At 68.1% G+C, this 54,876-nt stretch carries 54 protein-coding genes and 1 pseudogene; 26 read left to right on the forward strand and 29 right to left on the reverse strand.

The genetic code is table 11. The annotated features are described in order from the left end of the window. Positions 1 to 316 precede the first annotated feature (316 nt). Entirely contained in the window at positions 317 to 1,513 is a 1,197-nt protein-coding gene (locus FGX59_RS14020; protein WP_138467323.1) for an MFS transporter, read from the forward strand. 133 nt (positions 1,514 to 1,646) lie between these two features. On the opposite strand, the gene lpdA is transcribed toward FGX59_RS14020, so the two are convergent. From lpdA to sucC, 9 genes are all read right to left on the reverse strand, one after another. After that, a complete protein-coding gene (gene lpdA, locus FGX59_RS14025) occupies positions 1,647 to 3,035 on the reverse strand; it encodes a dihydrolipoyl dehydrogenase (RefSeq protein ID WP_138467325.1) in 1,389 nt (462 codons plus the stop codon). Between the two features lie 84 nt (positions 3,036 to 3,119). After that, positions 3,120 to 3,518 carry an MAPEG family protein gene (locus FGX59_RS14030; RefSeq protein ID WP_138467327.1) on the reverse strand — a complete coding sequence of 133 codons (399 nt, stop codon included), beginning with the start codon at positions 3,516 to 3,518 and terminating at the stop codon, positions 3,120 to 3,122. A 95-nt stretch (positions 3,519 to 3,613) separates the two neighbouring features. After that, positions 3,614 to 3,883 carry a hypothetical protein gene (locus tag FGX59_RS14035; RefSeq protein WP_138467328.1) on the reverse strand — a complete coding sequence of 90 codons (270 nt, stop codon included), beginning with the start codon at positions 3,881 to 3,883 and terminating at the stop codon, positions 3,614 to 3,616. 215 nt (positions 3,884 to 4,098) lie between these two features. Then, complete coding sequence (locus FGX59_RS14040) at positions 4,099 to 4,692, reverse strand: outer membrane protein (RefSeq protein WP_138467330.1); 594 nt, start codon at positions 4,690 to 4,692, stop codon at positions 4,099 to 4,101. A 386-nt stretch (positions 4,693 to 5,078) separates the two neighbouring features. Beyond that, positions 5,079 to 5,444 carry an STAS/SEC14 domain-containing protein gene (locus FGX59_RS14045; protein WP_138467332.1) on the reverse strand — a complete coding sequence of 122 codons (366 nt, stop codon included), beginning with the start codon at positions 5,442 to 5,444 and terminating at the stop codon, positions 5,079 to 5,081. Between the two features lie 153 nt (positions 5,445 to 5,597). Beyond that, complete coding sequence (odhB, locus tag FGX59_RS14050) at positions 5,598 to 7,091, reverse strand: 2-oxoglutarate dehydrogenase complex dihydrolipoyllysine-residue succinyltransferase (protein ID WP_138467334.1); 1,494 nt, start codon at positions 7,089 to 7,091, stop codon at positions 5,598 to 5,600. A gap of 4 nt (positions 7,092 to 7,095) precedes the next feature. After that, on the reverse strand, positions 7,096 to 10,059 hold the full coding sequence (locus tag FGX59_RS14055; protein ID WP_138467335.1) for a 2-oxoglutarate dehydrogenase E1 component: 2,964 nt from the start codon (positions 10,057 to 10,059) through the stop codon (positions 7,096 to 7,098). A 302-nt stretch (positions 10,060 to 10,361) separates the two neighbouring features. After that, complete coding sequence (sucD, locus tag FGX59_RS14060) at positions 10,362 to 11,246, reverse strand: succinate--CoA ligase subunit alpha (RefSeq protein ID WP_138467338.1); 885 nt, start codon at positions 11,244 to 11,246, stop codon at positions 10,362 to 10,364. 34 nt (positions 11,247 to 11,280) lie between these two features. Further along, positions 11,281 to 12,474: an ADP-forming succinate--CoA ligase subunit beta gene (sucC, locus tag FGX59_RS14065; RefSeq protein ID WP_138467340.1), complete on the reverse strand. Its 1,194-nt coding sequence runs from the start codon at positions 12,472 to 12,474 to the stop codon at positions 11,281 to 11,283. A 280-nt stretch (positions 12,475 to 12,754) separates the two neighbouring features. On the opposite strand from sucC, the gene FGX59_RS14070 reads away from it, so the two are divergent. After that, positions 12,755 to 13,843, forward strand: a complete 1,089-nt coding sequence (locus FGX59_RS14070) for a hypothetical protein (RefSeq protein WP_138467342.1) — start codon at positions 12,755 to 12,757, stop codon at positions 13,841 to 13,843. A gap of 126 nt (positions 13,844 to 13,969) precedes the next feature. Here the strand turns inward: FGX59_RS14070 and mdh are convergent, their stop codons facing one another. Further along, positions 13,970 to 14,932, reverse strand: a complete 963-nt coding sequence (gene mdh, locus FGX59_RS14075) for a malate dehydrogenase (RefSeq protein WP_138467344.1) — start codon at positions 14,930 to 14,932, stop codon at positions 13,970 to 13,972. Positions 14,933 to 15,054: 122 nt separating this feature from the next. Between mdh and FGX59_RS14080 the strand changes: the two genes are divergently transcribed. Continuing rightward, positions 15,055 to 15,819, forward strand: coding sequence for a sulfite exporter TauE/SafE family protein (locus FGX59_RS14080; RefSeq protein WP_138467346.1), 765 nt, complete (start codon positions 15,055 to 15,057; stop codon positions 15,817 to 15,819). 4 nt (positions 15,820 to 15,823) lie between these two features. On the opposite strand, the gene FGX59_RS14085 is transcribed toward FGX59_RS14080, so the two are convergent. Next, positions 15,824 to 16,135 (reverse strand): hypothetical protein, encoded by a 312-nt coding sequence (locus FGX59_RS14085; RefSeq protein ID WP_138467348.1) that lies wholly within the window; start codon positions 16,133 to 16,135, stop codon positions 15,824 to 15,826. A 318-nt stretch (positions 16,136 to 16,453) separates the two neighbouring features. Here FGX59_RS14085 and FGX59_RS14090 point away from each other — a divergent pair, with 318 nt between their 5' ends. The 11 genes from FGX59_RS14090 (at position 16,454) to FGX59_RS14140 (ending at position 25,552) form a co-directional block, all read left to right on the forward strand. Further along, positions 16,454 to 17,335, forward strand: coding sequence for a CoA ester lyase (locus FGX59_RS14090; RefSeq protein ID WP_138467349.1), 882 nt, complete (start codon positions 16,454 to 16,456; stop codon positions 17,333 to 17,335). Further along, a complete protein-coding gene (locus FGX59_RS14095) occupies positions 17,335 to 17,883 on the forward strand; it encodes an NnrU family protein (protein WP_138467351.1) in 549 nt (182 codons plus the stop codon). Before FGX59_RS14090 ends, FGX59_RS14095 begins: the two co-directional genes overlap by 1 nt. A 3-nt stretch (positions 17,884 to 17,886) precedes the next feature. Then, on the forward strand, positions 17,887 to 18,090 hold the full coding sequence (locus FGX59_RS14100) for a DUF1737 domain-containing protein (protein WP_138467353.1): 204 nt from the start codon (positions 17,887 to 17,889) through the stop codon (positions 18,088 to 18,090). A gap of 22 nt (positions 18,091 to 18,112) precedes the next feature. Further along, a complete protein-coding gene (locus FGX59_RS14105; RefSeq protein ID WP_138467355.1) occupies positions 18,113 to 19,150 on the forward strand; it encodes a MaoC family dehydratase in 1,038 nt (345 codons plus the stop codon). Between the two features lie 112 nt (positions 19,151 to 19,262). Beyond that, the gene (locus FGX59_RS14110; protein ID WP_138467357.1) at positions 19,263 to 19,781 is read left to right on the forward strand and encodes a hypothetical protein; all 519 of its coding nucleotides are present in this window, start codon (positions 19,263 to 19,265) and stop codon (positions 19,779 to 19,781) included. 242 nt (positions 19,782 to 20,023) lie between these two features. Further along, positions 20,024 to 20,413, forward strand: coding sequence for a succinate dehydrogenase, cytochrome b556 subunit (gene sdhC / locus FGX59_RS14115; protein ID WP_138467358.1), 390 nt, complete (start codon positions 20,024 to 20,026; stop codon positions 20,411 to 20,413). A 13-nt stretch (positions 20,414 to 20,426) separates the two neighbouring features. After that, positions 20,427 to 20,798, forward strand: a complete 372-nt coding sequence (gene sdhD, locus FGX59_RS14120) for a succinate dehydrogenase, hydrophobic membrane anchor protein (RefSeq protein ID WP_138467360.1) — start codon at positions 20,427 to 20,429, stop codon at positions 20,796 to 20,798. Between the two features lie 20 nt (positions 20,799 to 20,818). After that, on the forward strand, positions 20,819 to 22,621 hold the full coding sequence (gene sdhA / locus FGX59_RS14125) for a succinate dehydrogenase flavoprotein subunit (RefSeq protein WP_138467362.1): 1,803 nt from the start codon (positions 20,819 to 20,821) through the stop codon (positions 22,619 to 22,621). 265 nt (positions 22,622 to 22,886) lie between these two features. Further along, a complete protein-coding gene (locus tag FGX59_RS14130; RefSeq protein ID WP_138467364.1) occupies positions 22,887 to 24,353 on the forward strand; it encodes a glycosyltransferase 61 family protein in 1,467 nt (488 codons plus the stop codon). 137 nt (positions 24,354 to 24,490) lie between these two features. Beyond that, complete coding sequence (locus FGX59_RS14135; RefSeq protein ID WP_138467366.1) at positions 24,491 to 25,270, forward strand: succinate dehydrogenase iron-sulfur subunit; 780 nt, start codon at positions 24,491 to 24,493, stop codon at positions 25,268 to 25,270. Positions 25,271 to 25,336: 66 nt separating this feature from the next. Then, positions 25,337 to 25,552 carry a hypothetical protein gene (locus FGX59_RS14140; protein WP_138467367.1) on the forward strand — a complete coding sequence of 72 codons (216 nt, stop codon included), beginning with the start codon at positions 25,337 to 25,339 and terminating at the stop codon, positions 25,550 to 25,552. On the opposite strand, the gene FGX59_RS14145 is transcribed toward FGX59_RS14140, so the two are convergent. Further along, complete coding sequence (locus FGX59_RS14145; RefSeq protein ID WP_138467369.1) at positions 25,549 to 26,178, reverse strand: LysE family translocator; 630 nt, start codon at positions 26,176 to 26,178, stop codon at positions 25,549 to 25,551. The genes FGX59_RS14140 and FGX59_RS14145 overlap by 4 nt on opposite strands. 141 nt (positions 26,179 to 26,319) lie before the next feature. On the opposite strand from FGX59_RS14145, the gene FGX59_RS14150 reads away from it, so the two are divergent. The 3 genes from FGX59_RS14150 to FGX59_RS14155 all read left to right on the forward strand — a co-directional run bounded on the left by FGX59_RS14150 (position 26,320) and on the right by FGX59_RS14155 (position 28,419). Next, on the forward strand, positions 26,320 to 27,216 hold the full coding sequence (locus tag FGX59_RS14150; protein ID WP_138467371.1) for an exonuclease domain-containing protein: 897 nt from the start codon (positions 26,320 to 26,322) through the stop codon (positions 27,214 to 27,216). Between the two features lie 128 nt (positions 27,217 to 27,344). Then, positions 27,345 to 27,494, forward strand: a complete 150-nt coding sequence (locus tag FGX59_RS37570; RefSeq protein ID WP_171060645.1) for a hypothetical protein — start codon at positions 27,345 to 27,347, stop codon at positions 27,492 to 27,494. 67 nt (positions 27,495 to 27,561) lie between these two features. Continuing rightward, positions 27,562 to 28,419 carry a DUF1989 domain-containing protein gene (locus FGX59_RS14155; protein ID WP_138467372.1) on the forward strand — a complete coding sequence of 286 codons (858 nt, stop codon included), beginning with the start codon at positions 27,562 to 27,564 and terminating at the stop codon, positions 28,417 to 28,419. 58 nt (positions 28,420 to 28,477) lie between these two features. Here FGX59_RS14155 and FGX59_RS14160 read toward each other — a convergent pair whose 3' ends face one another. Continuing rightward, complete coding sequence (locus FGX59_RS14160; RefSeq protein WP_138467374.1) at positions 28,478 to 29,461, reverse strand: aldo/keto reductase; 984 nt, start codon at positions 29,459 to 29,461, stop codon at positions 28,478 to 28,480. Between the two features lie 13 nt (positions 29,462 to 29,474). After that, positions 29,475 to 30,179, reverse strand: coding sequence for a purine-nucleoside phosphorylase (gene deoD, locus FGX59_RS14165; protein WP_138467377.1), 705 nt, complete (start codon positions 30,177 to 30,179; stop codon positions 29,475 to 29,477). 284 nt (positions 30,180 to 30,463) lie between these two features. Here deoD and FGX59_RS14170 point away from each other — a divergent pair, with 284 nt between their 5' ends. Beyond that, positions 30,464 to 31,006, forward strand: coding sequence for a hypothetical protein (locus FGX59_RS14170; RefSeq protein ID WP_171060646.1), 543 nt, complete (start codon positions 30,464 to 30,466; stop codon positions 31,004 to 31,006). A 22-nt stretch (positions 31,007 to 31,028) separates the two neighbouring features. Here FGX59_RS14170 and FGX59_RS14175 read toward each other — a convergent pair whose 3' ends face one another. Then, positions 31,029 to 32,996 carry a protein meaA gene (locus FGX59_RS14175; RefSeq protein ID WP_138467381.1) on the reverse strand — a complete coding sequence of 656 codons (1,968 nt, stop codon included), beginning with the start codon at positions 32,994 to 32,996 and terminating at the stop codon, positions 31,029 to 31,031. Between the two features lie 468 nt (positions 32,997 to 33,464). Here FGX59_RS14175 and ccrA point away from each other — a divergent pair, with 468 nt between their 5' ends. The 5 genes from ccrA (at position 33,465) to FGX59_RS14200 (ending at position 38,246) form a co-directional block, all read left to right on the forward strand. After that, the gene (gene ccrA / locus FGX59_RS14180) at positions 33,465 to 34,757 is read left to right on the forward strand and encodes a crotonyl-CoA carboxylase/reductase (RefSeq protein ID WP_138467383.1); all 1,293 of its coding nucleotides are present in this window, start codon (positions 33,465 to 33,467) and stop codon (positions 34,755 to 34,757) included. Between the two features lie 263 nt (positions 34,758 to 35,020). Further along, positions 35,021 to 35,233, forward strand: a complete 213-nt coding sequence (locus tag FGX59_RS14185; protein WP_138467386.1) for a hypothetical protein — start codon at positions 35,021 to 35,023, stop codon at positions 35,231 to 35,233. Further along, positions 35,175 to 35,888 carry a LuxR family transcriptional regulator gene (locus FGX59_RS14190; RefSeq protein ID WP_138467388.1) on the forward strand — a complete coding sequence of 238 codons (714 nt, stop codon included), beginning with the start codon at positions 35,175 to 35,177 and terminating at the stop codon, positions 35,886 to 35,888. Before FGX59_RS14185 ends, FGX59_RS14190 begins: the two co-directional genes overlap by 59 nt. Positions 35,889 to 35,994: 106 nt before the next feature. Then, complete coding sequence (locus FGX59_RS14195) at positions 35,995 to 36,636, forward strand: acyl-homoserine-lactone synthase (RefSeq protein WP_138467390.1); 642 nt, start codon at positions 35,995 to 35,997, stop codon at positions 36,634 to 36,636. A gap of 41 nt (positions 36,637 to 36,677) precedes the next feature. Beyond that, positions 36,678 to 38,246, forward strand: coding sequence for an ATP-dependent RecD-like DNA helicase (locus FGX59_RS14200; RefSeq protein WP_138467392.1), 1,569 nt, complete (start codon positions 36,678 to 36,680; stop codon positions 38,244 to 38,246). Here the strand turns inward: FGX59_RS14200 and FGX59_RS14205 are convergent. From FGX59_RS14205 to trpS, 13 genes are all read right to left on the reverse strand, one after another. Next, positions 38,243 to 39,004 (reverse strand): TIGR02186 family protein, encoded by a 762-nt coding sequence (locus FGX59_RS14205; protein WP_138467394.1) that lies wholly within the window; start codon positions 39,002 to 39,004, stop codon positions 38,243 to 38,245. The two genes, FGX59_RS14200 and FGX59_RS14205, sit on opposite strands and share 4 nt — an antisense overlap. Continuing rightward, positions 39,001 to 39,921 carry a sulfite exporter TauE/SafE family protein gene (locus tag FGX59_RS14210; protein ID WP_138467396.1) on the reverse strand — a complete coding sequence of 307 codons (921 nt, stop codon included), beginning with the start codon at positions 39,919 to 39,921 and terminating at the stop codon, positions 39,001 to 39,003. The genes FGX59_RS14205 and FGX59_RS14210 overlap by 4 nt, the downstream gene beginning before the upstream one ends. Positions 39,922 to 39,936: 15 nt before the next feature. Then, positions 39,937 to 40,902, reverse strand: a complete 966-nt coding sequence (locus FGX59_RS14215) for an ABC transporter permease (RefSeq protein WP_138467398.1) — start codon at positions 40,900 to 40,902, stop codon at positions 39,937 to 39,939. After that, on the reverse strand, positions 40,902 to 41,999 hold the full coding sequence (locus tag FGX59_RS14220) for an ABC transporter permease (RefSeq protein WP_138467400.1): 1,098 nt from the start codon (positions 41,997 to 41,999) through the stop codon (positions 40,902 to 40,904). The genes FGX59_RS14215 and FGX59_RS14220 overlap by 1 nt, the downstream gene beginning before the upstream one ends. Beyond that, a complete protein-coding gene (locus FGX59_RS14225; protein WP_138467402.1) occupies positions 41,999 to 43,531 on the reverse strand; it encodes an ABC transporter ATP-binding protein in 1,533 nt (510 codons plus the stop codon). The genes FGX59_RS14220 and FGX59_RS14225 overlap by 1 nt, the downstream gene beginning before the upstream one ends. Continuing rightward, a complete protein-coding gene (locus FGX59_RS14230) occupies positions 43,528 to 43,875 on the reverse strand; it encodes a hypothetical protein (protein WP_138467403.1) in 348 nt (115 codons plus the stop codon). The genes FGX59_RS14225 and FGX59_RS14230 overlap by 4 nt, the downstream gene beginning before the upstream one ends. A gap of 58 nt (positions 43,876 to 43,933) precedes the next feature. Beyond that, a complete protein-coding gene (locus FGX59_RS14235) occupies positions 43,934 to 44,929 on the reverse strand; it encodes a BMP family protein (protein WP_138467405.1) in 996 nt (331 codons plus the stop codon). A gap of 154 nt (positions 44,930 to 45,083) precedes the next feature. Continuing rightward, entirely contained in the window at positions 45,084 to 45,518 is a 435-nt protein-coding gene (locus tag FGX59_RS14240) for a GNAT family N-acetyltransferase (protein ID WP_138467406.1), read from the reverse strand. Then, entirely contained in the window at positions 45,515 to 46,123 is a 609-nt protein-coding gene (gene tsaB, locus FGX59_RS14245; RefSeq protein ID WP_138467408.1) for a tRNA (adenosine(37)-N6)-threonylcarbamoyltransferase complex dimerization subunit type 1 TsaB, read from the reverse strand. Before tsaB ends, FGX59_RS14240 begins: the two co-directional genes overlap by 4 nt. A gap of 2 nt (positions 46,124 to 46,125) precedes the next feature. Continuing rightward, positions 46,126 to 46,686, reverse strand: coding sequence for a NifU family protein (locus FGX59_RS14250; RefSeq protein WP_138467410.1), 561 nt, complete (start codon positions 46,684 to 46,686; stop codon positions 46,126 to 46,128). 578 nt (positions 46,687 to 47,264) lie between these two features. Next, entirely contained in the window at positions 47,265 to 47,720 is a 456-nt protein-coding gene (locus FGX59_RS14255; protein WP_138467412.1) for a universal stress protein, read from the reverse strand. A 66-nt stretch (positions 47,721 to 47,786) separates the two neighbouring features. Further along, positions 47,787 to 48,653, reverse strand: a complete 867-nt coding sequence (locus FGX59_RS14260) for a branched-chain amino acid aminotransferase (RefSeq protein WP_138467413.1) — start codon at positions 48,651 to 48,653, stop codon at positions 47,787 to 47,789. Between the two features lie 214 nt (positions 48,654 to 48,867). Then, the gene (trpS, locus tag FGX59_RS14265; RefSeq protein ID WP_138467415.1) at positions 48,868 to 49,917 is read right to left on the reverse strand and encodes a tryptophan--tRNA ligase; all 1,050 of its coding nucleotides are present in this window, start codon (positions 49,915 to 49,917) and stop codon (positions 48,868 to 48,870) included. An 88-nt stretch (positions 49,918 to 50,005) separates the two neighbouring features. Between trpS and FGX59_RS14270 the strand changes: the two genes are divergently transcribed. The 3 genes and pseudogenes from FGX59_RS14270 to FGX59_RS14280 all read left to right on the forward strand — a co-directional run bounded on the left by FGX59_RS14270 (position 50,006) and on the right by FGX59_RS14280 (position 53,040). Next, the gene (locus tag FGX59_RS14270) at positions 50,006 to 50,698 is read left to right on the forward strand and encodes a rhomboid family intramembrane serine protease (protein ID WP_138467417.1); all 693 of its coding nucleotides are present in this window, start codon (positions 50,006 to 50,008) and stop codon (positions 50,696 to 50,698) included. A gap of 122 nt (positions 50,699 to 50,820) precedes the next feature. Then, positions 50,821 to 51,642, forward strand: a pseudogene (locus FGX59_RS14275) (IS5 family transposase). Between the two features lie 183 nt (positions 51,643 to 51,825). Next, positions 51,826 to 53,040, forward strand: coding sequence for an IS110 family transposase (locus FGX59_RS14280; RefSeq protein ID WP_370296014.1), 1,215 nt, complete (start codon positions 51,826 to 51,828; stop codon positions 53,038 to 53,040). 50 nt (positions 53,041 to 53,090) lie between these two features. On the opposite strand, the gene FGX59_RS14285 is transcribed toward FGX59_RS14280, so the two are convergent. Continuing rightward, the gene (locus FGX59_RS14285; protein WP_138467418.1) at positions 53,091 to 54,719 is read right to left on the reverse strand and encodes a sulfotransferase; all 1,629 of its coding nucleotides are present in this window, start codon (positions 54,717 to 54,719) and stop codon (positions 53,091 to 53,093) included. Positions 54,720 to 54,876: the final 157 nt, after the last annotated feature.

The raw sequence follows: 54,876 nt of genomic DNA on the forward strand, positions 1-54,876 counted from the left end.
CCGGCCTCGGCGGCCTGCTCCATGTATTCCTCCGGATGGCTCGCGCCGCAGAGGAAGGTGAAATTCGAGGTGATGCAGAGTTCGACCGCCATGCGGGCCAGTATATTCCCCTTTTGTTCTCACGTGGAGTCCGCTTGCCCGGCGCTGGCGGCGTCTCATGCATTTGCGGAAAGGCACCTTTGCAAAAACGTCGATTGCGCTAACGGCGCATTCGTGATGGCTTGGTCATGCCGCATTGCAGCGGAGCCTCCGGCATGGCCGGGGTCTCTTCCGCGATGCGTTCCCGAAATAACCAGTGACTCAGTTGGGATTTCCCATGACCTATCCGGACGCCCAGGTCCGCCGGACCATCCTTGCGCTCGCCCTCGGTGCCTTTGCCATCGGCGTATCCGAATTCGCCACGATGGGGCTTCTGCCCTATTACGCAAGCGACCTCGGCATTTCCGAGCCGGTCGCCGGGCATGCCGTCTCGGGCTATGCCTTCGGCGTTGTGGTCGGTGCGCCGGTCCTGGCCGTGCTGGGGGCGCGGCTGCCGCGCAAGCTGTTCCTGGTGATGCTGATCGCCTTCTTCGCGCTGGCCAATGCCGTGGCGGCGCTGGCGCCCTCCGCCGATCTGCTGATCGGCTCGCGCTTCCTGTCGGGCCTGCCGCATGGCGCCTATCTGGGGATCGCGATGCTCTTCGCGGCGGACATCCTTCCCAAGGGCAAGCGCGCGCAGGGCGTGGCAAAGGTGCTGATGGGGCTGACCATCGCCAACGTGATTGGCGTGCCGGCCGCGGGCGCAATCGGGCAGAGCTTCGGCTGGCGCTGGTGCTTCGTCATCGTCACGGTTCTCGCGGCGGCCTCTGCGCTGATGATCAAGCGCGTCGCCCCGGTGGAGCCGGCCGATCCGGCGGCGAGCCCGCTGCGCGAGCTGGGCGTGCTGAAGAGCCGGGCGATGTGGCTGACCCTGCTGGTCGGCTCGGTCGGCTTCGGCGGGGTCTTCGCGGTCTATTCCTTTTTCTCGGCGGCAATGATCGACGCGGCGTCGGCGCCGTCCTGGGCGATTCCGCTGGCGCTGTCGGGCTTCGGCCTCGGCGCGACCTTCGGCAACGAGCTGGCCGGACGGCTGGCCAGCTGGTCGCGCTTCGGTGGGGCGCTGGTGCTGCTCCTGGGCATGGCCGCGGCGCCGGTGGCCTACGCGCTGGCGATGGGCGACTGGGTGATGATGACCGTCTCCCTGTTGGTGCTTGGCTGCACGGCCGGGCTGGTGATCCCGCTGCAGATGCGGCTGATGGACGTGGCGGCGGATGGGCAGAACCTGGCAGCGGCGCTGAACCATGCGGCCTTCAACTTCGCCAATGCGATCGGGCCGCTGCTGGCGGGCATGGTGCTGGCGGCGGGCTATGGCTGGGCGGCAACCGGCTGGGTCGGCGCGGCGCTGGCCCTGGGCGGGATCGCAGTGCTGGGCCTGGCCTGGGCCGATGCCCGCAGCGGCAAGCTGCCCGGCGGCGGGATCGCCGTTCCGGCCTGACCGCTGGCGCCCTCCCTCTCCCCGCGGGGGAGAGGGCCGGGGTGAGGGGGCGCCGGCCTCCGCGGAAACAGGACCGCAGACACGAAAACGCCCGCCTTCCGGCGGGCGTTCGCATGTCCGGGATGCGGCGCGATCAGGAGTGGATCGGGCCGTCGCCGCAGGCCAGCGCGGCTTCGCGCACGGCTTCCGAGAAGGTCGGGTGCGCGTGGCAGGTCAGGGCGATGTCCTGGGCCGCGGCGCCGAATTCCATGCCGACGCAGATCTCGTGGATCAGCTCGCCCGCCGACGGGCCGATGATGTGGCAGCCGAGGATCCGGTCGGTCTCCTTGTCGACCAGCATCTTGACGAAGCCGTCCGAGGCGAAGACGGCCTTGGAGCGGCCATTGCCCATGAAGGAGAACTTGCCGACCTTGTAGGCTTTGCCCTCGGCCTTCAGCGCCTCTTCGGTCTTGCCGACCGACGCGACCTCCGGCCAGGTGTAGATCACGCCCGGGATGACGTCGTAGTTCACGTGGCCATGCTTGCCCGCGACCACCTCGGCGACGGCCATGCCCTCGTCCTCGGCCTTGTGCGCCAGCATCGGGCCCTCGATCGCGTCGCCGATGGCATAGACGCCCGGCACCGAGGTCTGCCAGTGCGCGTCGGTGGCGATCTGCCCGCGCTTGGTCATCTCGACGCCCAGCTCCGCCAGGCCCAGCCCGTCGGTGAAGGGCTTGCGGCCGGTGGCGACCAGAACGACATCGGCCTCGATCGAATGCTCGCTGTCGTCCTTCTTCAGCTTGTAGGTGACCTTGGCACCGCCCTCGGTCAGCTCGGTGCCCTGCACCGCGGCGCCCAGCACGAAGTTGAAGCCCTGCTTCGACAGCAGCTTCTGGAACTGGCGCGCGACCTCGGCATCGGCGCCGGGGGTGATGGCGTCCAGGTACTCGACCACGGTGACCTCGGCGCCCAGGCGGCTATAGACCGAGCCCATCTCCAGCCCGATCACGCCCGCGCCGATGACGACCATCTTCTTCGGCAGGGTCTCGAGCTCCAGCGCGCCGGTCGAGGTCACGACGGTCTTCTCGTCGATCTCGACGCCGGGCAGCGAGGCGGGCACGGAGCCAGAGGCGATGATGATGGTCTTCGCCGAATAGGTCGTGTCGCCGACCTTGACCTGGCCGGCCGCGGGCACAGAGCCCCAGCCCTTCAGCCAGTCGATCTTGTTCTTCTTGAACAGGAACTCGATGCCGGACGTGTTCGACTTGATGACGTCGTCCTTGTAGGCCTTCATCTGCGGCCAGTCGATCTCGGGCTCGCCGGCCTTGATCCCCATCTTGGCGAAGTTCTCGTGCATCTCGTGCACTTCGTGCGATGCATGGAGCAGGGCCTTGGAGGGGATGCAGCCGATGTTCAGGCAGGTGCCGCCGAGGGTCTCGCGGCCTTCGACGCAAGCGGTCTTCAGGCCCAGCTGGGCGCAGCGGATCGCACATACATAGCCGCCGGGTCCGGCGCCGATCACGATCACATCATAGTCTGCCATTCTTTCCTCCTGGCGAAACATTGGGGCGTGGCGTTTCGGTATACTACAGTCCACAAACTGCAGGCGCCACCGGGTTTACAGATGTCATAAGAGCACGGCCAGCAGCATGACAACCGTGGCAAACCATCCTGCCGACCAGATGCAGGAACGCCACGGTACAAGGCCGAAATAGTAGGCCGGCACGTAGAGAATGCGCGCAGCGAGGTAGATCCAGGCGCAGGCGGCGGTCAGGGTCCCGGACTTTCCGGCCAGGGTGACGGCGGCGACGGCGATGGCGAAGAGGATCAGCCCCTCGAAATGGTTCTGCAGCGCGCGGGCGAGGCGGGCCGTGCCGCGGCTGACGCGGTCGCCCAGCGGACCGTCATCGCGCGGACCCAGCGTTTGGCGGGGGCCGAGCTCCAGATTGGCGGCGATGGCGAGAAGGGCGAGATGGACGCATTGCAGGAGCGCGGCGAGGACAAGGGCGGTCAGTTCAGGGCTCACGGAGCGGCTCCATCGGCAGCTTTCGGGCAGCACCTAATCCCCGGAGGCGATTCCGGCAAGGCATCGCGGCCCGATACCTCAGCCGGCGGCGACGCTCAGCCGGTCCTCGGGCGCTGGGGCAGCGGCGCGCGCGGCGGATTGGGCTGGCCGCCCAGCAGGCGCTGCAGCTGTCCCTCGCGGTAGCCGATGACAAAGCAGGTGGCGAAGACGGGGGCGACCTCGTCGGCGGGGCGGGCATCGACCCCCTGGCGGGCGAGCCGCTCTCCCAGCGCATAGGCGGCGCCTGCGCCGCCGTCGCTGCAGGCGGCAGAGGCGACACCGGCCGCGAGGATGAAAGGCAGCGAGAGGGGCACGCAGTGGCGCATGTGATGGCTCCTGATCCGGACCGGTCCTCCCTGTCACGGATGCTATCACTGCGCGGCGAACGGCGCGGCCTGATCGTTAAACTTGCGAAAGCTTTGCGGCACTGCAGCATGACCTTGCGGCAGATCCGGGCGACGCTGCCTGCGGTTTCAGCGCCATGAGAAAAGGGGCACCGCTTGCGCGATGCCCCTTCTGCGATCCGTCAGAAAGCTGCGGATCAGAAGTGGTACGAGACCTTGATGGCGGCCGTGGTGCCGTCGATCTCGGTGTCGTCGTTGAAATCGTCCATTTTCTGGTACTGGATTTCGCCACCGAGGGACAGGGCATCGGTCATCATGTAGTCGTAGCCGACGCCGCCGCTGTAGCCCCAGGAGGCGCCCAGGCCGTCGCTGGCTTCGCCATAGGCGCCACCGGCAGTTGCGTAGACCATCGACCGGCCGAGGTCGTAGCCCAGCTTGGCCTTGATGTGGCTCAGGCTGTCGAGGTCGTGGCCGTCGAATTCCAGGCCGGTCGCGTTGGCGTCGACTTCGGCGCCGTAGACCAGGCGGTTCTGGGTCACGCCCTGCCAACCGGCATGGAGACCGCCGACAGCGTCGTTGTCATCGGTGTCGAGGACGTCGCCGTCTGCATCGAACCAGCCGCCACCGAGCTGGGCACCGGCATAGAAGCCTTCCCAGAGGCTGGCGGGCACGATCGGTGCGACCGGAACGGGATCGGGCGCAACGACGGGCTCTTCAAGGGCGCCTGCCAGCATCGGCGAAGCGGAAAGGCCGAGGACGGAGGCCGTGGCGAGGGCATAGACTGCACGCATGTGAGTACTCCTTAAGTTTCTCTTCTCAAGAGGCGGACTGTTTTCCGTGAGCGGTCCGCGTGCGGCTCGAAAGCAAAAATAATCCCGAATGGGACGAAAGGAACTGGGGACGGAGCGAGTTGATCAGTGTGTTGCGCGATTGTCATCAATTAGTAACGTTTTCATGATTTCCCCGCGATGAGCTACTTGCCGCCAACTTGTCCTCTGCTGGGCAATATACTGGCAGATTTGAAAAAATTCGGACGGCCTCCGGCACGCCGTCCGGAACGCCGATCACGGGCTTTCCCGTCGGCGGAAGTCCCGTCTTGACGAAATTTGCCCAGAAACCGGCTAATTCTTGCCGATTGTGTTCCAGCACCGGTCCTGTCCCGGCCAGCTCCGCCGACTCATTCCGCCCTCAGCCAGTCCCTAGCTTCCGACTCGGTGCCGACCGGGAAGACCCGGATCGGGCAGGGCATGACCGGCGCGAAGAGGGCGATGGCGGTTTTCAACCACAGGTTGCCTGCGACGACGGCGACCTTGCCGAACCCGTGCCAGTGGCGCAGGCCCAGCCGCGCATCCTCGGCCATCGCGCCTGCGGTGTAGTGCCGGAAATCGCCGTCGAAGACGGCCAGCAGCCGGAGCCGCTCGCGCGCCTCCAGCGCGGCCTCGACCGCGGGGACCAGCACGGTCTCGTAGTCACCGGCGGTCACGGTGCCGGAGATCCGGACCTCCAGGATGTCGTCAGCGGGGGTCGAGCCGAGGGTGATCATGGTCTTCCGCCTCCTGCGGGCGGCCCCGGGAAGGCCGGAGCCTCGCCCCCGATATGGGACGCCGGGCCCGCGAATGCCATTGCCGCCCCCCGGAACGCGAAAAGGCGCCCCTGGGGGCGCCTTCCGATCTGGTGCAATCGCCGTGGCGGCGGATCAGAGATCCATCAGCAGGCGGCGCGGATCCTCGAGGGCTTCCTTGACGCGGACCAGGAAGGTCACGGCGCCCTTGCCGTCGACGATGCGGTGGTCGTAGCTCAGCGCCAGGTACATCATCGGGCGGATGACGATCTGGCCGTTCACGACGACCGGACGGTCCTGGATCTTGTGCATGCCGAGGATGCCCGACTGCGGGGGGTTCAGGATCGGCGACGACATCAGCGAGCCGTAGACGCCGCCGTTCGAGATGGTGAAGGTGCCGCCCTGCATTTCCGCCATGGACAGCTTGCCGTCGCGGGCGCGCTTGCCCTTGTCGGCGATGGCCTTCTCGATCTCGGCGAAGGACATCTGGTCGGCGTCGCGGATGACCGGAACGACGAGGCCCTGCGGGGTGCCCGCGGCGATGCCCATGTGGACGTAGTTCTTGTAGACCACGTCGGTGCCGTCGATCTCGGCGTTGACCTCCGGGACTTCCTTCAGCGCGTGCACGCAGGCCTTGGTGAAGAAGGACATGAAGCCCAGCCGGGCGCCGTGCTTCTTCTCGAAGAGCTCCTTGTACTCCTTGCGCAGGTCCATCGCCGCCGACATGTCCACCTCGTTATAGGTGGTCAGCATGGCCGCGGTGTTCTGGCTGTCCTTCAGGCGGCGCGCGATGGTCTGGCGCAGCTTGGTCATCTTCACCCGCTCTTCGCGGGCGGCATCCTCGGCCGGGCTCGGCGCGCGCGGGGCGGCCGGTGCCGACGGAGCGGCGGCAGGCGCGGTCATCGCCTTCAGCACGTCGCCCTTCATGATGCGGCCGTCCTTGCCGGAGCCGGAGACCGATGCCGGGGAGATGCCCTTCTCGGCCATCAGCTTGTTGGCCGAGGGCGCGTTCTCGACATCCTTGCCGCCTGCGGCCGGGGCCGGAGCTGCAGCTTCCGCCTTCGGCGCGGCGGCCGGAGCGGCGCCGCCCGAGGTCAGCACGGCCAGCTTCGCGGAGGCGTCGACGGTCGCGCCTTCCGGCGCGATGATCTCGGCCAGGACGCCTGCGGCAGGCGACGGAACCTCGACGGAGACCTTGTCGGTTTCCAGCTCGCACAGCATCTCGTCCTGCGCGACGGTATCGCCGACCTGCTTGAACCAGGTCGAGACGGTCGCCTCGGAGACGGACTCGCCCAGGGTCGGGACCATCACGTCGATGCTCTCGCCGCCGGAAGCTGCCGGGGCTTCTGCCGCCGGAGCGGCCGGGGCGGCTGCCGGAGCGGCCTCGCCGGCGCCTTCGGAGATCGACGCCAGGAGCGCGTCGACGCCGACGGTGTCGCCTTCATTCGCCACGATCTCGGCCAGGGTGCCTGCGGCGGGCGAGGGGACCTCCACGGTCACCTTGTCGGTTTCCAGCTCGCACAGCATCTCGTCCACCGCCACGGTGTCGCCGGGCTTCTTGAACCAGGTGGCGACGGTGGCCTCGGTGACGCTTTCCCCGAGCGTGGGGACACGGACTTCGGTCGACATACTCTTAGTTCCCTTCGGTCGTAAGCGCTTCGTTCACGAGCGCGTTCTGCTGTGCTTTGTGCTGGCTGGCCAGGCCGGTCGCCGGCGAGGCCGAGGCGGCGCGTCCGACATAGCGGGGCCGCTTGTGGGTGGCGCCGATCTTCTCGAGCACCCATTCGATATTAGGCTCGATGAAGGTCCAGGCGCCCTGGTTCTTGGGCTCTTCCTGGCACCAGATCATCTCGGCGCCCCTGAAGCGCTGCAGCTCGTCGACCAGGCTCATGGCCGGGAACGGATAGAACTGCTCGACGCGCAGCAGGTAGACATCGTTGATGCCGCGCGCGTCGCGCTCTTCGAGCAGGTCGTAGTAGACCTTGCCCGAGCACATCACCACGCGCTTGATCTGCTCGTCGGGCGCCAGGCTGGCGGGATGCTCGCCGATATCCGCATGGTCCTTCAGCACCCGGTGGAAGCTGGAGCCCTCGGTGAAGTCCTTCAGCTCGGAGACGCAGAGCTTGTGGCGCAGAAGCGATTTCGGCGTCATCAGGATCAGCGGCTTGCGGAAGTTGCGGTGCAGCTGGCGGCGCAGGATGTGGAAGTAGTTCGCCGGGGTCGAGCAGTTCGCCACGATCCAGTTGTCTTCCGCCGACATCTGCAGGAAGCGCTCCAGCCGGGCCGAGCTGTGCTCGGGGCCCTGGCCCTCGAAGCCGTGCGGCAGAAGGACGGTCAGGCCCGACATGCGCAGCCACTTGCGTTCGCCCGAGGAGATGAACTGGTCGAACATGATCTGCGCGCCGTTGGCGAAGTCGCCGAACTGGCCTTCCCACAGGACGAGCGCGTTCGGTTCCGCCAGCGAGTAGCCGTATTCGAAGCCCAGCACCGCGTATTCGCTGAGCGCCGAGTCGATCACCTCGTAATGCGCCTGGCCCTCGCGGATGTGGTTCAGCGGGTAGTAGCGCTCTTCGGTCTTCTGGTCGACGAGGCCGGAATGGCGCTGCGAGAAGGTGCCGCGCGTGCAGTCCTGGCCCGACAGGCGGACCGGATAGCCCTCGGTCTGCAGCGAGCCGAAGGCCAGGGCCTCAGCCGTCGCCCAGTCGAAGCCGGTGCCGGTTTCGAACATCTCGGCGCGGGCATTAACGAACCGGCCGATGGTCTTGTGGGTGTGCACCGCATCCGGGATCTGGGTCAGCGCGCGGCCGATCTCGTGGAAGGTCTCGGTCTTGATGCCGGTCTGGCCGCGCTGGTATTCTTGGCCTTCCTTGTCGAGGTTGGCCCAGCGGCCGTCCAGCCAGTCGGCCTTGTTCGGCTTGAATTCCTTGCCGGCCTCGAACTCTTCGTTCATCAGCGCCTGGAACTGCGCCTTCATGTCCTCGATCTCGCCCTCGGGGATCAGCCCGTCCTTGACCAGGCGGTCGGTATAGAGCTGCAGCGTGGTCTTGTGGCGCTTGATCTTGGTGTACATCTCGGGCTGCGTGAACATCGGTTCATCGCCCTCGTTGTGCCCGAAGCGGCGGTAGCAGAAGATGTCGAGCACGACATCCTTGCCGAAGCGCTGGCGGAATTCGGTCGCGACCTTGGCGGCATGCACCACGGCCTCGGGATCGTCGCCATTGACGTGGAAGATCGGCGCCTCGACGACCAGCGCGTTGTCGGTCGGGTAGGGCGAGGAGCGCGAGAAATGCGGCGCGGTGGTGAAGCCGATCTGGTTGTTCACCACGATATGGATCGTGCCGCCGGTGCGGTGGCCGCGCAGGCCCGAGAGCGCGAAGCATTCCGCCACGATGCCCTGGCCCGCGAAGGCGGCGTCGCCATGGAGCAGCACCGGGATGACCGCGCGGCGCTCGGGATCCTTGAACTGGTCCTGCTTGGCGCGGGCCTTGCCCAGGACGACCGGGTTCACCGCCTCGAGATGCGAGGGGTTGGCGGTCAGCGACAGGTGCACGCTGTTGCCGTCGAATTCGCGGTCGGAGGAGGCGCCGAGGTGGTATTTCACGTCGCCGGAGCCGTCGACATCCTCGGGCTTGAAGCTGCCGCCCTGGAATTCGTTGAAGATCGCCTTGTAGGGCTTCTGCATCACGTTCGCCAGGATGTTCAGGCGGCCGCGGTGCGGCATGCCGATGACGATCTCCTTGACGCCCAGGTTGCCGCCGCGCTTGATGATCTGCTCCATCGCCGGGATCAGCGCTTCGCCGCCGTCGAGGCCGAAGCGCTTGGTGCCCATGTACTTGACGTGCAGGAACTTCTCGAAGCCCTCGGCTTCCACCAGCTTGTTCAGGATCGCCCGGCGGCCTTCGCGGGTGAAGGTGATTTCCTTGTCGAAGCCCTCGATCCGCTCCTTCAGCCAGCCGGCCTGCTCGGGATCGGAGATGTGCATGTACTGCAGCGCGAAGGTGCCGCAATAGGTGCGCTTCACGATCGCCATGATCTGGCGCATCGTCGCCAGCTGCAGGCCCAGCACCTGGTCGATGAAGATCGGCCGGTCCATGTCGGCCTCGGTGAAGCCGTAGGATTTCGGGTCGAGCTCGGGATGCGGCGTGGTCTCGCGCATGTTCAGCGGGTCGAGATCGGCCACCAGATGGCCGCGGATCCGGTAGGCGCGGATGATCATCAGCGCGCGCACGGAGTCGAGCACGGCGCGCTTGACCGCCTCGTCGGAGACCGAGACGCCCTTCTCGGCGGCCTTCGACTTGATCTTGTCGCCGGCGGCCTTCACTTCTGCGGCCGGGGCGGCCCATTGGCCGTCCAGCGCCTGGGTCAGGTCGTCATTCGGCGTCGGCGGCCAGTCCATGCGCGCCCAGGAGGCACCCTTGGCCTCTGCCGTCACGTCGGTCTCGGCATCCCCCAGGGTGGCGAAGAAATCGGCCCATGCGGCGTCCACGCTCGCCGGGTCGCTGGCGTACATCGCGTAGAGCTGTTCGATATACTCCGCATTCTGGCCCTGCAGAAAGCTGGAGGCATGGAATATGTCGTTCTTGCTCATTTCGGTCATGGCTGTGCCTCTAGGGGTTGGATCCCGGTGAAGTGGTTCCGGCGGCGCCGGGCAGGGACTGACCGGAACGCCTTGGTGCTAGGTAGGTGCGGAGATGCAGATGTCAGCACCCGGCATCTGCGGAAATGCCAGCAGAACCCGCGCGGCCGGAGCGCCAAGGCGGCGTCCGGCTGCAAGTCACGGGCTCTGATCGCGTTTCCTGGTCCCATTGGGTGCGAAAGTGCCTCAGGGGCGTAAACAAAGACAGACTGGCGCCTGCCGGGGTTGGGTGGGGCGCGCGGTTTCCCGCGCGCCTGCCGAAATTACTTGCCCATCGCCTTCAGGACGGCCTCGCCAAGGGTGGCGGGGCTGTCTGCGACGACGATGCCGGCCGCTTCCATCGCGGCGATCTTGTCCTCGGCACCGCCCTTGCCGCCGGCGACGATGGCGCCTGCATGGCCCATGCGGCGGCCCGGAGGCGCCGTGCGGCCGGCGATGAAGCCCGCGGTCGGCTTCCAGCGGCCCTTCTTCTTCTCGTCGGCGAGGAACTGCGCTGCGTCCTCTTCCGCCGAGCCGCCGATTTCGCCGATCATGATGATCGCGTCGGTCTCGTCATCGGCGAGGAACATCTCGAGCACGTCGATATGCTCGGTGCCCTTGATCGGGTCGCCGCCGATGCCGACGGCCGAGGACTGGCCGAGGCCCAGATCGGTGGTCTGCTTCACGGCTTCGTAGGTCAGCGTGCCCGAACGGGACACGACGCCGACGCGGCCGCGCTTGTGGATGTGGCCGGGCATGATGCCGATCTTGCACGCGTCCGGGGTGATGACGCCCGGGCAGTTCGGGCCGATCAGGCGCGACTTGGAGTCGATCAGGGCGCGCTTCACCTTCATCATGTCGAGGACCGGGATCCCCTCGGTGATGCAGATGATCAGCTCCATCTCGGCGTCGATCGCCTCGAGAATCGAGTCCGCGGCGAAGGGCGGCGGCACGTAGATGACCGACGCGTTGGCTTCGGTCACGTGCTTGGCTTCGTGCACGGAGTTGAAGACCGGCAGGTCCAGGTGGGTGGTGCCACCCTTGCCCGGGGTCACGCCGCCGACCATCTTGGTGCCGTAGGCGATGGCCTGCTCGGAGTGGAAGGTGCCCTGCGAGCCGGTGATGCCCTGGCAGATGACCTTGGTGTTTTCGTCAACGAGGACAGCCATGTGGCGTTCTCCTTACTAGAATTCTGCTAGGGGGTCAGCCTTTGACGGCCTTCACGATCTTCTCGGCGCCGTCGGACAGGTTGTCGGCCGCGATCACGTTCATGCCGGAATTCGCGATGATTTCCTTGCCCTTCTCGACGTTCGTGCCTTCGAGACGGACGACCAGCGGAACCTGCAGGCCGACTTCCTTCACGGCTGCCAGCACGCCTTCCGCGATCACGTCGCAGCGCATGATGCCGCCGAAGATGTTCACCAGGATGCCCTTCACGTTCGGGTCCGAGGTGATGATCTTGAAGGCTTCGGTCACTTTCTCTTTCGTCGCGCCGCCGCCCACGTCGAGGAAGTTGGCAGGCTCTGCGCCGTAGAGCTTGATGATGTCCATCGTCGCCATGGCCAGGCCCGCGCCGTTGACCATGCAGCCGATTTCGCCGTCGAGCGCGATGTAGTTCAGGTCGTACTTGGAAGCGGCCAGTTCCTTGGCGTCTTCCTCGGTCTCGTCGCGCAGGGACATGATGTCCTGGTGGCGGTAGAGGGCGTTGCCGTCGAAGCCGAGCTTCGCGTCGAGCACCTTCAGGTCGCCGCCTTCGGCCACGATCAGCGGGTTGATCTCCAGCATCTCCATGTCCTTCTCGACGAAGGCCTGGTAGAGCTTGCCCATCAGCGCGACGCACTGCTTGACCTGGGCGCCCTTGAGGCCCAGCGAGAAGGCGATGCGGCGGCCGTGATACGGCTGGTAGCCGGTCGCGGGATCGACGGAGAAGGACAGGATCTTCTCGGGGGTGGAGGCTGCGACTTCCTCGATGTCCATGCCGCCCTCGGTGGAGCAGACGAAGGAGATGCGCGAGGTCACGCGGTCCACCAGCAGCGCCAGGTACAGCTCGGTCTCGATGCCGGAGCCGGCTTCGATGTAGACGCGGTTGACCTGCTTGCCGGCCGGGCCGGTCTGGTGGGTGACGAGGGTGCGGCCCAGCATCTTCTGGGCTTCCTCTGCGGCTTCCTCCACCGATTTGGCCAGGCGCACGCCGCCCTTCTCGCCTGCGGAGGCTTCCTTGAAGTGACCCTTGCCGCGGCCGCCGGCATGGATCTGGGCCTTGACGACCCAGAGCGGGCCTTCGAGTTCACCTGCGGCGGTCTTCGCCTCCTCCGCTTTCAGTACGATGCGACCGTCCGACACCGGAGCGCCGTAGTCGCGGAGAAGGGCTTTCGCCTGGTATTCATGAATGTTCATGAAAGCTGTCCCGTCTTGTGCAAGTTGTAGTTCCGTCTAAACACCGGGCAGGGCATCCTTTGAACCGAAAATCTGCCGCACCGGCGGCGTTCAGGGAAAAAAATCGGTTTTGTGATCACACGCCCGAAAGCTGTGATCACAAATTGGCGCTGGTTGCTGGACAGGCATGCGGGACCGGCAAAGCCCTGCCGATGACCTCCGGCGCTAACAGCCGGACAGGCCGAATCACCCGGCTGCCCCGGAACCGCGGTCGCTGCGCTGCGGCATCTTGGAAGGGGGCATGAGCGCGCCCGGCCTGCATCATCACCGGCTCTCCGGGCTGGTCCTTCCCGAGGGGGCCACCGGGCGCGATCCGGTCTGGCCGGAGGCGCGGCAGCCCGCGGGCTATGCCGGTGCCTATGACGCGGCGAGCCTCGTCTACGATGCCGGGCTGCTGCCGGGCGGGCAGGGGGTGGTGCTGAGCTGTCCGCGGCTCTTCAATCTCTGGCCGCTCCTGCGTGCCGCGCTTCCGGGGCGCCCGCGCCGCCGCATTTTCGCCAGTTCCGAGGCGGTGCGGATCCCGGGCTCCGGCGCGCCGCTCCGGCTGCGGATCGGCGGGGCGGAACGGGAGCTGCCGGTGCGCCCGGATACCAGCGGCGCCTTCGCCGGGCGCAACGTGCTGCTAACCATGAGCCGTGACAACGATCCCGGCTGGATCGACGACTGGGTGCGCTTCCACGCGAGCGTCCATGGCGCCGATGCGGTGATGCTCTTCGACAATGGCAGCACCCGCTACGATCCGGCGGCGCTGGGGGCGCATCTGGCAGAGCTGCCGGGGATCCGCGCGGTGGCGGTCTTCGAGGCGCCCTTTCCCTACGGGCCGCAGCTGCCGCGCTGGCAGGGGCAGGTGTCGCATTTCCTGCAGGGCGCCTGCCTGAACCTGGCGCGGCAGACAGTGCTGGCGCGGGCGCGGGCGGTGCTCAATCTCGACGTGGACGAAATGCTGCGCAGCCGGTCGGGCGCGTCGGTCTTCGATGCGGCGGCCGCGCGGCCTCTGGGGGCGGTGAAGCTGGGCGGCGAATGGGTGCATCCGCCCGCGGGCGCGCCCTGGCCCGCGCCGCAGAGGGCCCATGCCTGCCGGGCCCTGCCGCCCGCGCCCTGCCATCTGAAATGGTGCGCGACGCCCGGCGGTCTGCTGTCGCGCGGCGGGTGGGAGGTGCACAAGCTGGCGCCCCGGCTGACCCGGCGCCTGCCGCCCGACCGGGAGTTCGAGCTGCTCCACTGCCATGATGCCACGACCGGCTGGAACCGCGGCCCGGCGCCGGAGCGGCCGCGCCAGGCGGATCCGGAGCTCGCGGCGCTCTTCGCGCGCCATCTGCCCGGCGCCTGAGCGCGGGCGGGACCATCACGGGACTGTCGGGGGGAGGGGGCGGCGCGTCGGGCGCCGGAAGGATGCGCCCCCGGGGGACGCATCGGCAGCGACCGGTCCCGCGCCGGCGCGCAGGACCGGGACGGATCAGGCCAGCGAGCCGTCGATGCCCTTGCAGGCTTCCATCAGGCCCTTCACGGCGTTGACGGAATTGTCGAACATGACCTTCTCGTCCTTGTCGAGCTTGATGTCGACGATCCGCTCGATCCCGCCGGCGCCGATGATGGTCGGCACGCCGACATACATGCCGTCGAGGCCGAACTCGCCGGTGCAATGCGCGGCGCAGGGCAGAAGGCGCTTCTGGTCCTTCAGGTAGGCTTCGGCCATTTCGATCGCCGAGGTGGCCGGCGCGTAGTAGGCGGAGCCGGTCTTCAGCAGGCCGACGATCTCGGCGCCGCCGTCACGGGTGCGCTGGATGATCGCGTCGAGCTTCTCCTGCGTGGTCCAGCCCATCTCGACCAGATCCGGCAGCGGGATGCCCGCGACGGTGGAGTAGCGCGACAGCGGCACCATGGTGTCGCCATGGCCGCCCAGAACGAAGGCGGTGACGTCTTTCATGGAGACGTTGAATTCCAGCGACAGGAAGTGGCGGAAGCGCGCGGAGTCGAGCACGCCGGCCATGCCGCAGACCTTGTTCGCGGGCAGGCCCGAGAATTTCTGCAGCGCCCAGACCATCGCGTCGAGCGGGTTGGTGATGCAGATGACGAACGCGTCGGGCGCATGGGCGGCGATGCCCTCGCCGACGGATTTCATGACCTTCAGGTTGATGCCCAGCAGGTCGTCGCGGGACATGCCCGGCTTGCGCGGCACGCCGGCGGTGACGATGCAGACATCGGCGCCTGCGATATCGGCATAGTCGGTGGTGCCGGTCATGGCGGCGTCGAAGCCTTCGGACGGACCGGATTCGGCGATGTCGAGCGCCTTGCCCTGCGGGATGCCGTCGGTGATGTCGAACATGACGACATCGCCCAGCTCCTTCAGCGCGACGAGATGGGCGAGCGTGCCGCCGATTTGTCCGGCGCCGATCAGGGCGATCTTGGGTCTGGCCATGGTGATCCTCTCCAGTCCTTGACGAATATTGCCGATTGCCTAGTCGCTAAGTCATTTCCGTGCAAGACGGGTCTGCGCGGCAAGAGGAAGCGCAGCAGACGGCGCGAATGCAGAGGGGCGGAATGACGGAACTCCTTGATTACGGGGGACTTGTTCTGGCCGTGGCGGCGCTGGCAGCGCTCACGGCGGGGGCGTCGAAGGCCGGATTCGGCTCCGGCGTCGCAGCTGTGGCGACGCCGATGCTGGCGATGGTTCTCGATCCTTCGGTCGCAATCGGGGCAATGCTGCCTGTTTTGATGGCAGTCGACGTGGCGGCGGTGCGGGCCTACTGGCGCAAATGGAACAGCGCGGCGGCCTGGCGGCTGATCGCGGCCTCGACGGCCGGAATCGCGGCGGGCGCGGCGCTGCATTCGGCCACCGACCCGGACGTGTTCCGCATCGCGATCGGCGGCCTGGCGCTTGCCTTCGCCGCCTGGCAGGGGGCGCGGATGGCGGGCTGGCTGGTGCTGCCCGAGCGGCCGATGCCGCCGCGCGCGGCCTGGCTTGCCGGGGCGGTCGCGGGCTTCACCAGCTTCGTGTCGCATTCGGGCGGGCCTCCGGTGCTGGTCTACCTGCTGGGGCTGAAGCTGCCCAAGACCGAGTTTCTCGCCACCACCGTGCTGATCTTCTGGGCGATCAACCTGATGAAGCTGCCGGTCTATGCCGCGCTCGGCTTCTACAAGGGCGGGGCGGTGCCGCTGATCCTGTGGATGCTGCCCTTCGCGCTGATCGGCGTGCAGCTGGGGCTCTGGGGCGCGCGGCGCCTGCCCGAGCGCGCCTTCTTCGCCGCCACCTATGTCCTGCTGGCGCTGGCCGGGGGCAAGCTGGTCCTCGACGGGCTGGCCTGATCCCTCAGGCGTCGTCGCCGGGCTGCAGCAGCTTGTCGTGGATCAGCTTTTCATAGGCCTGGCCGGAGGCGATCAGGCAGGTCATGCCGTCGGGCATGGTCACGGTGATCGTCCAGGTGCCGGTCTCGTCGGAGGCGAAGACCTCCACCAGCGAGTTGTTGGCGCCGATCCCGATGCTCTGCCGGGTCTCGCCATAGCTCTTCGACAGCCGCTGGAGCACGTCGTCGCGGTCGGCACAGTTCCTCGGCTGTCCCTCCTCGGCGAGCGCGCCCGTGGCCAGGAGCGCCAGGCAGAGGCTTGTCAGGGTCGTCTTCATCGCTACGTCCTCTCAAGAGGAGCCGGGCCTGCCGGGCGGACCTGAGCGTGCTGCGGTCCTGGCGGCAGGGGCACGGCCCCCGGTTGCTAGTCGTATCCGGGCGTCATGCGGATCACCGCTTGCGCCTTTCCGGCCGGCGGTCGGCGGCATCTTGGGCGGCGGGACCGAAGATCCGGTTATCCCGATGCGCATCCGGGCCAGCTTCCTACATGAAAGTGTCACGGTGGACCCCGACTTTCCGCGATGCGGCAAGTGGCCGCGAGCGGGTTTCGCCCCGCGCAATATAAGTACAAAACGAGGCCCGTGGAGGAAAGAATCATGGATCAACGCGCACGCCCCTATCGCTCCGTTCTCTATATCCCCGGCTCCAAGGAGCGGGCGCTGGAGAAAGCCAGGACGCTAGCCATCGACGCCATCATCTTCGATCTCGAGGATGCCGTGGCGGTCGAAGAGAAGGTCAATGCCCGCAGCCTCCTTGCGGAGACGCTGAAGGCCGGGGGCTATGGCGCCCGGGTAAAGATATGCCGGATCAACGGCTTCGACACCGAATGGGGCGAGGATGACCTGGCGGCCATGGCCGCGGTCGCCCCCGATGCGATCCTGATCCCGAAGGTCGAAAGCGTCGCCACGATCGAGAAGGCGGCCGCCGTGCTCGACGCGACGCCGGGCTGCGAGGAAACCCGCATCTGGGCGATGATGGAAACGCCGCGCGGCATCCTGAAGGCCGCCGAGATCGCCGAGGCGCCGCGGATGGGCGGATTCGTGATGGGCACGAATGACCTCGCCAAGGAACTGATGACCAGATTCCGGGCAGACCGCGAACCGCTGCTGACCTCGCTGCAGCTCTGCCTGCTGGCGGCGCGGGCGGCCGGAATCACCATCGTCGACGGCGTCTACAACGCTTTCAAGGACGAGGAGGGCTTCAAGGCGGAATGCGCGCAGGGCCGCGACATGGGCTTCGACGGCAAGACGCTGATCCACCCGGCGCAGATCGACGCCGCCAACGAGGCCTATGCGCCCTCGGCCGCCGATATCGACCTCGCGCAGCGCCAGATCGCCGCCTATGAAGAGGCCGAGGCCAAGGGGCTGGGCATCGCCATCGTCGACGGCAAGATCGTCGAGAACCTGCATATCGTCACCGCCAAGCAGACGCTCGCCAAGGCCGCGGCCATCGCCAAGCTCGAAGAGGGCGTCGCCTGATGTCCTGGATCGTCCTTCTCGCCGGGATCGCGCTGTGGATCGCGGCGCATCTGTTCAAGCGGGTCTGTCCCGAAAAGCGCGCCGCCCTGGGCAAGCCGGGGCAGGGGATCGTCGCGGCGGCGCTGCTGGCGGCGCTGCTGCTGATGATCTTCGGCTACCGCGCGACGCCCTATGTCGCGGTCTGGACGCCCCCGGCGCTGATGACCCATATCAACAACACGCTGATGCTGCTGGCGGCGTTCCTCTTGATGGTCGGCCCGGCCAAGGGCGGGCTGGCGCGGCGCATCCGCCATCCGATGCTGACGGCGGTCAAGACCTGGGCGGTGGCGCATCTTCTGGTCAATGGCGACCTCGCCTCGATCCTGCTCTTCGGCGGCATGCTCGGCTGGGCCGTGGCGGAGGTGATCGTCATCAACCGCAGCGAACCCGTCTGGACAAAGCCCGAGGAAGACCGGAGAGGCGACCTGAAGGCGGTCGTTGCCGGGATCGTCTTCTATGCCGCCGCCGTGGCGGTGCATGTCTGGACCGGCCACTATCCGATGGGATGAGACATGAAAATCTACCGTTTCCTGACCGAGGATGACACCTCGGCCTTCTGCCACAAGGTGAGCGAGGCCCTGTCCAAGGGCTGGGAGCTCCATGGCGATCCGCAATACGCCTTCGACGCCTCGAACGGCGTGATGCGCTGCGGACAGGCGGTCACCAAGGAGATCGACGCGCCCTATTCGCCGGACATGAAACTGGGACAGCAATAGCAGCACCATCGGGGGAGCAGTGATGGCAGCAAAGACCAATCCGGGCCGGTTCTTCGAGGACTACGCCATCGGCCAGGTGATCGACCATGCGGTGCCGCGCACCGTCAAGATGGGCGAGCGGGCACTCTATCATGCGCTCTACCCGGCGCGGCACGCACTCTATTCCTCGGACGCCTTCGCGCAGTCCTGCGGGCTGCCCTTCAGCCCGCTCGACGACCTGATCGCCTTCCATGTGGTCTTCGGCAAGACCGTGCCCGACGTGTCGCTGAACGCGGTGGCCAATCTGGGCTATGCCGAGGGGCGCTGGCGGCTGCCGGTCTGGCCGGGGGACACGCTGCGCTCCAGCTCCGAGGTGATCGGGCTGAAGCAGAACTCGAACGGCAAGTCGGGCGTCGTCTATGTCCGCACCCGCGGGCTGAACCAGCACGGCGAGCTGGTGATGGACTATGTCCGCTGGGTGATGGTGCGCAAGAACGACCCCGCCGCGCCCGCGCCCGAGACGGTGATCCCCGAACTCGACGCGGTGATCGACCCGGCGACGCTGGTGATCCCCGAGGGGCTCGACTTCACCGGCTACGACTTCACGCTGGCGGGCGAGCCGCACCGGATGGCGGATTACGAGATCGGCGAGATCATCGACCATGTCGACGGCGTGACGCTGGAAGAGGCCGAGCACATGATGGCCACGCGGCTGTGGCAGAACACGGCCAAGGTGCATTTCGACGCCACTTTCCGCCCCGACGGCCAGCGGCTGATCTATGGCGGGCACATCATCAGCCTCGCCCGCGCGCTCAGCTTCAACGGGCTGGCGAATGCGCAGATGATCGTCGGGCTCAATGGCGGCGCCCATGCCAACCCGGCCTTCTCGGGCCTGACCGTGCGCGCCTGGTCCGAGGTGCTCGACAAGGCGGAGACCAGGGCGCCGGGCGTCGGCGCGATCCGTCTGCGGCTGGTGGCGGTCAAGTCGGGCGCAGAGGCGGGCAGCCTCAAGGGCGAGGACGGCAAGTACCTCCCCGACGTGCTCCTCGATCTCGACTACTGGGCGCTGATGCCGCTCTGATCCCGGGCGCCGCCCGCAAGGCGGCGCCTGCGGCGATTCCGCCCTAGGGGAAACCCGACTGGACGTGGGGTAAATGGCTGCTACGCTCGGCCCGGGAAATCTGGGGGGAGCCATGAGCAAGTCGGAAGTCGCGGGCGCGGCCATCGGAATAGCGGGCATAGCTGCCGCAATCGGAATCGGCGTCTGGCAGATGAGCACGCCGGTCACTGTCAATGGCATGGACGATCTTCTGGCGACGGCGATGTCGATCGAGTCGTTCATGCGCGATCATCCCGACGCCATTTCCAGCGCATCGAGCGAAGAGCTGCAGCTGCTCGCCGAGCGGCTAGCCCCCCTCGGCGCGCAGCTCGGCCTGGCTCTGGCCGTCATCCCGGAAGGACGGCTCTTCGACCTCGAGCTCCAGCACGCTCTGGATCTGCCTCTTCCTTCGGGCGCGACCATTCCGCTTTCGGTCAAGCAGGTCGCAAATGTCTATTCCATGTCGAAAGTGATGCTGAACGGGCAGGAGCATGACATGGTGGTCGGCGAGTTCCTCGAGGTCGAAGACGGCGGAGAGACCTGCCGGCTGCTGCTCGTCAGCCAGCCAGATGCCGGGACCTCCCGTTTCCGGTGGCGCTGTTCGGGCTTCTGAGGGGCGATCCGGCGGTCCGGAGCGACTCAATCCGCGCCGCCGCGGCGGCCTGCGATCCTTACCATTTTGCTCAAGGTTGATTTTGTGATCACACACGCGGATCGTGTGATCACAAAGGGGTTCCGTTAGCGCTGATTGCGCCAAAAGATCGCGGTTTTGGGATGGCGGGCCGGATGACAACACGGCAAAAGGTGCTAAGACCGAAGTCAACGACCAAAGGCGAACTTCCGAGAGGGTAACCCATGGCTGATGTGAACCGGGGCAACCGGCCGCTTTCTCCTTTCATGCTGGGACAGTACTACCGACCGCAGATCGGCTCCGTCACGTCGATCCTCAACCGTGCCGCGGGCGTCGGGCTGATCGTCGGCGCACTGCTCTGCGTCTGGTGGCTGCTCGCTGCCGCGTCCGGGCCGGAATATTTCGGCATGGTCGACTGGATCGTCACCAGCTACCTGGGCGACCTCGTCATGTTCCTGTCGGTCTGGGCGCTGTGGTACCACGCGCTGGCCGGCGTGCGCCACCTGATCTGGGACGCGGGCAAGTGCCTCGACCTGAAGGAAGCGCAGCTTCTGGGCAAGATCGTCATCGTCGGGTCGGTGGTGCTGACCCTCTTCACCGCCCTTGTCGTGTAAGGAGACCCGAGCAATGGCATTCTACACGGACCGCAAGCGCGCCGTCGGCATGGGCTCCGCCAAGACCGGGACCGAGAATTTCTGGCGCATGACCGTGAGCTCCTACGCGCTCCTGATCCTGACGCCGCTCTTCCTCTTCACCTTCGGGCCGCAGCTGGGCAAGCCCTACGAAGAGGTTGTCGCCTATTTCGCGAAGCCTTTCCCCGCGGTGATCGCCGGGCTGATGATCACCGTCGGCTTCCTGCATTTCATCCGCGGCATGCGCATGGTTCTCGAAGACTACACCCACGGCATGGTCCGCGAGTGGCTGGTCATCGCCGTCACCTGCGTGTCCTACTTCGCGATCGGCTGCGGGCTGTTCGCGCTCGCGCGCCTGGCCCTCTGAAGACGGAGCATACGAAGACAATGGCTTCCTACGAATACGAATCCCACGACTACGACGTCGTGGTGGTCGGCGCCGGCGGGGCAGGTCTCCGCGCGACCCTCGGCATGGCCGAGCAGGGGCTGAAGACCGCCTGCATCTCGAAGGTTTTCCCGACCCGCTCGCACACGGTCGCGGCCCAGGGCGGCATCGCCGCCTCGCTGTCGAACATGGGTCCGGACAACTGGCAGTGGCACATGTACGACACCGTCAAGGGGTCGGACTGGCTCGGCGACACCGACGCGATGGAATACCTGGCGCGCTCGGCGCCCGCGGCGGTCTACGAGCTGGAGCATTACGGCGTGCCCTTCTCGCGGACCGAGGAAGGCAAGATCTACCAGCGTCCCTTCGGCGGCCACACCACCGAATTCGGCGAAGGCCCGCCCGTGCAGCGCACCTGCGCCGCGGCCGACCGCACCGGCCACGCCATCCTGCACACGCTCTACGGCCAGTCGCTGAAGAACAACGCGGAATTCTACATCGAGTACTTCGCCATCGACCTCCTGATGGAGGACGGCGCCTGCAAGGGCGTGCTGTGCTGGAAGCTCGATGACGGCACGATGCATGTCTTCAACGCCAAGATGGTCGTGCTGGCCACCGGCGGCTACGGCCGCGCCTACTTCTCGGCGACCTCCGCCCATACCTGCACCGGCGACGGCGGCGGCATGGTGGCGCGCGCGGGCCTGGCGCTGCAGGACATGGAATTCGTGCAGTTCCACCCGACCGGCATCTACGGCTCGGGCTGCCTGATCACCGAGGGCGCCCGCGGCGAGGGCGGCTACCTGACCAACTCGGAAGGGGAGCGCTTCATGGAGCGCTATGCGCCGACCTACAAGGACCTGGCGCCGCGCGACTATGTCAGCCGCTCGATGACCATGGAAATCCGCGAGGGCCGCGGCGTGGGCGAGCATGGCGACCACATCTTCCTGCACCTCAACCACCTGCCGCCGGAGACCCTGGCCGAGCGCCTGCCGGGCATCTCGGAAAGCGCCAAGATCTTCGCGGGCGTGGACGTCAACAAGGAGCCGATCCCGGTCCTGCCGACGGTCCACTACAACATGGGCGGCATCCCCACCAACTACTGGGGCGAAGTGCTGAACCCGACTGCCGAGAACCCGACCGCCGTCGTTCCGGGCCTGATGGCCGTGGGCGAAGCGGGCTGCGCCTCGGTGCACGGGGCGAACCGCCTCGGCTCCAACTCGCTGATCGACCTCGTGGTCTTCGGCCGGGCCGCGGCCATCCGCGCCGGCGAAACCGTCGACCGCGGCGCCGCGATCCCGAAGGCGCCGGTGTCGGAAATCGACAAGGCCTTCGACCGGTTCGACGGGCTGCGCTACGCCCAGGGCGGCACGCCGACGGCCGAGCTGCGCCTCGAGATGCAGCGCACGATGCAGGCCGACGCGGCCGTGTTCCGCGCCTCGGACTCGCTGAAGGACGGCGTCGAGAAGATGACCGCCATCGCCGGCAAGCTCTCGGACCTGCATGTCACCGACACGTCGCTGGTCTGGAACTCCGACCTGATGGAGACGCTGGAGCTGACCAACCTGATGCCGAACGCGCTGGCCACGATCGTGGGCGCCGAGGCCCGCCACGAGAGCCGCGGCGCGCATGCGCACGAGGACTACCCGGATCGCGACGACGAGAAGTGGCGCGTCCACTCGATCATGCGCGTCGAGGGCACCGCGGTCGATCTCAGCTACCGTCCGGTCATCGTCGATCCGCTGACCAACGAGGACGAGGGCGGCATCAGCCTGAAGCGCATCGCGCCGAAAGCCCGGACCTTCTGATGCCGCGGCTTCCTCTCCTGCCCGTGGCACGCCGTGCCGCGCCGGCCGCCCTTGCGGGCGGGCCGGGGCAGGGAGGGGCAGCGCATCGCCAGGCGGCTCCTGCCGCCTTCCGCACCGGGCGGCGCCCGGCCGGTGCGCCCGTGTTCCGAAACGATTTCCGCCCCGAACGGAACCGCGCCGTGGCGTGGTCCGCTGCCGGGGCCGTTGCCCCCCGCGACCGCTGCAACGGCGCGGGGCTGCGCGTGCCGCGCTGAAAGGTCGATCGATGCGCTTCCGTCTGAGGACGATTCTTCCCGAAGGGCGCGCCGCCGAGAAGGCGGGCGGCGCTTCGGGTGCGGATCTGCCTCCTGCGGCGCCGCCGTCGCCGCGCGGGCCGAAACTGATCGAGAAGCTCGCCAGCGACGCCTTCCTGCGCAGCTACGAGAACATCCTGGTCGAACCGGCCACGGCCTGGGGCTGGCCCGCCGGGCCGGTCTGGCCGCCCGAACCCCAGCCCAAGCCCAAGCCTCCGTCCGAAGCCGCGCCGGATGCGGCCGCGCCCGCCGACGGAACGCCCGCCGAGACGGCGCCCGAGACGCCGCCGCCGGGCCTGCAGCGCCACTGGGTCAACGGCCATGCCGTTCTGACGCCGCCGGAGACCTCCGGCCGCGAGCCCGAGGTGATCGAGGGCCCCTGCGTCTGGGCCGGTGCGCTGATGGGCCATTTCGGCCATTTCGTCGCCGAGCACTGCCAGCGCCTGCTGTTCTCGCGGATGCTGATGCCCAAGGCGCGCTACATCTTCACCCTGCCCGAAGGGCGGGGGGTGAAGAGCGTGCCGTCGTATTTCTGGCATCTCTGCGACTGGTTCGAGGTCCCGCGCGAGCAGATCCTCTTCCTCACCGACCGGCCGCTCCTGGTGCGCGAGCTGCATGTGCTGCGCCAGGGCGAGCAGCTCGAGCGGATCAACCTGCCCTTCGACGTGATCCACCACGAATGGTGCGGTCCGCTGCCGGAATACCTGCAGGCGCTGGCCGAGCTGCACAAGGTCAAGGAGATCGACTTCGCCTCGGGCGGGACGGTCTATGTCTCGCGCTCGCAGCTGGCGCCGCTGACCGTGCGGATGCCGGGCGAGAGCTACCTGGAGAAGCGGCTGCAGGATCTGGGCGTCACCGTGATCTGGCCGGAGAAATCGCCGCTGGCCGAGCAGATCGAGGCCTATGCCACCGCCAAGCGGATCATCTTCGCCGAGGGCTCCTCGGTCCATGTGCGCCAGTTCCTGGGCTACCTGCCGCAGGATCTGTGCATCCTGGTGCGGCGCAAGGGCGCCCGCTTCGGCCGCGAGCACCTGGAACCCAGGGCGAAGAGCCTGAGCTATATCGACCCAATCGCCTGCAACGTGCTCTTCACGGTCACGCCGGACGGCTCGCCCTCGCGCCATACCTCGATCCCGATCTTCGACCAGGATCTGCTGCTGCAGCAATTCGCCGAATTCGGCATCGACCTCGCGCCGGTCTGGGACCGCGCCGCCTACGAGCGCGCGCATGACCGCGACCTGGCCGACTGGGTCCGCGCCAGCTGCGACGAGGCCGGGATCGAGGGCATCGCCCACGGGATCAACATCATGAATGCCAGCCTCCTGGGCTCGGGCCGGATCGAGTACATGCCGAAGCTGCGCCGCGTCGCGATGATGCGCCGCCGCGGCCTGATCGAGCAGCGCGATGCCGAGGCTTCCGGAAAGGCCGGGACGCCGTGACCCGCCTCCGTCCATATCGCCGCCTCCGCCGCCTTGGCGGGGGCCCTGTCACACCGGGCGCCGCCTGCAGCTGCTGCCCGTCCACCTTCCACGTCAAGGGGCCGGCCCGAACCGGTCTTGTCAGCTAGGAGAGAACCATGGTTCAGTTCACCCTGCCGAAGAACTCCAAGATCACCACGGGCAAGACGTGGCCGAAGCCGGAAGGCGCGACCAATGTCCGGAAGTTCCAGATCTACCGCTGGAGCCCCGAAGACGGCCAGAACCCGCGGGTCGACACCTATTTCCTCGACATGGACAAATGCGGTCCGATGGTCCTGGACGCGCTGATCAAGATCAAGAACGAGATCGACCCGACCCTGACCTTCCGCCGGTCCTGCCGCGAGGGCATCTGCGGCTCCTGCGCGATGAATATCGACGGGATCAACACGCTCGCCTGCATCTACGGGCTCGACGAGATCAAGGGCGATGTCCGCATCTACCCGCTGCCGCACATGCCGGTGGTCAAGGACCTGATCCCCGACCTGACCCATTTCTACGCCCAGCACGCCTCGATCATGCCCTGGCTGGAAACCAAGACGAACCGTCCGGCCAAGGAATGGCGCCAGTCGATCGAGGACCGCAAGAAGCTCGACGGGCTCTATGAATGCGTGATGTGCGCCAGCTGCTCGACCTCCTGCCCGAGCTACTGGTGGAACGGCGACCGCTATCTCGGCCCGGCCGCGCTGCTGCACGCCTACCGCTGGCTGATCGACAGCCGCGACGAGGCGACCGGCGAGCGCCTCGACTATCTCGAGGATCCGTTCAAGCTCTACCGCTGCCACACGATCATGAACTGCGCCGAGACCTGCCCCAAGGGCCTGAACCCGGCAAAGGCGATCGCCTCCATCAAGAAGATGATGGTGGAACGCCAATACTGATCTGCGCAGCCGCGCAATCGAAGGGCCCCGGCATCGTCCGGGGCCCTCTGCGTTCGGAGGGGCCCGATGTTCATTTTCCTGCTCGTGCTGGTCGCCGTCCTCGTCTGGATGGCCGTCACCTTCCGCGCGCGGAAGGCGGTGAAGGACTGCCGCTGGCGCGAGAATCGCGCGAAGGACAGCGCCGAGGGGCGCTATTTCATCTGCATGAATTGCGGCGCCGAGACCCGGACCGGCGATGCGAAGCCGCCGCGGAGCTGCCTGCGGCCGCGGGGCGGCGACTAGCTCCGGGCGAGGAGCAGCCGCAGCCCGGCCGCCCCGAAAAGCAGCGCCAGCGCGCCCTCGATCCCGCGCCGCGCCCGGCGGTAGGCCCGGCCCAGCACCGGCAGCGAGAAGAGCAGCGCATAGCCGCCGAAGATCGCCAGTCCCAGCGCCGCACAGCCCGCCAGCATCATCGCCAGCGTGCCCTCGGGCGCCCCGGGGCGCAGCCCCAGCGACATGATGGCGACCCAGCCGAGCACGGATTTCGGATTGCCCAGATGCAGGAGCAGCCCGCGGCGGTACTGCGCCAGGCGCGAGGCCGGGCTGGCGCCGGTCCCGCCCGCGGCATCGGCCGACAGCGCCGAGCGCGCGGTCTTCCAGGCGATCCACAGCAGGTAGAGCCCGCCCGCGATCTTCACCGCCGTCAGCGCCCCGGCAAATCGGGCCAGCAGCGCCGAGAGCCCGGCCGCGGCCAGCGCCGCCCAGACCAGGCTGCCGGTGACGACGCCGAGCGCCAGGGCCAGGGCCGCGCCGCGCCCGCGCGCCATCGCCGTGCCCATGATCGCCAGCGTGCTGGGTCCGGGGCTGGCGACGGCCACGGCATATGTGGCATAGACGGGCAGAAGATGATGATAGAGCTCGAGCTGCATGGGCCTTGTCCTGTCCGCGGTCCCTCGTCGGCCCGAGGATAGCGGCAGCGGCCCGGCGCTGTCCCCGAAATCCGGCCGCGGGCCGGGGCAGGCGGCGCAGCGCGCAGGCAAAGCGGCGCCGAAACGGGCAGGGAGACAGGCATGGACCTTGTGAACAGGCGCTCCGGCGCAGGGGAGGGCGTTGCCCCGGCGCTGCCCGAGGGGCCGTTCCGCTTTGTGGTGCTCGATGTCGAGACCGCCAATAGCGACCCCTCGAGCATCAGCCAGATCGGCCTCGCCTGCGTCCGCGCCGATGGCGGGATCGAGGTCTTCGCCAGCTATGTCGATCCCTGTTGCCGCTTCTCCTCCTTCAATATCCAGCTCACCGGCATCCGCCCCGAGACCGTCCGCGGCGCGCCGCGCTTTGCCGAGATGCTGCCGCCGCTCTGCCGCCTGCTCGACGGGCTGCCGGTGATCCAGCACAGCAGCTTCGACCGCCGGGCGATCGGCGCCGCCTCTGCCGAGGCCGGGCTCGCGCCGCCGGACTGGGACTGGCATGACAGCCTGCCGATGGCGCGCCGCGCCTGGCCGGAATTCAAGGGGCAGGGCGGCCACGGGCTCGGCCATCTCAAAGAGCGGCTTTCGCTCGACTTCGAGCATCACGACGCGGGCGAGGATGCCCGTGCCACCGCGCAGGTGGTGCTGATGGCCGAGGACCGGCTGGGCTGCGACTTCCGCCAGATCGCCGCCCGTCCCGCTGCCCGGGCAAAGCCGCGCCCGGCGGCGCCGCGCGGGCTCGAGGGCGTGGTGGTCTTCGCCGGGCAGATGGCGATGCCGCGCGAGGAGGCGGCGGCGCAAGCGCGGGCGGCCGGGCTCTCGGTGCAGGTCAATGTCACCCGGTCGATCACGCTTCTCGTCGTGGGCGATGCCGACTTGCACGGTACGCCGGACCGCCGCCACCGCCGGGTGCAGGAGATGCGCGCCGCAGGCCACAAGGTGGCGATCCTGGGCGAAAGCGCCTTCCTGGCGATGCTGGCAAGACGCGCTGTTCAGCCGTGAAATAAAGTTTCTGCTGCGGTGCAGCGAGCGCATGGCGAGGTTGCATTCTTGGGGGAGGTCATCGCATCAGCCATGGACTATGTGAGGGCCATCGGGAGGTTGACAATCCTAGCCCCTGGAGAGGTTCCATGAACGACGTTCGCCAAATCCGCCAGTACGATGCCGACGAAGCCATTGCCATCTTCGAGGATTCCGTGTCCTATTACATGCCGGAAGACCTGATCGAAGAAGCAACCGCCTCTGACGACTCGCTGGTCGCCTATTCCGAAGCCGCCTGATCCGGCGGCACGGAGCTTCGGGGCAGACAGCCCCTCTTGTCCGCGTCCGTGCCCCACGGGCGCGTTTATGATTCCGGAGGGAGCCGAGAGCGCCGTGACCGAGCCCGAAGATGCCGCAGAGCGCCGCGCCCGGCCGGCCGTGATCTGCTATCCCGACGAGACGCTGCCCCGCCCCGATCTGGCCGCCATGGCCCGGGCGCGCGTCGGCATGTCCCTCGTCGAGACCGTCATCGTCCCCCCGCGCGAGGCCGCCTGCTTCCGCGTCGCCCGCGGCCAGGTCTTCCGCATCGTCTCGGTCGAGGGGCCGCAGGTCGGCGATTTCAACCTCTGGAACGCCCATGACCTCTCCGAGCGCTTCTATTCCGGCAAGACCCGGGCGCTGCACGGCACCCATCTCGGTACCGGCGACCGGATGTGGTCGAGCTTCCCGGCGCTGCGGCCGATGGCGACGATCCTCGCCGACACGCTCGGCTGGTACGGGATCGACGCCGATGGCGGCTCGGTCCATGACGTGATCGGCACGCGCTGCGACCCCTATACCCACAACCTGCTCTCGGGCGGGCAGTACCATCATTGCTGCCATTCTAACCTGACCCGGGCGCTGGCCGCCGAAACCGGCATGACCCCGGCCGAGGCAGAGCCCTTCGTCCATGATGTGCTCAATGTCTTCATGTGCACCGGCTTCACCCGCGATACCGGGCAGTACTTCATGAAGGCCTCGCCGGTGCGGCCCGGGGACTACCTGGAATTCTTCGCGGAAATGGACCTGCTCGGCGCGCTCAGCGCCTGCCCGGGCGGCGATTGCGGCGCGGAGCATTCCTCGGACGCGGCCGCCTGCCATCCCATGGCGATCGAGATCTACGGGCCCGCCGCGGACTGGCCCGAGAGCCCGCGCTCGGGCTACGACCGCAGCCACGGGCTCTGAGCCCGGGATCCCGGGCCCAGGAGAGGCGTGGAGAACCCTCGGTTCTCCACTTCCCCGTTCAGCAGTAGCGCTCGACCCCGGCGATCTGGTGGTCGCCATAGCGGTCGCCATTGGCGAAGCCCGCGGGCAGGATCGCCGCGATCTCGGCCCGTTCCTCCTCGGTGAAGGCCATTTCGGTGGCGCCCAGCCATTCGCGCAGATGCTCGGCGGTGCGGGTGCCCGGGATCGGGATCAGGTGCTCGCCCTGCTCCAGCACCCAGGCCAGCGCCGCCGCCGACACCGTCCAGCCCTTGCCGCGGCAATAGTCGCGGAAGCGCGCGACATGCGCCTCGTTGTAGAAGAAGTTCGGCTGGGTGAAGCGCGGGTTGGTCTTGCGGAAATCGGTATCCGCGAATCCCTGCGGCACGACCGGGGCCTCGCCGAACATGCCGCGCGCCAGCGGCGAGAACGGGACGAAGGCGACGCCGAGCTTGCGGCAGGTCTCGATCAGCCCCAGCTCGGGCTGGCGGGTCCAGAGCGAGTACTCGTTCTGCACCGCCGTCACCGGCACGACCCGATGGGCGCGGCGCAGCGTCGAGGGCGCGATCTCGCTCAGCCCCCAGCCGTCGATCAGCCCTTCCTCGATCAGCTTGCCCATGGTCTCCGCGACCTCTTCGACCGGGCGCTCCTGCTCGCGGCGGTGGATGTAGTAGAGCTCCAGCTTCGAGCGGTTGAGCCGCTCCAGCGTCCCTTCCAGCTCGGCGCGGATGTAGTCTTCGGAATTGTCGAAGCTGCGCGGCGGTCCGGGGACGATCCCGACCTTCGAGGCCAGCACGATATCCGGCTTCTTCTCCGCGATGTAGCGGCCGATCACCCGCTCGGAGCGTCCCATGCCATAGATGTTGGACGTGTCCCAGAAATCGATCCCGGCCTCGACCGCGGCATCGAGACAGGCCAGCGAGACCTCGTCATCGGCAGTGCCGAAGAACCCGGCAAAGCTCATGCAGCCAAGGCCGATCGCCCCGACTTCGGGACCCGCGGCCCCAAGTTTGCGTTTTTTCATGTGATGGAACCTCTTACGAAAATGCGGCCTCTAGGGCGATTTCGACCATGTCGCCGAAACTGGTCTGCCGGTCGGCCGAGGGCAGGGCCTCGCCGGTGAGAAGGTGGTCGCTGACGGTCAGGACGGCCAGCGCGCGGCGGCCGAAGCGGGCGGCGACGGTATAGAGCTCGGCCGCCTCCATCTCGACGGCCAGCACGCCGTGCCGGGTCATCTGCTCGTTCAGGTCGGGGCGCTCGTCATAGAAGACATCGGCCGAATAGACATTGCCGCAATGGGTCGGCAGGGCCCGCGCCTCTGCCGCCTTCGCCGCCGCCGCCAGCAGGCCGTAATCGGCGCAGGGGGCGAAGTTCAGCTCCTTGAAGAAGCCCTTCGACGGGGTCGACATCGAGGTGCAGGACATGGCGATCACCAGGTCGCGCAGCTTGACCGCCTCCTGCATCGCGCCGCAGGAGCCGATGCGGACCAGCGTCTGCGCGCCGTAGTCGCGGATCAGCTCGTTGGCATAGATCGACAGGCTCGGCATCCCCATGCCAGAGCCCTGGATGGTCACCCGGTTGCCCTTCCAGCTGCCGGTGAAGCCCAGCATCCCGCGCACCTCGTTGACGCAGACCGCGCCCTCGAGGAAGGTCTCGGCCGCCCATTTCGCCCGCAGCGGATCGCCGGGCATCAGGACGGTCTCGGCGATCTCGCCGGGCTTGGCGCCGATATGGATGGTCATGGAAGTCTCCTTGCTCCGGCAGGTCCGCATCCGGGACCGGGTCGTCGCGGGCAGAGTGCCGCCGCCCGGGCAGGGGCGCAACCGCCGTTTCGCGGGTGCGGCGCTTCGCGGGCCGCCGCCGCGCGGACCCGGCCGGCAGGTCGCATATATGCATGTAAGTTCCATGTTTTGTCATGGATCAAACCGTGCAACCATTAAGGGAGCGGATCTGGATGCGGACATCCCGAGGATCGGGCATGCCGGCCAGCGGGGGCGGTGCGGCGCAAACGGCAAGGCGGATCGCGATGCAGAGCTTCTACCGGCTGGACGGATTGGACCGCATTGTCGAATGCGGTGGCGACTGGGACAGATTCTGCCTGGAGAACGGCAGCCCGGCGCTCCTGGCGCATCATGTCCAGGGCAGGATGCTCTGGGACCATGTCGACGGCATCGACATGACCAGCTATCTCGGCGCGATCTTCTTCCATGTCCGTCGCAGCGGCAAGGTCTTCGCCATCCGCCACCGCTGCGACAGCGCGCTGATGGCGCGTCTCTTCGAGATGTCGACGGAACCGGCGGGCGAGGGGCTGCTGGTCACGCACCGCCTCATCTGGGAAGAGCGGCTGCATGACGGCGACTGGCTGCCGCGGATGGAGGACGTGGTGGAGGCGCCGCGCTGCTCGGTCTGCTGCCGCTTCCATCTCGATGGCGCCTGGGTCGACCCGCTCCGCCTTTCGGGCAGGGTGCTGCGGCCGTCCGCCCACTGCCTCTGCACCGCCTGCAAGCAGGAGCTGCGCGAGCGGCTGGACGAGGCGGCGCGGGAGGGAAAGGGCCGGGCGCAGGGCTGAGGGCCGCTGCGCCGGGCCGGGGTCACTCGGCGGCGACGCGCTTCGGCTGCGCCAGGGCGACGATATCCGCCATGATCCGGTTCAGCTCGAAATCCTTCGGCGTGTAGACCCGCGAGACGCCCATCGCGCGCAGCGCCTCGGCATCGTCGTCGGGGATGATGCCGCCGACCATGACCGGGATATGGCCGAGCCCGGCCGCGGGCAGCTTCGCCATCAGGTCCTTGACCAGCGGGATATGGCTGCCCGAGAGGATCGAGAGGCCGATGACATGCGGCTCCTTCTCCTTGGCGGCGGCGATGATCTCGTCCGGGGTCAGGCGGATGCCGGCATAGTCGATCTCCATCCCGCAGTCGCGGGCGCGGAAGACGATCTGCTCGGCGCCGTTCGAATGCCCGTCGAGCCCCGGCTTGCCCATCAGGAAGCGCAGGCGGCGGCCCAGCTTGTCGGAAACCGCGTCGACCGCGGCGCGGATGTCCTCCAGCCCTTCGGTCTTGTTCGAGGGCGCCGCGGAGACGCCGGTCGGGCCGCGGTACTGGCCATGGACCTGGCGCATCACCCCGGCCCATTCGCCGGTGGTCACGCCCGCCTTCGCTGCGGTGATCGAGGGCGGCATGATGTTCTCGCCCGCCTCGGCCGCGGCGCGCAGCCCTTCGAGCGCGGCCTGCACGGCGGCCGCGTCGCGCCCGGCGCGCCAGGCCTCAAGCCGCCCGATCTGCTCGGCCTCCACCGCCGGATCGACCGTCATGATGCCGCCATCGGCGCCCATCAGCGGCGAGGGCTCGCCCTCGGTCCAGCGGTTCACGCCGACCACGACGGTATTGCCCTTCTCGATCTGGTTGATCCGGTCGGCATTCGATTCCACCAGCCGGCTCTTCATGTACTCGATCGCGGCGATCGCCCCGCCCATCGCGTCGATATTCGCCAGCTCGGCGCGGGCGCCCTCCTTCAGCTCGTGGACCTTGTCCTCGATCGCAGGGTTGTGGTCGAAGATGTCGTTGTATTCCAGCAGGTCGGTCTCGTAGGCCATGATCTGCTGCATCCGCAGCGACCATTGCTGGTCCCAGGGCCGGGGCAGGCCGAGCGCCTCGTTCCAGGCTGGCAGCTGCACCGCGCGGGCGCGGGCCTTCTTCGACAGCGTCACGGCCAGCATCTCGATCAGGATGCGGTAGACGTTGTTCTCGGGCTGCTGCTCGGTCAGGCCGAGCGAGTTCACCTGCACGCCGTAGCGGAAGCGGCGGTACTTGATGTCGGCCACATGGTAGCGGTGCGCGCAGATCTCGTCCCAGAGATCGACGAAGGCGCGCATCTTGCACATCTCGGTGATGAAGCGGATGCCGGCATTCACGAAGAAGCTGATGCGGCCGACCACGACCGGGAAATCCTCGGCCGGGACCTTGCCCTTGACGTCGTCGAGCACCGCGCAGGCGGTGGCCAGCGCGAAGGCCAGCTCCTGCTCGGGCGTCGCGCCCGCCTCCTGCAGGTGGTAGGAACACACGTTCATCGGGTTCCATTTCGGGATGTGCTGGTAGCAATAGGCCGCCACGTCGGTGATCATGTTGATCGAGGGCTTGGGCGGGCAGACATAGGTGCCGCGGCTCAGGTACTCCTTGATCAGGTCGTTCTGCACCGTGCCCTGCAGCTTGGCGATGTCGGCGCCCTGCTCCTCGGCGACGGCGACATAGAGCGACAGCAGCCAGGGCGCCGTCGCGTTGATCGTCATCGAGGTGTTCATCTGCTCCAGCGGGATGTCCTCGAAGAGCGCGCGCATGTCGCCGAGATGGCTGACCGGCACGCCGACCTTGCCGACCTCGCCGCGGGACAGTTCGTGGTCGCTGTCATAGCCGGTCTGGGTCGGCAGGTCGAAAGCCACCGACAGCCCTGTCTGGCCCTTGGCCAGATTGGTCCGGTAGAGCGCGTTCGACGCCTTGGCCGTGGAATGGCCGGCATAGGTGCGGAAGAGCCAGGGCTTGTCTTTCTGTGCGTCGGTCATTCGGGCCTCGCCTGTCAGAACGTGTAACATTCGTGCGTCATGAGCCTGATAGACGGAATAATGTGTCCCTGTCAATTCGCTGCGTTGCAACAAGCTGCATACGTGCCCCGCAGCATTCCACTTGCCGCTTCGCCGGTCTGATCAGGCGGGAAACGCTGCAAAAGTGACGCCTCTCCAGCCGCGCGGCAAGGCTGCATCGCAGCGGGCCCGCCATTTTTCCCGGTCCGCTCCGGACGTCCGTCCCCTGGCGCGCCAGGCTGCGGCCGCAGCGGCCGTCTTCTGCATCCGCATCCTGGCCGCGGGGTCTTCTGCATTTCTGTCAATATGTTCCAAGGTCTGGTCATTCAGTGCGACATAAAATTTCAAAAACACAGAAATAATGATTGCGAAGTTGCGTCCAACGCTCTACTTCAAGCGAGAAGCGCGTTCTCTGCGGCGCGGCGTGAGATAGTTGCGAAGGAGGCACTGATGGCTCTCGACACCAACCCGGCGATCGCGGCGTATGAAGCGCCCGAGAAGGACCTCTACGAAATCGGCGAGATGCCCCCGATGGGCTATGTCCCGAAATCCATGTACGCCTGGGCGATCCGCCGCGAGCGCCATGGCGAGCCGGACAAGTCCTTCCAGGTCGAAGTGGTCGACGTGCCGCGCCTCGACAGCCATGAAGTGCTGGTGCTGGTGATGGCCGCGGGCGTGAACTACAACGGCATCTGGGCCGGTCTCGGCGTGCCGATCTCGCCTTTCGACGGCCATGGCGCCCCCTACCACATCGCCGGATCCGACGCCTCGGGCATCGTCTGGGCGGTGGGCGACAAGGTCAAGCGCTGGAAGGTCGGCGACGAGGTGGTGATCCACTGCAACCAGGATGACGGCGACGACGAGGAATGCAACGGCGGCGACCCGATGTTCTCGCCGACCCAGCGGATCTGGGGCTACGAGACGCCGGACGGCTCCTTCGCGCAGTTCACCCGGGTGCAGGCGCAGCAGCTGATGCCGCGGCCCCGGCACCTGACCTGGGAGGAATCCGCCTGCTACACGCTGACCCTCGCGACTGCCTACCGGATGCTCTTCGGCCATGAGCCGCACGAGCTGAAGCCCGGCCACAACGTGCTGGTCTGGGGCGCCTCGGGCGGCCTCGGCTCCTATGCGATCCAGCTGATCAACACGGCCGGGGCGAACGCGATCGCGGTGATCTCGGACGAGGACAAGCGCGACTTCGTGATGTCGCTCGGCGCCAAGGGCGTGCTGAACCGCAAGGATTTCAACTGCTGGGGCCAGCTGCCGACGGTGAACACGCCGGAATACAAGACCTGGTTCAACGAGGTCCGCAAGTTCGGCAAGGCGATCTGGGACATCACCGGCAAGGGCAACAACGTCGACATCGTCTTCGAGCATCCCGGCGAGGCGACCTTCCCGGTCTCGACCTTCGTCTGCAAGAAGGGCGGCATGGTGGTGATCTGCGCGGGCACGACCGGCTTCAACTGCACCTTCGACGTGCGCTACATGTGGATGCACCAGAAGCGCCTGCAGGGCAGCCACTTCGCCCATCTCAAGCAGGCCGCGGCCGCCAACAAGCTGATGATCGAGCGCCGCCTCGATCCGGTGATGTCCGAGGTCTTCCCCTGGGCCGAGATCCCGGATGCGCACATGAAGATGCTGAAGAACCAGCACAAGCCCGGCAACATGTCGGTGCTGGTGCAGGCGCCGACCACCGGGCTGCGCACGCTCGAGGACGCGCTGGAGGCGCGCCCGAGCGCCTGATCCGCCGCAAGTCCGCCGCGACTGCCGGGCCGTCCTTCGGGGCGGCCCTTTTTTGCGCGATGTTAACCCGGGAATGCGACACCGGAGGGGCGGGGCCGCCGCGGCGCCGGGCGCGGCCCGGCAGGGGAGGCCACGGAAATCAGGGGCCTGCCTCGACGGCCCTCGCCATTTCTGGGGAGGGAATTTCCGTGAGTTTCTGGGCCGGCGGGTTTCGTGCTATGGTTGTATTAATCCTCTGTTAACCACTCACTGGGAATTCTTTCATGCAACAGGACTGGGTGCTGGACGTTCTCGCGGATCTCAGGAGCTTCGCGCAGCAGAATGGCATGTTCGCTCTCGCCGAGCAGATCGACGACACCCTGATTGTGGCCGCTGCAGACCTCGCGGCACATCGGGGTCGCGAAGCCGGGGTGGAGCATGGACCGGAAGCTCGAGAGTCTGATTGGCAGGTTGCAGGAGGCAAGCAGCCGCGCTGATCTCCAGGACGCCGTCTGCCTGCTGCGCGACCATTACGGCGTCGACCATGTCGTCTACCACTCCGTCAACCAGTCAGAGGAACCCTATGCGGCGCTGACCTACGGGCCGGACTGGGTCGAGCGCTATATCGAGAAGGACTATGCCCGGATCGATCCGGTGGTGCAGGGATGCTACCAGCGGTTCCAGCCGGTCGACTGGAAGCAGCTCGACTGGAGCAGCCGCGCCGCCCGCAGCTTCCTCGGAGAGGCGATCTCGGCCGGGGTCGGCAACCAGGGGCTCTCGGTCCCGATCCGCGGCCCGAACGGGCAGTTCGCGATGTTCACCGTCAGCGCCCGCGCCGGGGATGACAGCTGGCACCGCTTCACCGCCGGGCATCTGGGCGACCTGCTGCTGATCGCGCATTACATGAACCAGAAGGCGCTGGAATTCGGCAATGCGCCGGAGCGGGTGCCGGGCCGCCAGCTTTCGCCCAGGGAGGTCGACGCGCTCAGCCTCCTGGCCAACGGCCATTCGCGCGGCCAGGCCTCGGAAACGCTCGGCATCTCCGAACACACGCTGCGGGTCTATATCGAGGCGGCGCGGCTGAAGCTCGGGGCGCAGAACACGACCCATGCCGTCGCGCTCGCGCTCAGCCACGGGCTGATCATCCTCTAGCCGAATGATAACGAGGGATTAACCACGCGGCCGCCGCAGCAAGGACCGGTCAACGCCGCCGCCGTCATGGTCCGGACATAGCAAATGTCTGGGGGGACATCGAAAAATGCTGCACTTTCTCTATGCAAACCAGCTGCACACCCAGCCGGCCCTGCGCGACTCGATGTTCCGCGACCGCGCCGACCAGTTCTCTGCCCGGCTCGGCTGGGCGGTCTCGGTCAGCGAGGCCGGCGAAGAGCGCGACGGCTATGACGCGCTCGATCCGCTCTACGTGATCTGGGAAACTGGCGGGCGGCATGGCGGCTCGATGCGCTTCCTGCCGAGCACCGGGCCGACCATGCTGAACGACCATTTCCTCGGGCTGCTCGACGGGCGGCCGCTGCGCAATCCGCGGATCTGGGAATGCACCCGCTTCTGCCTGGCGCGCGGCGCGGCGCCGAGCGTCTCGGCGGCGCTGATGCTGGGCGGGGCGGAGCTCGGACTGGGGATGGGGCTCGATTTCTCGGCCGGGGTCTTCGATGCCCGCATGACCCGCATCTATGCGCGGCTGGGCTGGAACCCGGCGGTGCTCGGCAGTGCCGGGGAGGGGCGCGACCGGATCGCCGCGGGCCTCTGGCACTTCTCCGAGAGCATTGCCGACCGGCTGGCGGAGAAGGCCGGGATCGCCCGCGCCCGCAGCCGCAGCTGGTACCACCTGTCGATGGACCGCGCCGCGCGGCTGGGCCGTCCGCAGCTCGTCCCGGCCTGATCGCGCTGGCATAATCCCGCCTGCTTGGATAGGGTCCGGCCATGCAGCCGACCCTCTCCCCGACGCTCTCTCCCGACCAGGAAACCGCCTATGCCCATGTGGCGGCCGCGCTGGAACGCGCCGGCGTCGACATGGACACCGGGACCGCCGGGCCGCCCACCGACGACCAGAGCGCGATTGCCGTCCTCGGCAAGGCGGGCTCGGGCAAGACGCTGCTTCTGGCCGAACTCTGCCGCAAGCTCCGCGACATGGGGATCGACATCGTCAGCGGCGACTACGAGCCGAAGCGCGGCAAGGAGCGGCGCAGCCTGGCGATCCTGGCGCCGACCAACAAGGCGGCCTCGGTGCTGCGGCTGCGCGGCGTGCCCGCGACCACGATCCACCGCATCCTCTACACGCCCGTCTACAATCCCGAATACGAGCAGATCGCCGAATGGCTCTCCGGGCAGACCCAGACCAAGCCCGAGGTCGAGGGCATCGCCCCCGAGGCGCTGGACCGGGCCAAGGCCTTCTTCGATCTCTACCAGTCGATCCCCGGCGCGATGGCGGCGGTGGGCGTGCGCGGCTCGGATTTCATCACGGGCTGGAAACGGCGCGAGGACCCGCTGGATATCGGCTTCGTCGACGAGAGCTCGATGCTCGACGAGCGGCAGTTCGAGGACCTCAAGGAGATCTTCCCGACGCTCGTCCTGTTCGGCGACCCGGCGCAGCTGGCGCCGGTGGGGCTCTCGGGCGAGATGGTCTTCGACCGGCTGCCCGCGCCCGCCCGCGTTACGCTCAGCCGCATCCACCGCCAGGACGGCGACAACCCGATCCTCGACCTCGCCCATGCGCTCGGCGATCCCGATATCGGCTTCGACCAGTTCGAGCGGATGGTCGAGCAGGCGGCCCGGCGCGACGACCGCGTGGTGGTGGCCGAGCGCGTCGATTGCGACCTGATGGCCCGCTCGCCCGTGCTCTGCTGGCGCAACAACACCCGCGTCCGGCTGATCACCGCCTTCCGCGCCGCCCATGGCACGCCGCCCGACGGGCTGCTGCCCGGCGAGCCGCTGATCTGCGACGGGATCGAGCTGCCGCTGAAGCACCGCAAGAAGCGGCTCGACCTCGAGGCGCGGGGGCTGATCAAGGGCGCGCAGGTGATCTATCTCGGCGCGGGGCAGAAGCCGGGCTTCGCCCGACTGCACGTGCTCGGCGCGCCTGATCCGCAGGTTTCCGCCGCCTCGATCATCAAGATCGAGCAGCCCGAGGAGGACGAGCCGCTGATCGCCTCGGCCGCGCGGATGGGGGCGAGCTTCCTGCATGGCGCGGCGGTGACGATCCACAAGGCGCAGGGCTCTCAATGGTCCTCGGTGCAGGTCTTCTCGCCGGATATCTACGCCGCGGCGCGGGCCGGGCGGACCGAGGCCGGGCTGCCCCTGTGGAAGCGGCTGGCCTATGTCGCCATCACCCGCGCGGAGGAACGGCTGCTCTGGGTGACGCGCTACCGGCTGGCCAAGCCGAAGGACGGGCTCTCGACCGCCGACCTGAAGGTCCCGCCGCCGCCGATGGCGCTGGCGCAGGAGCCCGCGGCGGAGACGGCCGAGGAGCCGGCGCAGCAGAGCATGCTCTAGCGGCGCAGCATGGCGAAGGCGGCGGAGGCGGCCCAGCCCGCGGCGATGGCGATGATCAGCGACAGCCCGCCATAGATCAGCGGCTGTTCCTGTGCGAGGCTGAAGACCCAGCGCTCCAGCCCGACCTTGTGGACGGAAATCACGGTCTGGTATTCGTCGACGACCCGGCCGCTGCGGGTCAGGAAGATCCGCGCGGTGTAGTTGCCGACGGTCAGGTTCGCGGGCATGCGGATCGAGGTGCGGAACAGCGTCTCCTCGTCGAGCGCCACGGCCCCTTCGCGGATCATGTAGCGCCCGTCGGCGATCCTCAGCCGCTTCAGCGCCTCGAGATAGGAGGGCGCGTCCGAGGCCTCCTCGGCGGCGCCGATCGCCTGGATCGCCCGGTCGAGCGAGATGCGGTAGCGCAGATCCTCGGTCTGGCTCAGCGCGGTATCGAGCGGCCGGGTTGTGGCGACGGCGTAGAAGCTGGGCGCCACGTCGATCTCGACCGCGCCGGAATTGACCCAGATGCCGAAGCGCCGGGCCTTCTTGCGCACCGTCACCGTCTCCTTCGGCCCCTCGACCGCGATCACCACGTCAAGCGGCTGGTCCGAGGGCGGCGGCGCGTCGCGCTGGACCGCGCCGAAGATCAGGATGCTGGACCCGTCGAAGGTGGCCGTAATCGCCACCTCGTCCTGGCTGAGCCCCAGCACGACCCGCTCGGCCCCCGCCACGGAGGGCAGGACGAGCAGGATCAGGAGCGCCGCGAGCCGGGTCAATGCGGGATCTCCGAGGCGATGGAATAGAGCTCGGACGGCGTCAGCAGCAGGTCGAGCGCGATCTTGAAGCAGACGATCAGCACCATGCCCGCCAGCAGGATGCGCAGCTGCTCGGCCTTCAGCCGCACCGCGATGGCCGAGCCGATCTGCGCGCCGATCACGCCGCCGATCAGCAGGAGCACGGCCAGCACCGCATCGACGGTGTAGTTCGTCGTCGCGTGCATGATCGTGGTGAAGGCGGCGACGAAGATGATCTGGAACAGCGACGTGCCGACCACGACCTTGGTGGGCATGTGCAGGAGGTAGATCATCGCGGGCACCATGATGAAGCCGCCGCCCACGCCCATCACCGCCGAAAGCACGCCGACGAAGGCGCCGACCAGCACCACCGGGATCGCGGAGATGTAGAGGCCCGAGGTGCGGAATTTCATCTTCAGCGGCCAGGTATGGACCCAGCCCTTCTCGGGGCGCTTGCGCGGGACGTAGTCCTTGCGCTTCGAGCGCAGGAGGGCGTTGAGGCTTTCCACGAACATCAGTGCGCCGATCACGCCGAGGAACAGCACGTAGCAGAGCTGCACCATCAGGTCGACCTGGCCGATCTCGGTCAGCATCTCGAAGATCTTGACTCCGATCGCCGCGCCGACGAGCCCGCCCGCCAACAGCACCCAGCCCATCTTCAGGTCGACGGTCTTGCGCTTGAAATGCGCCAGCACGCCCGAGAAGGAGGAGGCGACGATCTGGTTGGCCTGGGTGCCGACCGCGACGGCCGGCGGGATGCCGATGAAGAAGAGCAGCGGCGTCAGCAGGAAGCCCCCGCCGACGCCGAACATGCCCGAGAGGATGCCGACGATCCCGCCCAGCCCCAGAAGGAGGAAGGCGTTGACCGAGACTTCCGCGACCGGAAGATAGATCGTCATGCGGCCCCTCCCGGCTCAGCGTTCCTTGACGTAGGGCTCGCCGCCGGCGCGCGGCGGAATGGCCTTGCCGACGAAGCCCGCGAGGATCACGACGGTCAGGATGTAGGGCAGGGCCTGCATGAACTGCACCGGCAGCGCGATCCCGGCGATCTCGATCGACTGGAAGCGGTTGCCGAGCGCGTCGAGCAGGCCGAAGAGCAGGCAGGCGCCGAGCGCCGACCAGGGCCGCCATTTGGCGAAGATCAGCGCCGCCAGCGCGATGAAGCCGCGCCCCGCGCTCATGTCCTTGACGAAGCCCGCCGAGAGCCCGGTGGAGAGATAGGCGCCGGCGAAGCCGCAGAGCAGCCCGCAGATCATCACCGCGCCATAGCGCAGGCCCACGACCGAGACGCCGGCCGTGTCGACCGCGCCCGGATTCTCGCCCACCGCGCGCAGCCGCAGGCCGAAGCGGGTGCGGAAGAGCACGTACCAGGTGGCGGGAACGGCCAGGAAGCCCAGATAGACCAGGATCGTGTGGCCCGAGATCAGGTCGTAGTAGATCGGCCCGAAGACCGGCACGTCGCGCAGGGTCTCGGCGAAGGGCAGGGTGATCGGCTGGAACCGCGCGCCGCCTTCAAGCTGCGGCGTGCGCCCGCCCTGCTGGAACCAGTCCTGGGCGATCAGCACGGTCAGCCCGGTGGCCAGGAAGTTGATCGCCACGCCCGAGATCAGCTGGTTGCCGCGGAAGGTGATCGAGGCGAGCCCGTGGATCGCGGCCAGCGCCATCGAGGCGGCGCAGCCCGCCAGCAGCCCCGCCCAGACATTGCCGGTCAGCGACGCGGCCGCGGCCGAGAAGAAGGCGGCGATCAGCATCTTGCCCTCGAGCCCGATGTCGAAGACGCCCGCGCGTTCCGAGAAGAGCCCGGCAAGGCAGGCGAAGAGCAGCGGCGTCGCCAGGCGCAGCGTGGAGTCGAGGATCAGCAGGACGGTATTGAGATCCATCACGCGGCTCCCTTCTTGCGCAGGGCGAGGAAGAGCCGCTCCAGCGGCGTGCGGACCATGCCGTCGAGCGCCCCGGTGAAGAGGATCACGAGCGCCTGGATCACCAGGATCATCTCGCGGCTGATCGCCGGGATCTCGAATTCCAGCTCGATCCCGCCCTGGTAGAGCGCCCCGAACAGCACCGCGGCGAGGAAGACGCCGACCGGATGGTTGCGCCCCATCAGCGCCACGGCGATGCCGACGAAGCCCGCGCCCTGGACGGAGTCGAGCGTCAGCCGCTCGGCCTCGCCCATCACCGCGTTGATCCCCATCAGCCCCGCGAGCCCGCCCGAGATCAGCATCGTGATCATGATGATCCTGACCGGGCTGATCCCGGCATAGACCGCGGCCGGTTCGGACTTGCCATAGGCGCGGATTTCATAGCCGAGCCGCGTCCGCCAGATCAGCAGCCAGACGCCGATGCAGGCCAGCACCGCCACCAGGAAGGCGACATTGAGCGGCGCGAAGCGGTTGAACGGGATGCCGAAGACCCCCAGCACGTCATAGGCCGAGGGCAGGTGCGTGCCTTCGGGGAAGCCCGCGCTTTCGGGCGCCATGCCGGGCGCCTTGAGGACGTTCACCAGCAGGTAGACCATCAGCGCCGAGGCGATGAAGTTGAACATGATCGTGGTGATGACGATATGGCTGCCGCGCCTGGCCTGCAGCCAGGCCGGGATCGCCGCCCAGGCCGCGCCGAAGAGCGCGCCGCCGATCACCGCGAAGGGCAGGGCGAGCCACCAGAAGGGCCAGTCGACCGCCAGGCAGACCAGCGCCACGCCCAGCCCTCCCAGCGCCGCCTGTCCCTCGCCGCCGATATTGAACAGCGAGGCATGGTAGGCGACCGCCACGGCGAGGCCGGTGAAGATGAAATTCGTCGCGAAGAACAGCGTGTAGCCCCAGCCGCGGGTCGAGCCCATGGCGCCGTTGACCATGACCTCGAGCGCATGGACCGGGTTCTCGCCGATATAGAGGATCACCAGCCCCGAGACGAGGAAGGCGAGCACCAGGTTGATGAGCGGGATCAGGACCACATCGGCCCAGCTCGGCAGTTTCTGCATCAGGCAGCGCGTCCTTCCATCCCGGCCATCAGCAGGCCCAGTTCCGTCTCGTCGGTCTCGCCCGGCAGGCGCTCGCCCATGATCCTGCCGTCGAACATCACCGCGATGCGGTCCGACAGCGACATGATCTCGTCAAGCTCCACCGAGACCAGCAGGATCGCCTTGCCCTCGTCGCGCAGCTCGACGATGCGCTGGTGGATGAACTCGATGGCGCCGATATCGACCCCGCGGGTCGGCTGCCCGATCAGCAGCAGGTCCGGGTCGGCCTCGATCTCGCGGGCCAGCACGATCTTCTGCTGGTTGCCGCCCGAGAAGTTCTTGGCGGCGAGGTTCGGATCGTGCGGGCGCACGTCGAAGCGGCCCATCTTGGCATCCGTGTCCTCGCGCAGCGCCTGGTTGTCCATCATCAGGCCCGAGCAGTATTTCGGCAGGTCCTGGTAGCCGAAGCCGGTATTCTCCCAGGCCTTGAAGTCGAGGATCAGCCCCAGCCGGTGGCGGTCCTCCGGCACATGGGTGATCCCGGCGCGGCGCCGCGCGCGGGCATCCGATCCGGGGCCCGAGAGGCTGAGCGGCCGGCCCTTCAGCAGGACCTCGCCGGTGGCGGCGCGGATGCCGCCCAGCACGTCGAGAAGCTCCGACTGGCCGTTCCCGGCAACGCCCGCGATGCCGAGGATCTCGCCCGCGCGGACCTGCAGGTCGATGCCCTTCAGCCGCTGGACGCCCTGGCTGTCGGTGACGCCGAGATTCCTGACCTCGAGCACGGTTTCCTTCGGCTGCGCCGGGGTCTTGTCGACGCGCAGCAGGACCTTGCGGCCGACCATGCGCTCGGCCAGGTCCTGCGGGCTGGTCTCCGAGGTCTTGACCGTGTCGGTCATCTCGCCGCGGCGCATCACGCTGACCGTGTCGGTGATCTCCATGATCTCGCGCAGCTTGTGGGTGATCAGGATGATCGTCTTCCCCTCGGCCTTCAGCCCGCGCAGGATGCGGAACAGGTGGTCCGCCTCGGCAGGCGTCAGCACGCCGGTCGGCTCGTCGAGGATCAGGATATTGGCCTCGCGGTAGAGCGCCTTGAGGATCTCCACCCGCTGCTGGTGGCCGACGCTCAGATCCTCGATCTTGGCATCGGGGTCCACGTTCATCTCGTATTCGCGGGCAAGCTCGGTCAGGTGCTTGCGGGCCTTCGCCAGGGTCGGGCGCAGGAAGGCGCCTTCCTCGGCGCCAAGCACGACGTTTTCCAGGACCGAGAAGTTCTCCACCAGCTTGAAATGCTGGAAGACCATGCCGATCCCGGCCTTGATCGCGGCCTGGCTGTCGGGGATCGGGGTCTCGCGCCCGCCGACCAGGATCTCGCCCGAGTCGGCCTTGTAGAAGCCGTAGAGGATCGACATCAGCGTCGATTTCCCGGCGCCGTTCTCGCCGATGATGCCGTGGATCGTGCCCGGCATGACCTTGAGCGAGATGTCCTTGTTCGCCTGCACCGGCCCGAAGGCCTTGGAGATGCGGCGCAGTTCGATTGCGGGGGCCTCGCTCATTCCAGGAACCCCACGAGCCGGGTGACGGTGCCGTCGCTGCCCAGATCGGCGACATAGAGCCCCTGGCGCACCGGGCCGTCCCCGCGCAGCAGCGTGAAGGGCAGGCGGGCATGCGGGCCGTGCTGGTCGACCGGGCCCGCGGGCTCGATCCGGCCGTCGGGCAGGCGGGTCCGGAACGTCGTCAGGAAGCCGACGAATGCCGCGCGGTCGGTCAGCGGGCCGCTATGAGGGTCGGCATAGTAGAAATCCTCGGAGGTGACCTCGCTGACGATGCGGTAGCGCTCTGCGGAGGAAGGGGCGCCCCAGGCTTCCAGGAGGCGCAGGAGCGGGTGGGTGTCAGCCATGTCGGGCCTCACTCGGACTTGGGCCCGGCGCGTCCCGGGGAACGCGCCGGGGCAGGGATCAGAATGCCGGGCAGGCGCCGTCGGTGGTGAAATCATGCACCGAGAGCTCGCCGGAGATGATCTTGGCCTTGGTCGCCTCGACCGTGTCCTTCATCTCGGGGGTGATCAGGTCGGCATTGAACTCGTCCAGTGCCCAGTCGACGCCCTGGTTCTTCAGGCCCATCACCTGGATGCCGGGGACGAAGCTGTCGGTCGCGCCCTCGTCGAAGATCTGGTAGACGGCGTTGTCGACGCGCTTGAGCATAGAGGTCAGGACCGAGCCGGGGTGCATGTAGTTCTGGTTGCTGTCGACGCCGATCGAGTAGATGCCCTCGTCGGCTGCCGCCTGCAGCACGCCGACGCCGGTGCCGCCCGCCGCCGAATAGACCACGTCCGAGCCCTGGGCGATCTGCGCGCGGGTCAGCTCGGCACCCTTCACCGGGTCGTTCCAGGCCGCGGGCGTGGTGCCGGTCATGTTGATGATGACCTTGGCGTCCGGCTTCACCGCCTTGACGCCCTGGGCATAGCCGCAGGCGAATTTCGAGATCAGCGGAACGTCCATGCCGCCGACGAAGCTGACCGTGCCGGTCTTCGAGGCCATCGCCGCCAGCACGCCGACGAGGAAGCTGCCCTGGTGCTCTTCGAAGACCACGGATTTCACGTTGGGCTGGTCGACCACGCCGTCGATGATGGCGAAATTCACTTCGGGATAGTCGGGGGCGATCTTGTCGAGCACCGAGATGTTCATGAAGCCGATGGTGATGACCGGGTTGGCGCCGCTTTCGGCCATGCGGCGCATCGACTGCTCGCGCTGCGCTTCGGACTGCAGTTCGGTCTCCTTGTAGGAGCCGCCCTTCTCGGTGATGTAGCGCTGCGCGCCGGTATAGGCGCTTTCGTTGAAGGACTTGTCGAATTTCCCGCCGAGATCGATGATCAGGCCCGGTTCCGCCAGCGCGGCCGTTGCCGCCATCGCCAGGGCGGCGGTCGCGCCGAGGAGGGTTTTCATGATTGTCATAGGTCTTCCCCTTGTTGGTCACGGGCCGGATCCGGCGCCCGGGTCGCAGGCTTGCGCAGCCGGTTTGAGCCGATAGAGCCGCAGCCTCGGCAAAGGGTCAACCGTTTTCGGGGGGATGCGGCAGGGTGCCGGGACGCCGATTTGGGCAGCTGCCCTATTTCGCGGCAGGCGCGGCGGGACCCAGGCTGCGGGACATGACCAGCGCGTCGATCCGCGCGCCCTCCGGGGTCTGGTAGTACCCCTTGCGGCGGCCGGATTCTTCATAGCCGCCCGCCAGATAGAGGGCGCGGGCGGCCGCGTTCGCGGCCGAGACCTCGAGGAAGGCGGTCTCGGCGCCGAGCGCGCGGGCGCGGGTCTCGAAGGCCTCCAGAAGGCGGCGGCCGAGCCCTTCGCGGCGGTGTCCGGGATCGACGGCGATGGTCAGGAGCTCCGCCTCCCCGGCGATGGCGCGGCCGAGCGCGAAGCCGCCCGGCGCGGGCACGGCGAAGCAGCCCGTACTGTCGAGCAGCCCCGCGATCTCGCTCTCGGACCAGGGGCGGGGGGTGGTGAAGCAGGCCGCATGCAGCGCCGCCATCGCGGCGGGCGTCATCCCAGGATCGCCGGGGCGGGATCGCGCGGCGGGGCGGCGTCGGCGGGCCGGATATAGAGCGGCGCGGGACGCGCGGCGGGCTGCCCGATCCGCGACAGCGCGACCCGGCCGATCGCCTCGGCCAGCGGCATCGCGGCCGGTGCGGCCTCCGGACCCTCGCCGACCCGCGGCAGGCCCGCGGGCAGGAGCGCCGGATCCTCGACAAGGGCGGGGGGCTCGGCGCCGCCGGGGGCGAAGAGCTGGGCATAGACCGCGCCGCGGCGGGCATCGAGCAGCGCCAGAACCGGGCGCGGCGCGCCCTCGGCCAGCGCCTCGAGCGACGTCACGCCGATCGCCGGGATCCCCAGCGATAGCGACAGGCCGCGCGCCGCCGCGACCGAGAGCCGGATGCCGGTGAAATTCCCCGGCCCGACCCCGACGGCGATTGCGTCGAGCGCCTCCATGGCGATCCCCGCCTCGCCGAGCGTCTCGGCGACCAGCGGCATCAGCCGCTCCGCCTGGCCCTTGGCCATGGCTTCGGCCCGGGACGCAACGACAAGGCCGTCCCGGAGGACGGCCACGGCGCAGTGAGCGGCGGAGGTGTCGAAGGCGAGAAGCGCGGCCAAGGTCAGACGGCGACCGGACGCACTTCGATGACTTCGGGGATGTAGTGGCGCAGCAGGTTCTCGATCCCCATCTTCAGCGTCAGGGTCGAGGACGGGCAGCCCGCGCAGGCGCCCTGCATGTGCAGGTAGACGATGCCCTTCTCGAAGCCGTGGAAGGTGATGTCGCCACCGTCCTGGGCCACGGCGGGACGCACGCGGGTGTCGAGCAGGTCCTTGATCTGGTTGACGATCTCGGAATCCGGGCCGTCATGGTCGGCATGGCCTGCCGGGCCCTGCTCGCCTTCCATGACCGGCGCGCCGGACTGGAAGTGCTCCATCACCGCGCCGAGGATGGCGGGCTTCACATGGTCCCACTCGGTGGCCTCGTTCTTGGTGACGGTGACGAAGTCATGGCCGAAGAAGACCGCGACGACGCCGTCGACGTCGAAGATGCGGTTGGCCAGCGGCGATTTCGACGCCGCCTCGGCCGAGGGGAAGTCGGCCGTGCCTGCCTGCAGAACAGTCTGGCCGGGCAGGAATTTCATGGTCGCCGGATTCGGCGTGGATTCGGTCTGGATGAACATCGGCGCCTCCGTTTCGACCGATATGCGCGGCGCAGGGCCCCGAGTCAAGGTTTGGAACGGTTCTAAACTGCTGCGGCGGGGCCGATCACGGACATTCGATCTGCGCTGGCGTGCCATAGGCGGTCGCCATGCAGGCCGCGGAGCGGTCGAAGCTGCGGTCGCCGCGGCTCCAGGTTTGGCCGGACGCGAAGACCGGGTCGCTGCTGAAGGCGGTGCCGAGCCTTGCGCCGATCACCGCATCGAAGCCGACGGCCTCGGCCTGCGCGCGCAGCGCGTCGAGGATCCCGGTCGCGGCATCCCCCCGAGCCGAGCGCGCCGAACTCGGTATCCCCGCCGAGATGGCCGTATCCGCAGGAGGCGCGGGGGATCCGGATGCCGACCCGGGCGATCTCGCGGCCGGCCACCGGACAGCTTTCGAGCGTGCAGGCGCCGAGGACCCCGGCCCGCGCGGTCAGCGGCGCGACCAGGCAGGGCAAGGCGCGTCAGGCGGGAATATCCCGGGGCGGCAGTCGGTTCGCCATCGATCCTCCGGGCCCGCGCCGGGCGCGGACAGGGCGCAAATCGCCGCTTCCGCCGGGTCAGGTGATGGTTTCGAGCTGTTCTTTCGACAGGTTGCCCGGCACCACGGTGACCGGCACGCGCAGCGAGGGCATCGACTTGATCAGCTGGGTGATCAGCGGGCCCGGGCCGCTTGATTCGGTCGAGGCGCCCAGCACCAGCACGCCGATCTCGCTATCCTCGGAGATCTGCGCCAGCACCTCGTGATAGGGCTCGCCCTCGCGGATCACCAGTTCGGGATCGACCCCCTGGCGGTCGCGCATCCATTTGGCGAAGACCTCGAAATGCGCGGTGATGCGCTCGCGCGCCTCGCCGCGCATGATGTCGCCGACGCCGATCCAGTGGTTGAACTCCTCCGGCGGGATCACCGAGAGGATCACGACCGCGCCGCCGGTATGGGCGGCGCGCATCGCGGCGAAGCGCATCGCGTTGAGGCATTCGCGGCTGTCGTCGAGGACGACGAGAAACTTGCGCATCAGGCTCCCTCCGGCCACGTCCGGGCCTCGCGGCACATTGGCCACGGGGGCCGGGTTTTGCAAGCCTCAGCCCGCCGCCTCTGCCCGCGCCCAGTCCCAGTAGAGCTCGAGCACCCGTTTCGTAACGGGACCATGGGCATAGGTGGTCTCCTCGAAGGCGCTGACCGGGGTCACCTTGTTGAGATTGCCCGACAGGAACACCTCGTCGGCGCCGCGGATGTCGTCATAGGTCAGCACCGCCTCGTGCACCGTCACGCCGTCGGCGCGCAGGTTGGCGATGTGGCGCGCGCGGGTGATGCCCGACAGGAAGGTGCCGTTGGCGATCGGAGTGAAGACCTCGCCGTCCCTGACCATGAACACATTGGCCGTGGCGGTCTCGGCGACATTGCCCAGCATGTCGGTGACCAGCGCGTTGTCGAAGCCCTTGGCGCGGGCCTCGGCCAGCATGCGGCCGTTGTTCGGATAGAGGCAGCCGGCCTTGGCATTGCAGACCGCGACCTCCAGCGTCGGGCGGCGGAAGCGCGTGGTGCAGAGCCGCTGCGCCGCTTCGGGCGGGGCCATCGGCACGGCCTCGAGGCTGATCGCGAAGCCCGCGCTGCCATCGGGCTGGACCGCGGTCTCGTTGCCGTCGATGCCCCAGTACATCGGCCGGATGTAGATCGCGGCATCCTTCGGGAACAGCGCGCAGCCCTCCAGCGCGATCCGCATGATCTCCTCGGCGCTGTGGGTCGGCTCGAGGAGCAGCGCCCTGGCGGAGCGGTTCACCCGCTGGCAATGCGCCAGCAGGTCGGGCGCCATGCCGTCGACGAAACGCGCGCCGTCGAACACCGTCGAGGCCAGCCAGGCGCCGTGATCGGCCGCGCGCATGACGGCGACGTCGCCCTCGTGCCAGGTGCCGTTGAAATAGGTGCGGATCTCGCTGCCGACTGCCATGGGAGGTCTCCTGATATGCGCAATGGCGATGCGGGCGGTGCCCGGAGCCGGTCCGGGCCCGCGCCCGCGGGGGGCGATGCGGGCGGTGCCCGGAGCCGGTCCGGGCCCGCGCCCGCGGGGGGCGACGGGGGCGGCGCCCGGACCGGTTCCGGACCCGCGCCCGCGGGGGGAAGGGGCGGGGATCCGCCGCCAGGGGCGGCGGATCCGGCGGGGCTCAGCCCACCAGGCCGACGATGTCGTAGGCTTTCTTCAGGATCGGCTGCGCGACCTCGCGGGCGCGGGCCGAGCCCTGGGCGAGGATGCGGTCGATCTCGCCCTTGTCCTGCATCAGCCGCGCCATCTCGGAGGAGATCGGCGAGAGCTTCGACACGGCCAGCTCGACGAGCTTCGGCTTGAATTCCGAGAACTGCTGCCCGCCGACCTCTGCCAGGACCGCCGCCGGGGTCGTGCCCGCCAGCGCCGCGTAGATGTTCACCAGGTTCTTCGCCTCGGCGCGGCCGTCGAGCCCGTCCAGCTCCGAGGGCAGCGCCTCGGGATCGGTCTTGGCCTTGCGGATCTTCTGGGCGATGGCATCGGCGTCATCGGTCAGGTTGATCCGGCTCATGTCCGAAGGGTCCGACTTCGACATCTTCTTGGTGCCGTCGCGCAGGCTCATCACCCGCGTGGCCGAGCCCTCGATGACGGGTTCGGGGACCGGGAAGAAATCCACCCCGTAATCGGTGTTGAACTTGATCGCGGTGTCGCGCGCCAGCTCGACATGCTGCTTCTGGTCCTCGCCCACGGGGACATGGGTCGCGTGGTAGACCAGAATGTCGGCGGACATCAGGTTGGGATAGACGAAGAGCCCGGTCGAGGCGCTGTCGCGGTTCTTGCCGGACTTGTCCTTGAACTGGGTCATCCGGTTCAGCCAGCCCATCCGTGCCACGCAGTTGAAGATCCAGGCCAGCTGGGTGTGCTCGGGCACGCCGGACTGGTTGAAGAGGATCGATTTCTGCGGATCGACGCCGGTGGCGATGAAGCCCGCGGCCAGCATGCGCGTCGCGTCGCGCAGCTTGTCGGGGTCCTGCCAGACGGTGATCGCGTGGAGGTCGACGATGCAGTAGATCGTCTCGTAGTCCTCCTCCTGCATCTCCCCGAAGCGCTTCAGCGCGCCCAGGTAGTTGCCGAGGGTGAGATGTCCCGAGGGCTGGATGCCGGAGAACACGCGCGGGGTGAAGCCGGCGCTACCTGCAGGGCCTTCGGATTGCGTTTGGACCGCATCCATGGGATTTGCCTCCTTTGGGCATGGAATGTTAGGCCCGGCTCGCTTATCCCTGCCCCCGTCCATGGTCAATCACCCCCGGAGCTGCCGCATGTCCTCCCGCCCGCGTCCCCCTGCCGCCGTCAATCCGCTGCCCGCCTCGGTGACCGGCCTGGCCGCGGTGATCTTCGGGGTGGAATGCCTGTTCTCCCTGGCCGACCGCGGGCTGATCGGCGGCGGCGGCGGCGGGCTGGGGCTGCGGCTCGGCGCGCTGGAGCATTTCGCCTTCTACGGCCAGGCGCTCGACTGGATGCTGGTCAACCACCGATTCCCGCCCGACCAGCTGGCGCGCTTCGTCACCTATCCGCTGCTGCATCTGGGCTTCACCCATGCGGTGATGGCCTGCGTCTTCATCCTGGCGATCGGCAAGATGGTGGGCGAGGCCTTCGGCAATGTCGCGGTGCTGGCGATCTTCTTCGGCGCCTCGGTCGGCGGCGCGCTGGCCTACGGGCTGCTCCTGAACGAGACATTCCCGCTGATCGGCGCCTTTCCCGGGGTCTACGGGCTGATCGGCAGCTTCACCTTCATGAAATGGGTGCGGCAGAAGGCGGTGGGCGAAAGCCAGATGCGCGCCTTCCAGCTGATCGCGCTGCTTCTGGGCGTGCAGCTGATCTTCGGCGTGATCTTCGGCTCGCGCAATGACTGGGTGGCCGATATCGGCGGCTTCGCCTGCGGCTTCGGCCTGTCCTTCCTCTTCGTGCCGGGCGGCTGGACGCGGCTGCGCGAGAAGCTGCGCAAGCGCTAGGGTCAGGCCCCATTGATTTCCCTGGGGCTATCGTGATTCCAGCGCTCCTCTGGAGGTGGATGATGAAAGACCTGTTCTGGCTGACTGTGTGAGGCGGAGCAGCACTTGATCCGGGGGATCGAATGCCTGCCGAACCAGATGGACCGGATCCGTCCGTTTGCCGATCCTCCAAGCGTCCCAAGTCGCACGGACGCCCAGGGGCGATGACCGGCGCGTGCTCAGCGGGATTACCTTCTTCAATCGCAATGGCTTGCGCTGGCGCGACACGCCCGCCGAGCATGGCCCGTAAAAGAGCCTCTGCCACTGTTGGCGCCGGATGGGAACCTTCGCCCGGATCATGGAGGGTCCGGCCTCTGACGGCCGGGATGCGCGGACAGTCATGATCGATGCCACCTTCCTCAAGGCCCGCCGCATGGCGTCCAGCCTGCGGGGCAAGAAGAGGGGCGCGGACGGCTCATCGGGCTGGGTTCGAGAAGCAGGAAACGATCCGGGGGGCGTTTCCCCGGGAACGGCGGCATGGGCTCGTAGCTGCTGGCCGTCAGCGACCGCTTGCGACGTCCGATCGGCTCCTGCCTGACGGGCGGGACAAGGGAGCGATTGCAGGGGTGCAGCGATCCTGCCGGCATGGCTGCCGGGGGCCGAGTGGCTGGTCGCGGACCGCGGCTCGCGAGCCATGCCGCGCCACCGGTCCAAGCGGCATGGCGAATGCCGAATGGAACCTCAATTCATTGGAAACATTTGATATAGAGGCTTGCCTTTCGTCTGGGCGGTGCCGCAAGGGCGCGAGCCCGCATGGCAAGAGGAGGTGCGAGCGCCGTCACCGGATTGACTGCATGTTCGGCCGCCTCAAGGACTGGCGGCGCGCCGCCGCCAGGTGCGACCGGTGCCCGCTCGTGGTTCTTTCGGCAATAGCCTTGGCGGCCACTGTGATCCTTTGGCCATGAGATGCCGCTGCGGGCCGCACGCTGCACCGCCGTTACCTCTCGCCGGACACCGCGCCTGCGGCTGCCATTCCCGTATCGAACTCCCGCGGCGGATGACGGGATGAAGCTGTTTGCCGGGCTGGATGCATCGCTGGCGAAGACGGCGGTCTGGGTGCTCGACGAGCATGGCAAGATCATCGGGGAATGGATGCGGCCAGCAAGCCGGAGCCGTTGATCGCCTTCCTTCGGGAACCGGGCGGACCAGCCGAGGCAATCGGGCTTGAAGCCGGGCCGTTGTCGCAATGGCCGCCTCGGGCGATGACGGAAGTCGGCCTGCCTGCCGTTCTGATGGAGGCGCGGCAGGTGAAGGGTGCCTTGACGGCGATGCCGATCAAGACCGATCGACGCGATGCGGAAGGGATGGCGCGCCTTCGGCATCTCGGCTGGTTCCGCCCGGTCCATGGCAAGCCTGTCTCCGAACCGGAGGTCCGCGCGGCCCTTGCGGCCGGGACGTCGATCCAGAACGGTGTGATCGCGCTGGAGATGCCGCTGCGCTTGCTGCTGCGGAGCTTCGGCCTGAAGGCGGGTGCGATCTCGCGCGGCAGGTGCGAGGCGCGGATCCGCGAGCCGGCCGACGGCAGCACGATGCTCGAAGCCGCGTCCGAGCCCGTGCTGCGCGTTCGCGCGGCCTTGCGGCTCGAACGCGCCGGACTGGAGAAGAGGGTCAGGCAGGTGGCCTGCGAAGACCCGGTCTGCCTGCGTCTGATGGCCATGCCCGGACTGGGTGCGGTTGTCGCACTCACCTCCCGCTCGGCGGTCGATGACCCTTCGCGCTTCGATTCATCGAAGAATGTTGGCCCCTTGGGTGGGCTGACACCCTCTCGCAGCCAGTCCGGCGAGCGGGATGTTCCGAGCGGCATCCCGAAGGCCGGGGACGTGAGTCTCCGGCGTGCCTTGTGCCGGGCGGCCATGGTCATGCTGAACCGCGGGCGCGGCAACGCGCTGCGCATATGGGCCGCTCGCGTCGCCAGGAGCCGTGGACGCAAACGCGTGATGGTTGCCCTGGCGCGCCGCATGGCTGTCGTGATCACCGGATGCGGGTCGATGGAACGCGCTTCAGGATGGAGGCTGCGGCACCCGTCGCCTGACCCGACCGTTTTGCCTGCCTCGCAGTTGGCTCTCGAGGTCCTGAAGGAACGCGCTTCTCGTGATGCCGGGGTCTGGACCGTCGCCAGCCATGCGGAGCACGCCCATGAGATGGACACGCCGGACCTGCGTCGAGCCAGCATCTGCCGACAGCCGTCGCGGCTGACCGCGGATCGAAGCACGGTCCCGAAAAGCCTCAACCAGGAGGCCCGGTGCGGCAGTCAGATCGACCACCCGCCAGCGGGCTCTGATCTCGTGGTTGAAATCACTTGACGGACGAAGACCCGTTGCCGAAGACCAGAGCCCGGGCTGCGGCCGGCCCCTCAGGGCCGTTCCGCGGCCGCCTTCCGGGTCTTGCAAAGCCGTGCTTCATGGGCGCGGATTTCCTCCTCCAGCAGCGCCGCGAGCGGGGCGAGCCGGGCGGCATGGCGCCGCCAGACCTCCTCCCGCGGCCGGACCGGACCGCGCGCGGCCAGCGCCGAGGCCGTGTGGAGCGCCGCGCCGCTTTCGTCCGCTGCGAAACAGGCAGGATCGGGGTCGAGCCCGCAGAACTCCAGCATCCGCGCGATCTCGGCCTGCGGATCCGCGGCGAGCCGTTCCAGCACGACCTCTAGCACCCGGTCCGGGAAGGCGGCCTGCCAGCGGGCCATGGCGGCCTCGGTGGCGCGGAATTCCGCGGCGATCTCCTCCAGCCGGTAGGACCAGGCCTGGCCCTGGCCGAAATGGGTGCGGAAGCAGGAGAAGCCGGTGGCCATCGGGTGGCGCCGCATCCAGATCGCCCGCGCCTCGGGCAGGGCGACCAGCGCGGCCCCGGCGAGATAGGCATTGGCGGGCATCTTGTCAGTGACGGTCCCGTGCTCCCCGGCCAGGCGGCGCAGCGCGGCGCGATAGGACGTGGCCATCTGCGCAGACGCCCCCGGGCCGGACGCGGAGAAGAGCGGCGTGACGGCGCGTTCCAGCGCATCGGTCTCGCCGCCGGCCGCGACGCCGGGATGGCGCGCCAGGATCTGCTCGGCCAGCGAGGTGCCCGAGCGCGGCATGCCGAGGATGAGCACCGCGCGGGGCGCCTCTGCAGGGGCGGGGACGGGGCAGAGTCGCGCGGGCAGTTCTGCCGCCGCCGCGATCTTCGCGCGCCGCGCCGCCAGCATCCCCGCCGGACGGGCCGCGGCGATGGCGGCATTTGCGCGGGCGAGCAGCGCGAAGCTCTCTTCATCCGCGCCCCGGTCGCCTTCGGCCTTCGACAGCGCCAGATCGAAGAGCAGCCGCCCGGCCGGGGGCGTGGCGGCGCGGGCCGCTTGCAGCGCCTCGTAGCAGGCGGTGTCCCGGGCGAAATCGACATGGGCCGCGAGGTTGTGCCAGACCTGCCCCGCTGCACCGGGGAGCGCCGCGGCCCGGCGCAGCGCCACCTCCGCCCCGGCCAGATCGCCCAGCACCTCGCGGCAGCGTCCGAGCAGGTTCAGCGTGTCGGCATCCCCGGGCCCTGCGGCGAGCGCCGGCTCCGCCTCGGCGAAGCGGCCGAGCCGGTAGAGCGCGACGCCCTGCGCGGCCCGCAGCTCCGGCGCGCCGGGATTGAGGGCCAGCGCGGCATCGCCGAGAGGCAGGGCGGCGGCGGCGCGGCCGGTGACGGCCAGCGCGCGCATCGCCATCGCATTGGCTGCAACGTCTCCGGGATGGGCGCGCGCCAGGGGCTGCAGGACCGCCAGCGCGCCTGCCGCGTCGCCGGTCCCGGCCAGGCGGGCCGCGGCGGCGCAGGCCTCGGCCCGCGCGGCCCCGGTAAGCGACGCCAGCGCGGCGGCTGCATGGGAATTGGCGGGGTCGCGGGCGAGGATCGAGCCGCAGCGGCGCGCGGTCTCCGCCGCGCTTTCCGCCGGGGCCTGCCGCGGGCGCGGCGGGCCTGCCTGCCAGCCCCCGGGCCCCTGCCTCTTCGCCTGCCTCCTGCCTCGCCGGACCATGTTTTCCGCCTCCTGCCTTGACCTAAGGTCTAGCCTGAATAAGGTTAACCTAGCTTTGCGACAGGCCCGATGCCGTTGTTTTTGGCAGTTGATTAAATGTTACGCATATGCCGGGAATTGCCTGCATGAGGCAATCTCGCCGCTTTTCCTCCCGGGT

It is taken from the genome of Poseidonocella sp. HB161398, assembly GCF_005870025.1.
Lineage (GTDB): Bacteria > Pseudomonadota > Alphaproteobacteria > Rhodobacterales > Rhodobacteraceae > Mangrovicoccus.

What these genes read in the sequence shown, in the direction of transcription:
- FGX59_RS14020 (WP_138467323.1), top strand. Translation starts at nt 317, where the DNA reads ATGACCTATCCGGACGCCCAGGTCCGCCGGACCATCCTTGCGCTCGCC.
- lpdA (WP_138467325.1), bottom strand. Translation starts at nt 3,035, where the DNA reads ATGGCAGACTATGATGTGATCGTGATCGGCGCCGGACCCGGCGGCTAT.
- FGX59_RS14035 (WP_138467328.1), bottom strand. Translation starts at nt 3,883, where the DNA reads ATGCGCCACTGCGTGCCCCTCTCGCTGCCTTTCATCCTCGCGGCCGGT.
- FGX59_RS14040 (WP_138467330.1), bottom strand. Translation starts at nt 4,692, where the DNA reads ATGCGTGCAGTCTATGCCCTCGCCACGGCCTCCGTCCTCGGCCTTTCC.
- FGX59_RS14045 (WP_138467332.1), bottom strand. Translation starts at nt 5,444, where the DNA reads ATGATCACCCTCGGCTCGACCCCCGCTGACGACATCCTGGAGGTCCGG.
- odhB (WP_138467334.1), bottom strand. Translation starts at nt 7,091, where the DNA reads ATGTCGACCGAAGTCCGTGTCCCCACGCTCGGGGAAAGCGTCACCGAG.
- FGX59_RS14055 (WP_138467335.1), bottom strand. Translation starts at nt 10,059, where the DNA reads ATGACCGAAATGAGCAAGAACGACATATTCCATGCCTCCAGCTTTCTG.
- sucD (WP_138467338.1), bottom strand. Translation starts at nt 11,246, where the DNA reads ATGGCTGTCCTCGTTGACGAAAACACCAAGGTCATCTGCCAGGGCATC.
- sucC (WP_138467340.1), bottom strand. Translation starts at nt 12,474, where the DNA reads ATGAACATTCATGAATACCAGGCGAAAGCCCTTCTCCGCGACTACGGC.
- FGX59_RS14070 (WP_138467342.1), top strand. Translation starts at nt 12,755, where the DNA reads ATGAGCGCGCCCGGCCTGCATCATCACCGGCTCTCCGGGCTGGTCCTT.
- mdh (WP_138467344.1), bottom strand. Translation starts at nt 14,932, where the DNA reads ATGGCCAGACCCAAGATCGCCCTGATCGGCGCCGGACAAATCGGCGGC.
- FGX59_RS14080 (WP_138467346.1), top strand. Translation starts at nt 15,055, where the DNA reads ATGACGGAACTCCTTGATTACGGGGGACTTGTTCTGGCCGTGGCGGCG.
- FGX59_RS14085 (WP_138467348.1), bottom strand. Translation starts at nt 16,135, where the DNA reads ATGAAGACGACCCTGACAAGCCTCTGCCTGGCGCTCCTGGCCACGGGC.
- FGX59_RS14090 (WP_138467349.1), top strand. Translation starts at nt 16,454, where the DNA reads ATGGATCAACGCGCACGCCCCTATCGCTCCGTTCTCTATATCCCCGGC.
- FGX59_RS14095 (WP_138467351.1), top strand. Translation starts at nt 17,335, where the DNA reads ATGTCCTGGATCGTCCTTCTCGCCGGGATCGCGCTGTGGATCGCGGCG.
- FGX59_RS14100 (WP_138467353.1), top strand. Translation starts at nt 17,887, where the DNA reads ATGAAAATCTACCGTTTCCTGACCGAGGATGACACCTCGGCCTTCTGC.
- FGX59_RS14105 (WP_138467355.1), top strand. Translation starts at nt 18,113, where the DNA reads ATGGCAGCAAAGACCAATCCGGGCCGGTTCTTCGAGGACTACGCCATC.
- FGX59_RS14110 (WP_138467357.1), top strand. Translation starts at nt 19,263, where the DNA reads ATGAGCAAGTCGGAAGTCGCGGGCGCGGCCATCGGAATAGCGGGCATA.
- sdhC (WP_138467358.1), top strand. Translation starts at nt 20,024, where the DNA reads ATGGCTGATGTGAACCGGGGCAACCGGCCGCTTTCTCCTTTCATGCTG.
- sdhD (WP_138467360.1), top strand. Translation starts at nt 20,427, where the DNA reads ATGGCATTCTACACGGACCGCAAGCGCGCCGTCGGCATGGGCTCCGCC.
- sdhA (WP_138467362.1), top strand. Translation starts at nt 20,819, where the DNA reads ATGGCTTCCTACGAATACGAATCCCACGACTACGACGTCGTGGTGGTC.
- FGX59_RS14130 (WP_138467364.1), top strand. Translation starts at nt 22,887, where the DNA reads ATGCGCTTCCGTCTGAGGACGATTCTTCCCGAAGGGCGCGCCGCCGAG.
- FGX59_RS14135 (WP_138467366.1), top strand. Translation starts at nt 24,491, where the DNA reads ATGGTTCAGTTCACCCTGCCGAAGAACTCCAAGATCACCACGGGCAAG.
- FGX59_RS14140 (WP_138467367.1), top strand. Translation starts at nt 25,337, where the DNA reads ATGTTCATTTTCCTGCTCGTGCTGGTCGCCGTCCTCGTCTGGATGGCC.
- FGX59_RS14145 (WP_138467369.1), bottom strand. Translation starts at nt 26,178, where the DNA reads ATGCAGCTCGAGCTCTATCATCATCTTCTGCCCGTCTATGCCACATAT.
- FGX59_RS14150 (WP_138467371.1), top strand. Translation starts at nt 26,320, where the DNA reads ATGGACCTTGTGAACAGGCGCTCCGGCGCAGGGGAGGGCGTTGCCCCG.
- FGX59_RS37570 (WP_171060645.1), top strand. Translation starts at nt 27,345, where the DNA reads ATGAACGACGTTCGCCAAATCCGCCAGTACGATGCCGACGAAGCCATT.
- FGX59_RS14155 (WP_138467372.1), top strand. Translation starts at nt 27,562, where the DNA reads ATGATTCCGGAGGGAGCCGAGAGCGCCGTGACCGAGCCCGAAGATGCC.
- FGX59_RS14160 (WP_138467374.1), bottom strand. Translation starts at nt 29,461, where the DNA reads ATGAAAAAACGCAAACTTGGGGCCGCGGGTCCCGAAGTCGGGGCGATC.
- deoD (WP_138467377.1), bottom strand. Translation starts at nt 30,179, where the DNA reads ATGACCATCCATATCGGCGCCAAGCCCGGCGAGATCGCCGAGACCGTC.
- FGX59_RS14170 (WP_171060646.1), top strand. Translation starts at nt 30,464, where the DNA reads ATGCAGAGCTTCTACCGGCTGGACGGATTGGACCGCATTGTCGAATGC.
- FGX59_RS14175 (WP_138467381.1), bottom strand. Translation starts at nt 32,996, where the DNA reads ATGACCGACGCACAGAAAGACAAGCCCTGGCTCTTCCGCACCTATGCC.
- ccrA (WP_138467383.1), top strand. Translation starts at nt 33,465, where the DNA reads ATGGCTCTCGACACCAACCCGGCGATCGCGGCGTATGAAGCGCCCGAG.
- FGX59_RS14185 (WP_138467386.1), top strand. Translation starts at nt 35,021, where the DNA reads ATGCAACAGGACTGGGTGCTGGACGTTCTCGCGGATCTCAGGAGCTTC.
- FGX59_RS14190 (WP_138467388.1), top strand. Translation starts at nt 35,175, where the DNA reads ATGGACCGGAAGCTCGAGAGTCTGATTGGCAGGTTGCAGGAGGCAAGC.
- FGX59_RS14195 (WP_138467390.1), top strand. Translation starts at nt 35,995, where the DNA reads ATGCTGCACTTTCTCTATGCAAACCAGCTGCACACCCAGCCGGCCCTG.
- FGX59_RS14200 (WP_138467392.1), top strand. Translation starts at nt 36,678, where the DNA reads ATGCAGCCGACCCTCTCCCCGACGCTCTCTCCCGACCAGGAAACCGCC.
- FGX59_RS14210 (WP_138467396.1), bottom strand. Translation starts at nt 39,921, where the DNA reads ATGACGATCTATCTTCCGGTCGCGGAAGTCTCGGTCAACGCCTTCCTC.
- FGX59_RS14215 (WP_138467398.1), bottom strand. Translation starts at nt 40,902, where the DNA reads ATGGATCTCAATACCGTCCTGCTGATCCTCGACTCCACGCTGCGCCTG.
- FGX59_RS14220 (WP_138467400.1), bottom strand. Translation starts at nt 41,999, where the DNA reads ATGCAGAAACTGCCGAGCTGGGCCGATGTGGTCCTGATCCCGCTCATC.
- FGX59_RS14225 (WP_138467402.1), bottom strand. Translation starts at nt 43,531, where the DNA reads ATGAGCGAGGCCCCCGCAATCGAACTGCGCCGCATCTCCAAGGCCTTC.
- FGX59_RS14230 (WP_138467403.1), bottom strand. Translation starts at nt 43,875, where the DNA reads ATGGCTGACACCCACCCGCTCCTGCGCCTCCTGGAAGCCTGGGGCGCC.
- FGX59_RS14235 (WP_138467405.1), bottom strand. Translation starts at nt 44,929, where the DNA reads ATGACAATCATGAAAACCCTCCTCGGCGCGACCGCCGCCCTGGCGATG.
- FGX59_RS14240 (WP_138467406.1), bottom strand. Translation starts at nt 45,518, where the DNA reads ATGACGCCCGCCGCGATGGCGGCGCTGCATGCGGCCTGCTTCACCACC.
- FGX59_RS14250 (WP_138467410.1), bottom strand. Translation starts at nt 46,686, where the DNA reads ATGTTCATCCAGACCGAATCCACGCCGAATCCGGCGACCATGAAATTC.
- FGX59_RS14255 (WP_138467412.1), bottom strand. Translation starts at nt 47,720, where the DNA reads ATGCGCAAGTTTCTCGTCGTCCTCGACGACAGCCGCGAATGCCTCAAC.
- FGX59_RS14260 (WP_138467413.1), bottom strand. Translation starts at nt 48,653, where the DNA reads ATGGCAGTCGGCAGCGAGATCCGCACCTATTTCAACGGCACCTGGCAC.
- trpS (WP_138467415.1), bottom strand. Translation starts at nt 49,917, where the DNA reads ATGGATGCGGTCCAAACGCAATCCGAAGGCCCTGCAGGTAGCGCCGGC.
- FGX59_RS14270 (WP_138467417.1), top strand. Translation starts at nt 50,006, where the DNA reads ATGTCCTCCCGCCCGCGTCCCCCTGCCGCCGTCAATCCGCTGCCCGCC.
- FGX59_RS14280 (WP_370296014.1), top strand. Translation starts at nt 51,826, where the DNA reads ATGGATGCGGCCAGCAAGCCGGAGCCGTTGATCGCCTTCCTTCGGGAA.
- FGX59_RS14285 (WP_138467418.1), bottom strand. Translation starts at nt 54,719, where the DNA reads ATGGTCCGGCGAGGCAGGAGGCAGGCGAAGAGGCAGGGGCCCGGGGGC.